Here is a 45,585-nt window from a genome sequence, read left to right on the forward strand (position 1 = left end):
ATCTCTTAAATGAACGGTATTGCGCCGGAAGGCGGGTTTTTGGTGGTCAGAGATTTTGAAACCCTTCTCTGAACATAATCTGGCACGACCTGGACTCGAACAGAAAAATAAGCATTTGTTCTACAATGAAATTACTCTGTTTTTTAGTATATATATCCCTACGATTATCCTAATCCAGCCCGTATTTTATTGGAGTTCTTTCGATATCCCTGGATCAGGAAAAACCATTCGAGTTTCCGCTCTTTTTGAGACAACGCGAGCATCTGAGTCATCTCGCTGCCAACCGCCGCCCAATGCTTTGAACGTGGCCACTGCAGCGCGAGCCGATTCAGTTTGTGCCTGGGCTCTGCCATCAGATGCCGCTAGGAGATGTTCATCGGCATCCAGCACTTCGATCAAGCTGACCGCGCCTTTTTCATAGGCGGCAAACGATGTCGCTCTGGCTTTCGCATACGCCGACTCGCCCTGGGCGAGCTGGGTCGATTGTTGCTCGCGGTTGATCCGTGCCGAAACAGCGCTTTCCACATCTTCGCAGGCCCGCAGAACGGACTGGCGGTAAGCGGCCAAGGCTTCGGCTTCCTGGCCCTTTGCCAAATCAATCTGGGCGTTGATGCGGCCAAAATCGAACAGCCGCCAGCGTAATCCCAGTGCCGCCGAAGCCTGACTGGCGCCGTTGCTGAACAGGTTTGCGCTGGATACCGATGTAGCACTGCCGAGCAGCGCAGCCACAGACAGTTTGGGGTAGTACTCGGACATGGCTTCGCCGATGCGCGCGCTGGATGCCGCAAGACGGCGCTCCGCGACGATCAAGTCTGGACGCCGACGCAGCAGGTCGGCTGGAGCGCCCATGTCCGAGAGGCCTGGCACCTCAGGGATGGGCGCCAGCTTAGTCAACTGCGCGCTGTAAGTGCCGGGCGCCTTGCCCAACATGACATCCAGCGCATTCATTGCCGTGTCAATGCCTGCTTGCAGTACCGGCACGGTGGCCTGCGCTTGGTTCAGCGCGCCTTGGGTCTGGTTCAACTGCAGTTCAGCCGCCAGGCCTTTTGCGTAGAGATGTTCGATGGTGGTGAGCAGTTGTTGTCGTGTGTCTACTTGCTGCCGGGCAATTTCCAGACGTGCTTGCAGGCCACGGATGCTGATGTAAAGGTCGGCTGTTTGCGCGACCACTGCCAGGCGTGTGGCAATCGCTCCGGCTTGCGAGGCCTGATAATCGGCGAAGGCCGCTTCTTTACCTCGGCGCAGCCCGCCAAACACATCCAGCTCCCAACTGGCATTCAAATTCGCCTCATAGGCACTGCCGTAGCGATTATAGGAAGGGTCTGAATTCAGCACTTGGCCTAACGGAGTCTCCAATGACTGTCGGGCTCGGGCCGCTTGACCGTTGACGGTGGCCGACGGCAGGAGTGCTGCGTTAGCGGCCCCCAAACCGGCGCGAGCCTGATCGATCCTTGCGCTTGCCTGGGCTAAATCGAGGTTCTGTTCAAGTGCTCGATTTATCAGCTGACTGAGTATCGGGTCATTAAATGCGTTCCACCAAGCGGCGAGATCGGCATTTGCGGCGGCCACTTGTCGTGCCTTGGACGTTTGCGCCGAGAAATGCTCGGGCAATTCCACACGGGGTTTTGAGTAGTCGGGGCCCACTGCGCAACCTGCAACCATACCCAAACACAGTAAGACGGCGAAACGAGGAGGAGGGTACATGCGATACCTGCGAAAGGGTCGGTTTGTGACTATATTACAAATTGGTCACAAGTTGTCAACCACCTTTGGGATGAGTAAGCTGCTCGCATGAATCAGCCATCAGTTTCTTCGCCCAGCGCCCGTGGCCCAGCCGATCACGACATTCGAGACCAGATTGTCGCGGCGGCCAACGAACATTTCAGTCAATACGGTTATGGCAAAACAACGGTTTCTGACCTAGCCAAGGCCATCGGCTTTTCCAAGGCTTACATCTACAAATTCTTTGAATCCAAGCAGGCGATTGGTAACGCTATCTGTACCAATTGCCTGACTGAAATCGTTGCGGCAGTGGAGCAAGCCATCAATGTAGACGGCATCTCGCCGACTGAACGTTTTCGGCGCCTGGTCAAAACCTTAATCGCTACAGGTGTGAGCCTGTTCTTTAGCGACCGTAAACTCTACGACATCGCAGCGTTCGCCGCGTCGGAGCGATGGCCCAGCTCACAAGTCTATGACGCTCAGATCAAGAGCTTCGTGTTGCAAATCGTGCGTGAGGGGCGAGAGCTCGGTGAGTTTGAACGCAAGACTCCGCTGGACGAGACGGTAGAGGCGATTCATCTCGCTCTGCGGCCCTTCATCAATCCTCTGCTATTGCAGTACAACCTCGATTTTGTTGAAGAAGCCCCTTCTCTCATCTCCAATCTTGTTCTGCGCAGCCTGATGCCTTAAACCTCTGCTGACGGATGCGCTGCGCATCCGTATCAGCGTGTGCGCCTGAAAAAACTAGATATCGAGCCTCTTTGCTTTGCTCTGATCAAGTGGGCGATGTTCATTCGTCTCGGTAGTGACTATTGACATAAATGGTCACTTGAATAAGCATGGTGCATCCGCTACCGAGAGGTCTTTATGATCCAGCGCCACCGCATGTCAGCCATTTTCATTGTCTTGTTGCCGTTTGCCCTAGCGGCCTGCAACGAGGCCACGCCTGCCGATCCTCGCCTTCAAGTGCCCTTGGTGCGCATCGGCGTGGTTCAACCCTCCGCGCCTGCGGCACGGGTATTCACCGGTATCGTCGCGGCCCGAGTTCAGAGCGATCTCGGTTTTCGGGTACCTGGGAAGGTCTTGGAGCGTTTGGTGGATGCTGGACAGAGTGTCAAGCGCGGGCAGCCACTTATGCGAATCGATGCCAACGACCTGACGCTGACCGCGCGGGCACAGCAGGAAGCGGTACTGGCCGCCATGGCCCGAGCTCGGCAGGCCTCCGATGACGAGCTTCGCTACCGTGATCTGGTGTCCGTCGGAGCGGTATCTGCTTCAGCTTACGCAGGGTTCAAAGCAGCTGCCGACTCGGCGAAAGCCCAACTCAACGCTGCCCAGGCCCAGGCTGATGTGGCGAAAAACGCGACCGGTTATTCGACGTTGCTGGCGGATGCTGACGGGGTGGTAGTGGATACCTTGGCGGAGCCGGGGCAGGTAGTTGGCGCAGGGCAGGTGGTGGTACGCGTTGCCCATTCAGGGCAGCGCGAGGCCGTGATCCAGTTACCCGAGACGCTACGTCCTGCGCTGGACTCGGCGGCGACGGTTGAGCTATACGGCCAGCACCAGACTGCAGGTAAAGCGCGTTTACGCCAGTTGTCCGACTCTGCCGACCGACAGACCCGAACGTTTGAAGCGCGTTATGTGCTGGAGGGGGCACTCTCCAACGCCACCCTGGGTTCGACAATCTCAGTGGTTATCGCTGACACGGATGTTGCTGATGCCAAGGAATTACAGGTGCCCATGGGGGCCCTCTACGACGCCGGTAAAGGCCCGGGGGTCTGGGTGGTGGGCGGGGAAGCTGAGCAGGTGGCATGGCGCCCGATCAAGGTTCGCGGCCTGAATAATGAGGCCAGCGTGCGCGTGACGGGGGATCTGCAGGTGGGTGATCGTGTTGTCGCATTGGGTGCTCACTTGCTGAGCGGGGGAGAGAAGGTCAGGACTGAACTCGCCGATGCTCCGCAAAATTCAGTGGTTGAGGTAAGTCGATGAGCGGCTTCAATCTTTCGGCGCTGGCCGTACGCGAGCGCTCAATCACCCTGTTTTTGATCCTGCTGATTTCTGTGGGTGGGTTGTACGCCTTCTTCAAACTGGGGCGTGCGGAAGATCCCGCATTCACCATTAAACAAATGACGGTGGTCACCGCCTGGCCTGGGGCGACGGCCCAGGAGATGCAAGACCAGGTGGTAGAAAAGCTGGAAAAACGCATGCAGGAACTGCGTTGGTACGATCGGACCGAGACCTTTACCCGGCCCGGCTTGGCATTCACTACGGTGTACCTGCTCGACAGCACGCCCCCCTCAGCCGTCCAGGAGGAGTTTTACCAGGCGCGCAAGAAAATCCTGGATGAGCAGAAGGGGTTGCCGTCTGGGGTGATCGGCCCGATGGTCAATGATGAGTATTCCGATGTCACCTTCGCGCTCTATGCGCTCAAGGCCAAGGGCGAGCCCCAACGTCTGTTGGTGCGCGAAGCCGAGAGCTTGCGCCAGCGTCTGCTGCATGTGGCGGGTGTGAAGAAGGTCAACATCATCGGTGAACAGGCCGAGCGCGTTTTTGTCGAGCTGTCCTACGAGCGTCTGGCGACACTGGGCATTTCTGCACGAGACATCTTCAGTGCGTTGAACACGCAAAACATGATAACGCCGGCCGGTTCGGTAGAAGCGAAGGGGCCCCAGGTTTTCATCCGCCTGGATGGCGCGTTTGATGACCTGCAGAAGATTCGCAATACCCCGCTGACAGTGCAGGGCAGAACCCTCAAGTTGTCCGATGTGGCTGAGGTCAAGCGCGGTTATGAGGACCCCGCGACATTCCTGGTACGCAATAACGGCGAGCCGGCACTGTTGCTCGGCGTGGTCATGCGCGACGGCTGGAACGGCCTGGATTTGGGGAAGTCGCTGGACGCTGAGGCCACAGCGATCAACGAGCAGATGCCTTTGGGCATGAGCCTGACCAAGGTCACGGATCAGGCGGTGAATATTGGCGCCTCCGTCAACGAGTTCATGGTGAAGTTTTTTGCTGCCTTGGGCGTGGTGCTGCTGGTGTGTTTTCTCAGCATGGGCTGGCGTGTCGGCGTTGTGGTTGCCGCAGCGGTGCCGCTGACTCTGGCGGCCGTGTTCATTGTCATGGCGGCCACGGGCAAAGACTTCGATCGAATTACCCTGGGCTCGTTGATTCTGGCGCTGGGGCTGCTGGTGGACGATGCAATCATTGCCATTGAAATGATGGTGGTGAAGATGGAGGAGGGCTACGACCGAATCAAGGCCTCCGCTTATGCCTGGAGCCACACGGCCGCGCCGATGTTGTCGGGGACGTTGGTGACGGCGATCGGCTTTATGCCCAACGGTTTTGCCAAGTCGACCGCTGGTGAGTACACCGCGAACATGTTCTGGATCGTTGGCATTGCGCTGATCACTTCCTGGGTGGTGGCCGTGGTGTTTACCCCTTACCTGGGCGTCAAACTGCTGCCGCAGATCAAGGTGCCTGAAGGCGGGCATACGGCGATTTACGGTACACCGAACTACCAGCGTTTCAGGCGCCTGCTGGGCAGTGTGATCCGCCGCAAAGGCCTGGTGGCGACATCCGTCGTGGGCTTGTTTGTTGTTGCGATTTTGGGCATGGGCGTGGTCAACAAGCAGTTCTTCCCCACGTCCGACCGGCCTGAGGTGCTGGTTGAGGTGCAGATGCCTTACGGCACCTCTATCGAACAGACTGATGTGGCGGCGGCCAAGGTCGAGGCGTGGTTGGCTCAGCAGCCGGAGGCCAAGATCGTCACTGCTTACATTGGCCAGGGCGCGCCGCGGTTCTACTTGGCGATGGCCCCTGAACTACCCGATCCATCCTTCGCAAAAATCGTCGTCCTGACCGCGAATCAGCAAGAGCGTGAGGCGCTCAAGCTCCGCCTCAGACAAGCGGCGGCCGATGGCTTGGCGCCTGAAGCCCGCGTGCGGGTGACGCAGTTGGTATTTGGTCCTTACTCACCGTATCCGGTGGCCTTTCGGGTGATGGGCGCCAACCCCGCAGTGTTGCGGGATATCGCCGCGCAGGTGCGTGAGGTCATGACCGCCAGCCCCATGATGAGGACCGTCAACACCGACTTGGGCGAGCGCGTGCCGGCACTTCATCTCACGCTGGATCAGGATCGCCTGCAAGCATTCGGCTTGACCTCGACCGATGTCGCGCAACAGCTGCAATTTCTGCTCACGGGGGTGCCTGTCACCGAGGTGCGTGAGGACATTCGTTCGGTTCAGGTGGTCGCTCGCTCCGCTGGTGAGACGCGTCTGGATCCATCGAAAATTGCCGCCTTCACGCTGACCGGCGTCCAAGGCCAGCGCGTTTCGCTGTCCCAGGTAGGGGCGGTGGATGTGCGCATGGAAGAGCCCATCCTGCGACGTCGTGATCGGACGCCGACCATCACCGTGCGCGGTGACGTGGCTGAAGGTCTTCAGCCTCCCGATGTCTCCAACGCCTTGATAACGCAGTTGCAACCCATCATCGAAAAGCTGCCGGCGGGCTACCGCATTGAGTTTGCCGGCGCGATCGAGGAGTCGGGTAAAGCAAACAAGGCATTGCTGCCGTTGTTCCCGATCATGATCGCGCTGATGTTGCTGACCATCGTCATTCAGGTGCGCTCGATGTCGGCAATGATGATGGTGTTCGCCACCGCGCCTTTGGGCCTGATTGGTGTGGTGCCAATTCTGCTGCTGTTCCAGCAGCCGTTCGGGATCAACGCCTTGGTGGGATTGATTGCCTTGTCAGGGATTCTGATGCGCAACACGCTGATCCTCATTGGCCAGATTCACTCTAATAAGCAAGCCGGTCTGTCGCCTTATGACGCAGTGGTCGAAGCCACTGTGCAGCGTGCACGGCCAGTGATTCTCACGGCGTTGGCGGCGATGCTGGCGTTCATTCCGCTGACCCATTCGGTGTTCTGGGGAGCGCTGGCGTACACCCTGATTGGCGGTACGTTTGCCGGCACAGTGCTGACCTTGGTGTTCCTGCCAGCGATGTACGCCCTCTGGTTCAAGATCAAGCCTGAGCCCGCGCATGAGCTTGCAGCGAACACTCATGTTGCTTGATACCTGCGTGCCTGGATCGTCTCAAAAAGGAAAATCGATATGAGCTCGTTGGCCCAGTTTACTCAACAGTTTGATCCCGCTGCGCCCTTCGTGGCTCCGGCCAACTGGCTCCAGGGAAGAACTGTGTTTGACGGGCTATCTGCAGCCCTGTCATTGCAGGCGGTGTTGTTTGAGGCATGGCCGGATTGTGGGCACGCCAGACCGTAGCGATTTTTACCTAGCGTGCAGTGAACTCAGCGCAACAGTTGTTTCTGCTATCCCACCTTCAGTGATTACCGCTTGCCACCGATCACTGTGCGCTTTGACCGTGCCGTAATGCCAGCCGCCAAACAGGTCTTTCAACGCCTATGGCCCGGCATAGCTCAATTGCCGGCCGTAGCCAAAATTCCGCCCATTCCTTCTACCGACCAATGCCATGATCAAATTACTCTCGAAGCCAAACCGTTGAAACTTTCCCTCACGTCATCCCGCCAAGAATGTTGAGTGTTATCAGGGATCAAGGCCCCTGCGACCTGTGAGGGTTGTCCACTAACGCGGGACTGGCGGCTCTTTACGACCGGGAGCATGGGCATCTCATGATCTGGCCTCCTGAACACCTCCGAAGAAGTGGGCGGGTGGAGGCTGTACTGGCTGACGAGACCAACGCCGCGAGATCCTGAGTCAGGTGAAGGCAGTGAGGCGATGACCAGGGCGCGCCTGACTGTCAGTCAGGTGCAGTCCATTCCCTGGGCTGCGGCACCATCATCTGCATCGCTGTTGCTGGTGACTTCGGTATTTGTCACGCCGATTGTCACGAGGGGGAATGCCGCAAAGCCTTGTACTAGGTGGGCTGCAGCAGCGGTAGGAGCGCCCGTCTCTTTCCGGGAGAAAGAGACGGGCGCAGGTTGGCGCAGTGAAATGGCCAAGCGAATAGGTTGCTGCAGAGCAGCTATGAAAGGGGATGAGTTGCCGCAGTGGGCACACTGGTAAAAGTAGGCATCCATCACATCGCTGTGACCGTGCGAGCCGCCGGACGCTAATCGCACTTTGGGAGAACCACCACGGTGTGGCGTAACCTTAAAGGTTCTGGCTACCTGGGTTGCTGTCAACGACAGCGCTTTGCCCGACCTTTTCTACGCCTGTGGAGAATTCGGGTCAAGGCTCGAATTGTTGGGAGTTCTGCGGCTGCGGATGAAATTATCCACCGATGGAAATCAGTGGTTTTCCGCAGACAATTGTGTGGGCTTTAGATTTTTTAAGTGAGGTCCATCCAAACAGGGCGGCTTTGCAGCCCCACTTGGATGGATCCGCGTGGACAAGCGGATCACTGAGATATGAAGACCGAGCGCTTACTCAGTTGCGCCACGTTTTGCTTTTAGGCGAGTGACGTTCGCACCCGTCTGATTGGCGAATTCGCGTGGGCTGACATGCTTCTGCTGATTAGCCTCAAGGTAGCGACTCCACCAGTTCATGATCAGCCTGCGCTCCTCGATGAACTCTGCCTTGTGGATGTAAGCGGCGCGGACGTTGTTGCGTTCCTTGTGGCTCATCTGCCGCTCGATGGCTGAGTCCGTCCACAAACCTGACTCGATCAGTGCGCTGCAGGCCATCGAACGAAACCCATGGCCACAGATCTCGGATTTGGTGTCGTACCCCATCTTCCGAAGCGCGCTGTTCACCGTGTTTTCGGACATTGGTTTCCAAGACTTGGTATCGCCTGCGAACACCAAGTCAAATTTGCCTGTGATTGCGTGGATCTGCTCGAGCAGGGCGATCGCTTGCGGCGATAAGGGTACAAGATGGATATCGCCTGCCATCTTCGTACCCCTTGTGGAAAAGGGTACGCCTTCCAACGCTGGTCGCGTGTCGGGTATTTCCCAGGCGCCACGTTTGAGGTCGAACTCGCTCCAGCGGGCGAAGCGCAGCTCGCTGGAGCGTACAAACACGTGCAGCGACAGCAAGACCGTCAGCCGGGTAAGTGCCCGGCCTTTATAGGTGTCGATCCGTTCCTGCAATTCAGGCAGGCGCGATAAGGATAAAGCGGGGCGGTGGACGACCCGCGAGGCTTTGATCGAGCCTTCGAGGTCGTAAGCAGGGTTTACGGTGATGAGCCGGAGGCGCTTTGCTTCGCGCATGATGCTCTGCAGGTAGTTTTGTACCCTTAAAGCAACGTCTATCGTTCCGCGCCTCTTGATCACTTCCAGGGGGCGCATAAGGTCGTGGGTGTCGAGGTCGACAATGGCGCGGGCGCCGATCAGCGGGAAGAGGTGAGTTTTGAGGCGACTCATCACTGTCTTGGAATAGTCCGGTGCCCACTTGGCTGACATTTCCGTGTGCCAGCCGAGGGCAACGCTTTCAAAGGTGCGGCCTTTGATCAGAGCGTCCGTCTTGGCTTGGTTCTTGGCTCCTATAGGGTCAATGCCATCCGCCAGCATTCGCTTGGACTCCAAGCGCTTGCGGCGCGCAGCCGCGAGGCCAACGATGGGGTAGTTGCCGAATGAGGTCAGTCCTTCCCGGCCATTGGGTTGGACTAGAAGGTAAAGGCCGTCGCCGTCGAAAAGCTTGTAGGCGCGGTCTGTGGGCTTGGCCGAACGGCAAGTGGAGTCGGAGAGTGGAGCAGTAGTGCGCGACATAAGGGTACTCCCTTTTATCGAGCTGACCTTCTACCCCAAACTCTATCCTTAAAACGGTTGGTATCCACCAGGATTCACGAGAATCCGACAGAACGCCAAAACGAAAAAACCCGCCAGAAGGCGGGTTTTTCGGGGGGGTCAGAGATTTTGAAAGCCTTCTCTGGAACCTTGTCTGGCTCCACGACCTGGACTCGAACCAGGGACCCAGTGATTAACAGTCACTTGCTCTACCAACTGAGCTATCGCGGAATGGCGCGTATCTTACTGATTCAAAAAGAGAAGTCAAGCATCGAATAACAATTTGAGCGAGTCATCGGGACGGGCGGTGGTTTAGCGGCGATTGGCGGTTACCAGAATCACCCCAGAGGTCTACCATGGCCGCCCGGAAGTGGTTACACGCGCTACCGTCCATTCGCCAAAAAGGTACGCGTCATGAATCATCCAGCCATCACCCATCAAAACCATGGGGTGCGTGCATGAGCATCGCCCAGATCAGCCTGCCCAAAGGTGTCGGCCCGCACGCCGAAAAACTGTTCGACGCCATTACTCAGGCCAGTACGGCTGACGAATTAAACCGCGCGGGCGGTAAGGCCGAAGGTTTTGTCCTGGGCCTGGAAAGCACTAAAGCGATCAAGAGCCAGGTCGCGGAATCGCTGTATGTCGCCTACGACGACGCTGCCAGCCAGCGTGCGACCGAACTGGCTTAACCGCCGAAGGTAATCGTGCCAAGCATCAGTTTGGCGTAGAGCGCCGTGGCCCCCAATTGCACCAGCCACAGGGCCAGGCCGCCGAGGAATACACCAGCAGCGACTTGCATTACCAGGTTGTTGCCACGTTTTGTCGGGGCGCGGGGGATGAAATGATCCAGATCATCCAGGTCATCGCGGTCGGCGCGCAGGTCATCGTTTTTCATGTGGGTTCTCGCAGGAATTCCAGGGTGTATACAAGTCTGTGGAGTTTAGAGGGCAGAGCCACTGCTTTGAGATTAATCTGCAACAAATAAAAAACGGGAAGCCATATGGCTTCCCGTTTTTCATTTCAAGGCGTAATCAGATGACCTGGACGATAGCGTCCGTCACAACCTTGATGTTGCTCTGGTTCAGTGCGGCCACGCAGATGCGGCCGGTGTCCAGCGCGTAGATGCCGAACTCGTTGCGCAGACGGTGAACTTGCTCAACCGTCAGACCGGAGTACGAGAACATGCCGCACTGACGACCGACGAAGCTGAAATCGCGCTGAGGCGCTTTTTGTGCCAACAGGTCGACCATCTGGGTACGCATGCCGCGAATGCGCAGGCGCATTTCGGCCAGTTCGGCTTCCCACTGGGCGCGCAGTTCCGGGCTGTTCAGCACCGCAGCGACAACGCTGGCACCGTGGGTCGGCGGGTTGGAGTAGTTGGTGCGGATCACGCGTTTGACTTGCGACAACACACGCGCGCTTTCTTCTTTCGATTCGCTGACGATCGACAGGGCCCCAACGCGCTCGCCGTACAGCGAGAACGACTTGGAGAACGAGCTGGAGGCGAAGAAAGTCAGGCCCGACTCAGCAAACAGGCGTACGGCGGCGGCGTCTTCGTCGATGCCATCGCCAAAGCCCTGGTAGGCCATGTCGAGGAATGGCACGTGGCCTTTGGCTTTGACGACTTCCAGGACGTTTTTCCAGTCCGCCGGGCTCAGGTCCACGCCGGTCGGGTTGTGGCAGCAGGCGTGCAGCACAATGATCGAGCCGTTTGGCAGCGCGTTCAGGTCTTCCAGCATGCCGGTACGGTTCACGTCGTGGGTCGCGGCGTCGTAGTAACGGTAGTTCTGTACAGGGAAACCGGCGGTTTCGAACAGCGCGCGGTGGTTTTCCCAGCTTGGGTCGCTGATCGCCACGACGGCGTTCGGCAGCAGTTGCTTGAGGAAGTCGGCACCGATCTTCAGTGCGCCAGTACCGCCAACGGCCTGGGTGGTGATGACGCGGCCAGCGGCGATCAGCGGCGAATCATTGCCGAACAGCAATTTCTGCACAGCCTGGTCGTAGGCGGCGATGCCGTCGATTGGCAGGTAGCCACGGGAAACGTGTTGAGCGGCGCGAATGGTTTCGGCTTCGACAACGGCGCGCAGGAGTGGAATTCGCCCCTCCTCGTTGCAGTAAACACCGACTCCCAGGTTGACTTTGTTGGTCCGGGTATCGGCGTTGAATGCTTCGTTGAGGCCCAGGATTGGATCGCGTGGTGCCATTTCGACAGCGGAGAACAGGCTCATTATTGCGGCGGCTCTGAATGGAGTGTGGAGGGACGTGTCGCGCTCCAGCCGAATGCACTAGAGCGGTGCACAAACGGGGAGCTAGTATAGAGGCCATCGGCGATGGCTGGCGACAGGCGAATCAGCATTTCGGGTAAGTTTTTCCGATTATTTCTCGACCGGTAGTCGATTGGCGTCGGCAAAGGTTTTGCGCGATGTAGGACGTTTGCCTTGAAAGCGCTGGCAATCGGCTCCACATTGAGCACAATCCAGTTTTTTCTTCGGGCGACATCGGTCGTTTGCGGTCTTTCTCGTTCGTGCCGTTTATACCGGCAAGAGTGAACCAGAGGTATTTCATGTCTGAATTCCAGCTAGTCACCCGTTTCGAGCCCGCCGGCGATCAGCCGGAAGCCATCCGCCTGATGGTCGAGGGCATCGAAGCCGGGCTGGCGCACCAGACGCTGCTCGGTGTGACCGGCTCGGGCAAGACCTTCAGCATCGCCAACGTGATCGCCCAGGTACAGCGCCCGACCCTGGTGCTGGCGCCGAACAAGACGCTGGCGGCGCAGTTGTACGGTGAGTTCAAGGCGTTCTTCCCGAACAACGCCGTGGAATATTTCGTTTCCTACTACGACTACTACCAGCCGGAAGCCTACGTGCCGTCCTCGGACACCTTCATCGAGAAGGATGCGTCGATCAACGACCACATCGAGCAGATGCGTCTGTCGGCGACCAAGGCATTGCTTGAGCGCAAGGACGCGATCATCGTCACCACAGTGTCCTGCATCTACGGTCTGGGCAGCCCGGAAACCTATTTGAAGATGGTGTTGCACGTAGATCGCGGCGACCGGCTCGATCAGCGCGAATTGCTGCGACGCCTGGCCGACCTGCAATACACCCGCAACGACATGGATTTTGCCCGTGCGACCTTCCGCGTGCGTGGCGACGTGATCGATATCCACCCGGCGGAATCCGATTTCGAGGCGATCCGCATCGAACTGTTCGACGATGAAGTGGAAAGCCTGTCGGCGTTCGATCCGCTGACCGGCGAAGTCATTCGCAAGCTGCCGCGCTTCACTTTCTACCCGAAGAGCCACTACGTGACGCCACGGGAAACCCTGATGGGCGCGGTCGAAGGCATCAAGGTCGAGTTGCAGGAGCGCCTGGAATACCTGCGCTCCAACAACAAACTGGTGGAAGCCCAGCGCCTGGAGCAGCGCACCCGTTTCGACCTGGAGATGATCCTCGAGCTGGGTTACTGCAACGGCATCGAAAACTACTCGCGCTATCTGTCCGGCCGCGAAGCCGGCGCGGCGCCACCAACCCTTTACGACTACCTGCCGGCCGATGCCTTGTTGGTTATCGACGAGTCCCACGTCAGCGTTCCGCAGGTTGGCGCCATGTACAAGGGCGACCGCTCGCGCAAGGAAACCCTGGTCGAATACGGTTTCCGCCTGCCTTCGGCCCTGGACAACCGGCCGATGCGTTTCGATGAGTGGGAAAGCATCAGCCCGCAGACGATTTTCGTCTCGGCGACCCCGGGCAACTATGAAGCCGAGCACGCCGGGCGCGTCATTGACATGGTGGTGCGCCCGACCGGGCTGGTGGACCCACAAATCGAGATCCGCCCGGCACTGACCCAGGTCGACGACTTGCTGTCGGAAATCAGCAAGCGCGTCGCTCTGGAAGAGCGGGTACTCGTCACCACGCTGACCAAGCGCATGGCCGAGGATTTGACCGATTACCTGGCCGACCACGGCGTGCGCGTGCGTTACCTGCACTCGGACATCGACACCGTGGAGCGGGTCGAGATCATCCGCGACCTGCGCCTCGGCACCTTCGATGTGCTGGTGGGCATCAACCTGTTGCGTGAAGGCCTGGACATGCCGGAAGTCTCGCTGGTGGCGATCCTCGATGCCGACAAGGAAGGCTTCCTGCGTTCCGAGCGCTCGCTGATCCAGACCATCGGCCGGGCGGCGCGTAACCTCAATGGTCGGGCGATTCTCTACGCCGACCGGATTACCGGTTCCATGGAGCGGGCCATTGGTGAAACCGAGCGCCGTCGCGACAAGCAGATCGCCTTCAACCTGGCCAATGGCATCACCCCCAAAGGCGTGTTCAAGGACGTTGCCGACATCATGGAAGGCGCCACTGTGCCCGGTTCGCGCAGCAAGAAGCGCAAGGGCATGGCCAAGGCTGCCGAGGAAAACGCCCGGTACGAAGCCGAACTGCGCTCACCGGGCGAGATCGCCAAGCGTATCAAAGCCCTGGAAGAGAAGATGTATCAGCTTGCTCGGGATCTTGAGTTCGAAGCGGCGGCGCAGATGCGCGACGAGATTACCAAGTTGCGCGAGCGGTTGATCACTGTTTGATTTGCGGTGACTGGAGCGGCCTCATCGCGAGCAGGCTCGCTCCTACAGTTGATCGAGTTGTCATGACCGGCGCGGTCCAATGTGGGAGCGATCCTGCTCGCGAAGGGGCCAGTCTTGGCACCACAATACTTGACTAGTGCGCCTCACCCGCCTTCAACCCCTGCGGCAATTTCTTGGTCAGCAACACCGCCACCATGCTGATCCCCAGCGCAATCCCGACAAAGTGAAACGCATCGTTATAGGCCATGATCGACGCCTGTTGGTGGGCGATCTCGCTGAGTTTGCCCAGTGCTGCCGTTTCATTGCCCAGCCGGTCGGCCAGCGAGGCGATCCGTTCAGCCACCTGCGGATTGCTCGGCACGATGGATTCACGCAGGTAGTCAAAGTAAACCTTGGTCCGCGCATCCAGCAGCGTGGCGAGCAGGGCGATGCCGATGGCGCCGCCGAGGTTGCGCAGGATGTTGAACAGGCTCGAGGCCGATCCCGCATCCTGGGGCAGGATGTAGGCGGTGGCGATCAGCGAGATGGTGACCATGATCAGCGGCTGCCCCAGGGCGCGGATGATCTGGATCTGATTGAACTGCGGCCCGGCAAAGTCCGGGTTCAGCACGCCCGAAGAGAAACTCGCCAACCCGAACAGCCCGAAGCCCAAGGTGCACAGCCATTTCGGCGAGATGAACTTCATCAGCTTCGGCACCAACGGAATCAGGAACAGCTGTGGCACGCCCATCCACATGATCACTTCACCGATCTGCAGGGCGTTGTAGTTCTGGATCTGCGCCAGGTACAGCGGCAACAGGTAGATCGAACCGTACAGCCCGACCCCCATCCCGACGCTGGAAATACTGGATAACCCGAAGTTGCGGTTGCCGAGGATGCCGAGATTGATCAGCGGATTGGGTTTGGAAAACTGCACGATCACAAAGGTGATCAGGCTGACCAGCGCGATGCTGCCCAGGGTCACGATCAGGTTCGACTCCAGCCAGTCCTTGCGATGGCCTTCCTCCAGAAACACCTGCAAGCAACCGAGCCCGACGCCGAGGGTGAGAATGCCGGCGTAGTCGGTGCTTTTCAGCAATTCCCAGTGGGCTTCTTTTTTCTCCAGGCCGTACATCAGGCCGGCGATCATGATCAGGCCGGGCGGGATGTTGATGTAGAAAATGTATTCCCAGCCCCAGTTCTCCGTCAGCCAGCCGCCGAGGGTAGGGCCGATGGACGGGGCGAAGGTGGCGGTCATGGCGAACATGGCCATGCCTTTGGCGCGGTGGTGTTCCGGGAGCTTGATCAAGGTCAGGGTGAACGCCAGCGGAATCAGCGCGCCACCGGTAAAGCCTTGCAGGGCGCGGAATACGATCATGCTTTCCAGGCTCCACGCCATGGAGCAGAGCAGGGACGCGGCCAGGAACCCGAGTGACACCCAAACCGCCAGGCGCCGGGCCGACAGCAACTGCACGAGCCAGGCGGTGAGGGGGATCATGATGATTTCCGCCACCAGGTATGAGGTGGAAATCCACGAGCCTTCTTCCAGCGTTGCAGATAGCGCGCCCTGGATATCCTTGAGCGAGGAGTTGGTGATCTGGATGTCCAGCACCGCCATGAACGCACCGAGCATCACGCTCATCACCGCAATCCAGTCCCGCCGGGTCGGTTCGCCGACCGGGCGGATCAGTTGATCACCGGCCATCGTCAGGGGCGTCTTTGTGGCTCACTTTGGGGATGACATCTTCAGGGGCGTCCTTGATGTTCACCTTGGCGGTGACCGACATGCCCGGGCGGATCTTGCCGCGTAGCGGATTGTCCGCGGCGAAGGTCAGTTTGACCGGAATCCGTTGGACGACTTTGGTGAAGTTGCCCGTGGCATTGTCCGGCGGCAACAGGCTGAACTGCGCCCCCGAGGCGGCGAACAGGCTGTCGACCCGGGCCTTGATCGGCGTGTCGCTGTAGGCGTCGAAGGTCAGCTCGGCTTCCTGGCCGGGCTGCATGTGGCCAATCTGGGTTTCCTTGAAGTTGGCCTGAATCCAGATGTCTTCGTCCGGCACGATCGACAACAGGTAGGCGCCGGCCTGCACGTATTGGCCTTCGCGGGCTGCACGCTGGCCGATCAGGCCGCTGATGGGCGCGTGGATTTCGCTGCGGGTCAGGTTCAGTTCGGCCTGGGCCAGGTCGGTTTTTGCGTTGGCGATCTGCGCGTCGAGGCGTTTGATCTCCGCAGTCAGCGCATTGACCTGCTGGCGCTGACCTTGCGCGTCGGCCTGGGCCTTGGCCACTTGCGAGCGGGCGATGTGGTTGTCGGCGGAGAGCGAGGTCACCCGTTCTTCCGAAATAAAGCCTGGTTTGCGCAAGGTTTCGGCGCGGGTCAGGTCGATCTGCGAGCGACCCAGGCTGGCCTGGCTGGACGCGACTTGCGCTTCGCTGGCGGCAATCAGGCTGGCCTGCTGGGTCAGTTTGCTCTGGGCTTGCAGGCGCTCGGCCTCGCGAGTGGCCAGGGCGGCATTGGCGCGGTCGACAGCGAGGCGGAAGTCGTCGCCTTCGAGTTTGACCAGCAACTGGCCTTTCTCGACATGCTGGTTGTCCTGCACTAGCACCTGGTCGATGCGCGCGCCCAATTGGCTCGACACGCGGGTGATCTCGCCCTGGACATAAGCATTGTCGGTGCTTTCATAAAAGCGCCCTTTGAACAGCCAATGGGCAAACAGGCCCCCGGCAATCAACAGGACAATCAGCAGGAACGAGAAGAGGCGACGCTTGAGTTGGGCAGGCATGGGCAAACTGTAGTCGAGAAATTGTAAGGGAAGTTATCAGCAGGCAAATCTGGCATACAGCCGATAAGCGGTAAATGCCGTCGGCTGATATTTGGCCTTTCACCTCCCGATACGGGCGTTACAGACGCAACCTTGGCTTAAATGCCCTGTTCGCTGGAGCCGGGCGGGTGTCGCCTGTTACCATTCGCGCCTTGTTTGAACTTCGCTTTTATTCTTTTCGAGACATGCCATGACCACCGTCCGCACTCGCATCGCGCCATCGCCTACCGGGGATCCCCACGTAGGTACCGCCTACATCGCCTTGTTCAACTATTGCTTTGCCAAGCAGCACGGCGGTGAGTTCATCCTGCGGATCGAAGACACCGACCAACTGCGTTCGACCCGCGAGTCCGAACAGCAGATTTTCGACGCCTTGCGCTGGCTGGGGATCGACTGGAGCGAAGGCCCGGATGTCGGCGGCCCGCACGGTCCTTACCGTCAGAGCGAGCGCGGCGATATTTATCAGAAGTATTGCCAGCAACTGGTCGAGATGGGCCATGCCTTCCCGTGCTTCTGCACCGCCGAAGAGCTGGACCAGATGCGCGCCGAGCAGATGGCCCGCGGTGAAACCCCGCGTTACGACGGCCGTGCGCTGCTGCTGTCCAAGGAAGAAGTCGACCGTCGCCTGGCGGCTGGTGAGCCCCATGTCATCCGGATGAAAGTACCGAGCGAAGGCGTCTGCGTGGTGCCGGACATGCTGCGCGGCGACGTTGAAATCCCGTGGGACCGCATGGATATGCAAGTCCTGATGAAGACCGACGGCCTGCCGACCTACTTCCTGGCCAACGTGGTCGACGACCACCTGATGGGCATCACCCACGTATTGCGTGGCGAAGAATGGCTGCCATCGGCACCGAAGCTGATCCTGCTGTACGAATACTTCGGCTGGGAACAACCGGAGCTGTGCTACATGCCGCTGCTGCGTAACCCGGACAAGAGCAAGCTGTCCAAGCGCAAGAACCCGACCTCGGTGACCTTCTACGAGCGCATGGGCTTCATGCCCGAAGCGATGCTCAACTACCTGGGCCGCATGGGCTGGTCGATGCCGGACGAGCGCGAGAAGTTCTCGCTGCAGGAAATGGTCGACAACTTCGATCTCAAGCGCGTGTCCCTGGGCGGGCCGATCTTCGACATCGAGAAGCTGTCGTGGCTCAACGGCCAGTGGCTGCGCGACCTGCCGGTGGAAGAGTTCGCCACGCGGGTGCAGAAGTGGGCGTTCAATTCCGAATACATGATGAAGATCGCGCCGCACGTGCAGGGCCGGGTCGAAACCTTCAGCCAGGTGGCACCCCTGGCCGGGTTCTTCTTTGCCGGTGGCGTGAACCCCGATGCCAAGCTGTTCGAATCCAAGAAACTCTCGGGCGATCAGGTTCGTCAGTTGATGCAGTTGATCCTGTGGAAGCTCGAAAGCCTGCGTCAGTGGGAGAAGGACAGCATCACCGCGACCATTCAGGCGGTGGTCGAATCCCTGGAGCTGAAGCTGCGTGATGCCATGCCGCTGATGTTCGCTGCGATCACCGGCCAGGCCAGCTCGGTGTCGGTGCTCGATGCGATGGAAATCCTCGGGCCGGACCTGACCCGTTTCCGTCTGCGCCAGGCCATTGACCTGCTGGGCGGCGTGTCGAAGAAAGAAAACAAGGAGTGGGAAAAGCTGCTGGGCGCTATCGCCTGAGCACGCCTGACTCTGCGGTAGCCGTCGGAGGCCGGGATCTTTTGTTCCTGTTCTCCGGCGTTTTCCCCCGAATTTATGGGGGGAGGGCGGTAAGTGGTTGTTATGTCGGCAAAAAATTTTAAATTTTTTGAAAAATAAGTTTGACAGGCTTTCGATACGCCCTTAAGATTCGCCCCGTCCTCAGCGATGACATCAACGATGAGGGGCTATAGCTCAGCTGGGAGAGCGCTTGCATGGCATGCAAGAGGTCGACGGTTCGATCCCGTCTAGCTCCACCAATTTACACTTCAAGGCCTGGCCACACCAGTCTTGAAGCGATCAACACTCAGCGTTGATCTGTTGTATAGAAGGGTTTGCGTCCCCTTCGTCTAGTGGCCTAGGACACCGCCCTTTCACGGCGGTAACAGGGGTTCGAGTCCCCTAGGGGACGCCAGTTTTACAGAAGCGATGTCGCAAGATGTCGCTCCGCCGCGAGGCGAAAAATCCGGGGCTATAGCTCAGCTGGGAGAGCGCCTGCATGGCATGCAGGAGGTCAGCGGTTCGATCCCGCTTAGCTCCACCAATTTTACAGTTCAAGGTCTGGCCACACCGGCCTTGAATCGATCAGCACTCAGCACTGATCAGTTGTATAGAAGGGTTTGTGTCCCCTTCGTCTAGTGGCCTAGGACACCGCCCTTTCACGGCGGTAACAGGGGTTCGAGTCCCCTAGGGGACGCCACGATTACCCGCTCTGCGGGATTTTATAAGGGTCATTCAATTATTGAATGGCCCTTTTGTTTGTCTGGCGTTTGGCCAAATTCCCCCATTTCCAAAAAAACTGTTCTTCAGACCAGCGGTCACCCCCATGACTTGCTAAAATTTATTATGAGAATAATATTTCAATCGTAATATTCGGAGGCAACGATGAACGATAAAAAAGCTCAAACCCGCGAACGCATCCTCAAGGCTGCCAGCGCAGCGCTGATTCAGCGCGGCCCGGCCGAGCCAAGTGTGGGCGAAGTGATGGGCGCGGCGGGCCTGACGGTCGGCGGCTTCTACGCCCACTTCGAAAGCAAGGACGCGATGATGCTCGAGGCGTTCAGGCAATTGCTCGGTCACCGCCGTGACCTGATTGCCGACATGGATGCGCAGTTGACCGGCGAAGAGCGCCGCGCGCTGGTGGCAGCGTTTTATCTGTCGCGCAAGCACCGTGATTCCTCCGAATCAGCCTGTCCGATCCCGGCATCGGTCGGCGAACTGGGGCGGCTGCCGGAAGCGTTTCGTGTCGCGCTCAATGAGCATGTGGAATTGATGGTCGCGCAGTTGGCGGCCAGCCCTGAGGAAACCGAAAAAGCCCTGGCCGACATGGCCTTGATGGTGGGTGGGCTGGCTCTGGCGCGGGCGCTGGGGCCGGGAGAGTTGTCCGATCGATTACTGCGCGCCGCCAAATCGGCAGTGCGTTGACCTGAAGGCTGCGGCCTGAGGAGAATGCGATGAGCGCGTTAAAGTGGGTTCGTGGCGTTAATGGCACCTTGGGCTGGTTTGCCCCGAAACTGGTCGCAAGCAAAATGCGACAGGCGTTCATGACGCCACGGGATCTGCCGCTGCGTGACTGGGAGCTGCCGCTGTTGGCGAAGTCCGAGCGGATCACCCTGCGATTCGGCCTCTCGGCCTTGCGCTGGGGCCAGGGCCCGGCAGTATTGCTGATGCATGGTTGGGAAGGACGGCCGACGCAGTTTGCCAGCCTCATCACCGCACTGGTCGATGCCGGTTACTCGGTCGTGGCCCTGGATGGTCCGGCCCACGGTCGCTCACCGGGCAGTGAGGCGAATGTGGTGCTGTTCGCCCGCGCCATGCTTGAAGCAGCCGCCGAACTGCCACCCCTGCAAGCGGTCATCGGTCACTCCATGGGCGGCGCCAGTGCGATGCTCGCGGTCCAGTTGGGCTTGCGCACCGAAACCCTGGTCTCCATTGCCGCTCCGGCGCGAATTCTCGGCGTGTTGCGTGGTTTTGCCCGCTATGTCGGGCTGCCACCGAAGGCCCGCTCGGCGTTCATTCGCCAGGTCGAGCAAGACGTCGGCATGCGAGCCGCGACGCTGGATGTCGCACACTATCAGCTCGACATGCCCGGTCTGATTGTCCACGCCGAAGACGACAACCTTGTCTCGGTGAAGGAATCCCAGCTGATTCACGAAGCCTGGTTCGACAGCCGCTTGTTGCGTTTGAAGGACGGAGGTCATCAGCGAGTGCTGGCCGACCCGCGGGTGATCGATGGCGTGTTATCACTGCTGGCCGGGCGCAGTCTGCAATCACGCCAATCCGCCTGAGCTTCCGTTACACTGCCCCGGTCGAAATTATCTGACCAGGGAGTCGGGCATGGGCTGGGATCGGGAAACGCCGTTCATCATTGATCTGCAAGTGAGCGCCGAGGACATTGACGGGTTGGGGCACGCGAACAACGCGGTCTACGTGACCTGGCTCGAACGCTGTGCCTGGCGCCACTCCCAGCGCCTTGGCCTGGACCTGGTCGAATATCGGCGGCTGGACCGGGCGATGGCGGTGGTGCGTCACGAGATCGATTACCTGGCGGCAGCCTATGAGGACGATGAGTTGCAATTGGCGACCTGGATCGTCGATTGGGATCAGCGCCTGAAAATGACCCGGCACTTCCAGTTGATCCGCCCCAGCGACAACACCACGCTATTGCGCGCGCAGACCACGTTCGTTTGCATCGAGCTGTCTACCGGCAAGCCCAAGCGCATGCCGACGGAGTTCATCGAGGGCTATGGTCCGGCGTTGCAAATCCCGGCCTGACACGGCCCTGTGGCGAGGGAGCTTGCTCCCGTTAGAGTGCGCAGCACTCTTCATTTGCAGGGGGACCGCTTCGCGCTCCAGCGGGAGCAAGCTCCCTCGCCACAAAGGTATGCGCAAGTCTTTCGCTCGATAATCCAGTAAACTGCCGCACGTTTTTCCTCGAGTGTGTTTTTCATGCAAATTGCTTTGGCGCCCATGGAGGGGTTGGTCGACGACATCCTGCGCGATGTGCTGACCCGCGTGGGTGGTATTGACTGGTGCGTGACCGAGTTCATTCGGGTAAACGACCAGTTGCTCACACCTGCCTATTTCCACAAGTTCGGCCCGGAGTTGCTCAACGGTGCCCGGACAGCCTCCGGCGTGCCGCTGCGTGTGCAATTGCTCGGTTCCGATCCTGTGTGCCTGGCGGAAAATGCCGCACTGGCCTGCGAGCTGGGTTCCGAAGTGATCGACCTGAACTTCGGCTGTCCGGCCAAGACCGTCAACAAATCCCGTGGTGGCGCGGTATTGCTCAAGGAACCCGAGCTGCTCAACCAGATTGTCGAAACTGTCCGTCGTGCCGTCCCCGCGCACATTCCGGTCACCGCCAAGATGCGCCTGGGTTTCGACAGCCCGGACGGTTCGCTGGTGTGTGCCACGGCCCTGGCCGAAGGCGGCGCCGAGCATATCGTGGTGCACGCGCGGACCAAGGTCGACGGCTACAAGCCGCCGGCGCACTGGGAGTGGATTCCGCGGGTGCAGGACGTGGTCAAGGTGCCGGTGTTCGCCAATGGCGACATCTGGAGCGTCGAAGACTGGCGGCGTTGCCGCGAGATCAGCGGCGTGGAAGACATCATGCTCGGTCGCGGCCTGGTTTCGCGTCCGGATCTCGCCCGGCAGATCGCCGCGGCGCGGGCTGGTGAAGAAGTGGTCGAGATGACCTGGACCGAGCTGCTGCCACTGATCCAGGACTTCTGGCTGCAAGCCAAGGCGCAGATGACACCACGCCAATCACCGGGCCGCCTGAAGCAATGGTTGGCGATGCTGACCCGCAATTATCCCGAGGCGGTGGAGTTGTTCACCGTGCTGCGTCGTGAGACCGAGCTGGATAACGTCTCGCGCTTGTTGGGTCTGCCGGTGGCGGAAGCGGCCTGAGCCGTTTTTGTGCCTTGTCCTCTAAAAAGCGCTACTTCAGCAGTTTTTGAAATTCTTCCACCGGCAACGGCTGGCTGTGCAAATACCCTTGGTAGAAGTGGCACTCCAGCCCCTGCAGGAACTCAAGCTGTTCCGCCGTTTCCACCCCTTCGGCAATCACCTTCAAATCCAGGCTGCGGGCCATGGCGACGATGGCGCGGATGATCTCGGCGTCGTTCGGGTCGCTGGTGGCGTCGCGGATGAACGACTGGTCGATTTTCAGGGTGTCGACCGGCAAGCGCTTGAGGTAGGTCAGCGAGGAATAGCCGGTGCCGAAGTCGTCCATGGCGAAGCTCACACCGAGTTTTTTCAGGCGGCGCATTTTGCTGATGGTGTCTTCCAGGTTCTGGATGACGATGCCTTCGGTGATTTCCAGCTTCAACAGGGAGCAGGGCAGGCCATAGCTGGTCAGGCTGTTTTCAATTCGTTCGACGAAGTCGTTCTGGCGGAACTGGCGCGGGCTGATGTTCACGCACAGGCTGAATTTGTACGGATTCACCAGGCCGTCGTCGATCAACTGTTTGAAGGCCTGACAGGCTTCGTCGAGGATCCAGGTGCCGACCTCCAGAATCAGTCCGCTGTCTTCCAGCACCTTGATGAACTCGGTGGGTGACTGCGCGCCGAGCTCCGGATGATTCCAGCGTACCAAGGCCTCGGCGCCGACGATGCGGTCGCCCCGGGCGTCGACCTGAGGTTGGTAGTGCACGCGAAACTCGCCCCGGGAAAGCGCCAGGCGCAGGTCAGTCTCCATGCGCAGGCGTTCGCTCGCGGCCTTTTGCATGGTGTTGTGGTACATCTGCGCGGTATTGCGCCCCGAGTCCTTGGCGCGATAAAGCGCGATGTCGGCGCGCTTGAGCAGGTCGGTCGGGGTCGAGCCGTGATCGGGGATCAGGGCAATGCCGATGCTGGGTGTCACTTGCAGGCGCTGGCCGTCGAGGAACATCGGTTCGGACAGCAGCTCGCGGATGGTGTCGGCCACTTCGCGAACCTGGTCGCTGACCTCGCTGCGCGAGCCTTCGAGGCCGCTGAGCAACACCACGAATTCGTCTCCGCCCAGGCGCGCGACGGTGTCTTCCATGCGCACGCTGGCCTCCAGGCGCGCGGTGATGATTTTCAGCACGGTATCGCCCACCGGGTGCCCGAGGGAGTCGTTGATGTGCTTGAAGTGGTCGAGGTCGAGGAACATCAGCGCGCCGCGCAGGTTATGCCGTTTGAGCAGGGCAATCTGCTGGCTCAGGCGGTCCATCAGCAAGGCGCGGTTGGGCAGGTTGGTCAGTGGGTCGTGGTAGGCCAGGTGGCGGATCTGCGCTTCGGCGTTTTTCAGCAGGCTGACGTCGCGCGCGGTCAGCAGCAGGCAGGCGGTTTCATTGAGGGTGATTGGTTCCACTGAGACTTCGACGGTGAGCAGTTCGCCGCGCTTGTTGCGCCCGAGCATTTCCTGGTGATGAACCCGGCCCTTGATCTGCAATTCGGCCAGTAGCGCCGAGCGTTGTTTTTCTTCCGCCCAGATCCCGACCTGGTACACCGTGCGGCCCACCACTTCCTCGGCGCGGTAGCCGGTCAGGCGGCAGAAGCCGTCGTTAACCTCCAGATAGCGCCCGGTGTCGCGCTCGGTGATAGTGATGGCGTCGGGGCTGGAGTGGAAGGCCTTGGCGAATTTCTCTTCACTGGCCTTGAGCGCCGCTTCCGAGCGCTGTTGCTGGGTGATATCGCGCAGCGTGGTGACGATGCAGGCCTGGTCGCCGACGCTGATCTGGCGGCTGGAAATCACGCAAGTCAGGACCTGTCCGTCCTTGTGCTGGACGAGAATGGCCACGTTGTTCAGGCCTTGTTCGCGGATCACTTGTTCGATCCGTCGCAGGCTTTTCGCCGAAGCGTCCCACAGGCCAATTTCGTCGGCGCTGCGGCCGATCACATCGGCGGTGCTCCAGCCGAAGGTCTGGGTGAAGCTGGAGTTGATTTCAATGAACTGGCCGGTGTCCTGGTGGGTGACGCAGATCGGATCGGGGCTGACCTGGAACAGCGTGGCGAATTTTTCTTCGGAGGCCACCAGCCGTTGTTCGCGCTCGACCTGGTCGGTGATGTCGAGCAATGTACCGGCCATGCGCACCGGCACGCCGTTTTCATCGCGGTAGAGGCGGGCACGGCTTTCGAGGTAGCGCGAGCTGCCGTCGGGCAATTGCACGCGGTAGGTCAATTGATAGTTGCCGGCCGGGCCTTCACGCAGGCTGCGGTACGCGTCGCGCATGGTGTCGCGCTCTTCGCCGGGCACACCTTCGAAGAACTCGTCGAAGGACTCGTGAAAGGGTTTGGCGTCCAGGCCGTGGAGTTGGGCGGCCCGTGCCGATCCGTAGAGCATGCCGCTGGGAATGTGCCAGTCCCAGGTGCCGAGTTGCGCCGAATCCAGGGCCAGGTCGAGGCGTTCCTGGCTGTCCTTGAGGGCCTGTTCGGCGACTTTGCGTTCGGTGGTGTCAAGGAAGGTGCTCAGTAGATAGGGCTGGCCTTCGAGCTCGACCTTTTGCGCGCTGAGGATGCCGTCGTGGATCTGGCCATTGCTGGCGCGAAACTGCACTTCCATGCTGACCAGGTCGCCTTTGGCTTTGGTGGCCTTGACCAGGTCGTCCCGTTGCTCGGGATGCACCCACAGGCCCAGCTCCAGGGTGGTGCGGCCGATCGCGTCTTGCACCGGCCAGCCGAACAGGCTTTCGAAATACTGGTTGGCTTCGGAGATCAGGCCGTCGTCCTGGCGGGTCAGCAGGACCATGTTCGGGCACAGGTGGAACAGGGTGGCGAAGCGTTTTTCCGAGCTGCTCAACGCCTGTTCGCGCTGGCGCTGGTGGGTAATTTCGCGGATCACACCGATCATCCGTGGCCGGCCGTGCTTGTCCGGCAACAGGCTGCCGCTGATCTCCAGCCAGTGCAGGCTGCCATCGGGCCAGCGGATGCGGTGATGCATCATTTGCTCCAGCGGCGCGCCAGCGATGACCGCGTGGAACGCACGAACGGTTTTCGCGCGGTCTTCCGGAGGCAGCAGGTCGAGGTATTCCAGATCCGATGGCAATGGTTTGCGGGGATCGAACCCAAACAACGCCTGCGTACCCCGGGACCAGCTGATCTGCCCGCGCTCGATGTCCCAATACCAGGCACCCAGGCGCGCGCCGTTGAGCGCGGCCAACAGTTGCGAGGCACTTTCCCAGCTCTGTTCGGAGTTTTTCGGGTCAAGTGCCTGTATACGCGGCATAGGCGGAATACGATCAACAGATTTGGGCATTGGCAAGCCTTAGGCTGAATGGGCGTTTGGCACGGGAATTCGCGGCTCTATAGGAGTAGCACAACTTAGCCTTGAGTCCCTGGCGGATCGAGTTGAGCATCCAGCAGGGCCATGAAAGCCCGCGCGGCGTTCGACAGTGTCCTTTCCGTGTGCAGGATATAGCCTAGCTGGCGAGTGAGCTGTATGCCCGGCAAAGGTATGCGCGCCACCTGGTCATCGAGCATGGTGCGCGGCAAAACGCTCCAGGCCAGGCCGATCGATACCATCATCTTGATGGTTTCCAGGTAGTTGGTGCTCATGGCGATGTTGGGCGTCAGGCCCTGGGCTTCAAACAGCCGCTGCACGATGTGGTGGGTAAAGGTGTTGCCGCCGGGGAAAACCGCCGGGTGTCGGGCGATGTCCGCCAGGCTGACCTTGCCGTTATTGAGCAACGAATGCTCCGGGGCAACCACGAAATCCAGCGGGTCGTCCCACACCGGGGTGGCCTTGACCAGCGCGTGGGGTTCCGGCGCCAGGGTGATGACCGCCAGTTCGGCGCGGCCATGGAGAATTTCCTCGTAGGCCACTTCCGAATCGAGGAACTGAATATCCAGCGCTACCTGTGGGTATCGTCGGGTGAACTCCCTCAATAATGGTGGCAAACGGTGCAGGCCGATGTGGTGACTGGTGGCCAGGGTCAGACGGCCGGTCACTTCGCCGGTGAGGTTGGTCAAGGCACGGCGCGTATCATCAAGGACATTGAGTATCTGGTAGGCCCGCGGCAGCAGGGCGCGCCCGGCCTCGGTCAGGCTCACTTCACGCCCCAGGCGGTCGAACAACCGCACCTTCAATTGCTGCTCCAGCCCGGCGATACGTTTGCTGATCGCGGGCTGGGTCAGGTGCAGCCGTTCACCGGCGCCGGAGAAGCTTCCGGTCTCGGCGATGGCAATAAAAGCATTGAGGTTGGCCAGGTCCATGGTTGTATTCCAGTTGGTTATCCAAAGCATAAAAAATATGAATTTGAGTTATTTAATGTAACCCCATAGGATCAGCCTCACAAGCCAAAGGGTTATTGAGCACTTCAAGACCCGGGGCATAGAAACAAGCTGATGAGGAACCGTCTGATGGCCGGCAAAACGCTCTACGACAAGCTCTGGGATTCGCATTTGGTCAAGCAGCGCGACGATGGCTCTGCGCTGATCTACATCGATCGTCACATCATCCACGAAGTGACCTCGCCGCAAGCCTTCGAAGGCCTGCGTCTGGCCGGGCGCAAGCCATGGCGCATCGATGCCAACATCGCGACCCCGGACCACAACGTACCGACCACGCCGGAGCGCAAGGGCGGCATCGACGCCATCGTTGACCAGGTCTCGCGCCTGCAAGTCCAGACCCTCGACGACAACTGCGATGAATACGGCATCGTCGAGTTCAAGATGAACGACGTTCGCCAGGGCATCGTCCACGTCATCGGCCCGGAGCAGGGCGCAACCTTGCCGGGCATGACCGTGGTCTGCGGCGACTCCCACACCTCGACCCACGGCGCATTCGGCGCATTGGCTCACGGTATCGGCACCTCCGAGGTCGAGCATGTGCTCGCCACCCAGTGCCTGGTCGCCAAGAAAATGAAAAACATGCTGGTGCGCGTCGAAGGCCAATTGCCGTTCGGCGTGACCGCCAAAGACATCGTGCTCGCCGTGATCGGCAAGATCGGCACCGCCGGCGGTAACGGCCACGCCATCGAATTCGCCGGCAGCGCGATTCGCGACCTGTCCGTCGAAGGCCGCATGACCATCTGCAACATGTCCATCGAGGCCGGCGCTCGCGTAGGCCTGGTGGCCGCGGACGAAAAGACCGTGGCTTACGTCAAGGGCCGTCCATTTGCTCCGAAAGGCGCGGAATGGGACCTGGCCGTCGAAGCCTGGAAAGACCTGGTGTCTGATGCCGACGCCAAGTTCGATACTGTTGTCGAACTCGACGCCACCCAGATCAAGCCGCAAGTCAGCTGGGGCACTTCGCCTGAGATGGTGTTGGCGGTGGACCAGAACGTGCCGGATCCTGCGAAGGAAATGGACCTGGTCAAGCGCGGCTCCATCGAGCGCGCCTTGAAATACATGGGTTTGACCGCCAACCAGGCGATCACCGACATTCAGCTCGACCGCGTGTTCATCGGTTCCTGCACCAACTCGCGGATCGAAGACTTGCGCGCTGCGGCGGTAATCGCCAAGGGCCGTAAAGTGGCCTCGACCATCAAGCAGGCCATCGTGGTGCCGGGCTCGGGTCTGGTCAAAGCCCAGGCTGAATCGGAAGGCCTGGACAAGATTTTCCTCGAGGCCGGTTTCGAATGGCGCGAGCCGGGTTGCTCGATGTGCCTGGCGATGAACCCGGACCGCTTGGAGTCCGGCGAGCATTGCGCCTCGACCTCCAACCGTAACTTCGAAGGCCGTCAGGGCGCCGGTGGTCGTACCCACCTCGTCAGCCCGGCCATGGCCGCCGCCGCCGCTGTGAACGGTCGTTTCATCGACGTCCGTGAATTGATCTAAAGGAGCGCAGCATGAAAGCTTTTACCCAGCACACTGGACTTGTCGTGCCTTTGGATCGTGCCAACGTCGACACCGATCAGATCATTCCGAAACAATTCCTGAAGTCGATCAAACGCACGGGCTTTGGCCCGAACCTGTTCGATGAATGGCGCTACCTGGATGTGGGCCAACCTTACCAGGACAACTCAAAGCGTCCGCTGAACAAGGACTTCGTCCTCAACGCTGAACGTTACCAGGGCGCCAGCGTGTTGCTGGCCCGTGAGAACTTCGGTTGCGGCTCCAGCCGTGAACACGCGCCGTGGGCCCTGGAAGAATACGGTTTCCGCAGCATCATCGCGCCGAGCTATGCCGACATCTTCTTCAACAACAGCTTCAAGAACGGCTTGCTGCCGATCATCTTGAGTGATGCCGAAGTCGACGAACTGTTCCAGCAGGTCGAGGCCAATCCGGGCTACCAGTTGCAGGTCGATCTGCAAGCCCAGACCGTGACCCGCCCTGACGGCAAGGTGTTGAGCTTCGAAATCGATGCCTTCCGCAAACACTGCCTGCTCAACGGCCTGGACGATATCGGCCTGACCTTGCAGGACGGCGATGCGATTGCGACGTTTGAAGCCAAGCATCGTGCGAGCCAGCCTTGGTTGTTTCGCGACGCTTGATTTTGCGTAAGGCGTAATGACGCCATCGCGAGCAGGCTCGCTCCCACATTGGATTTGCGGCGTAAACAAAACCTGTGGGAGCGAGCTTGCTCGCGATGAGGCCAGAACAGACACCCCAAGACTCACCCCCAAAAGGAAGTCCCCATGACCAGCACCGCCCGACACAGCCAGGTAGTCCAGAAACAATTCGGTGAACAGGCCTCGGCCTACCTGAGCAGCGCCGTACACGCTCAAGGCACTGAATTCGCGCTGCTACAGGCCGAGCTGGCAGGGCGGGGTGATGCCCGGGTCCTGGACCTGGGTTGCGGTGCCGGTCACGTGAGTTTTCACGTAGCCTCTTTGGTGAAAGAAGTGGTGGCCTACGACCTGTCGCAGCAAATGCTCGACGTGGTGACCGCTGCCGCTGCCGATCGTGGCTTGAGCAACGTGACCACGGTCAACGGTGCCGCTGAGCGCCTGCCGTTCGCTGATGGCGAATTCGATTTCGTCTTCAGCCGCTATTCGGCGCACCATTGGAGTGATCTGGGCGTGGCCCTGCGTGAGGTGCGTCGAGTCCTTAAGCCGGGCGGTGTGGCGGCGTTCGTCGACGTGTTGTCACCGGGTAGCCCGCTGTTCGACACTTACCTGCAAAGCGTCGAAGTGCTGCGCGACACCAGCCATGTGCGCGATTATTCCGCCGGCGAGTGGTTGCGCCAGGTCAGCGAGGCGGGGCTGCACACCCGCAGTACCACTCGTCAGCGCCTGCGCCTGGAGTACAACAGCTGGGTCGAGCGCATGCGCACGCCTGAAGTGATGCGCGCGGCGATCCGCGAGTTGCAGCAGTCGATGGGCAATGAAGTACGCGAATATTTTGAGATTGAGGCCGATGGTTCGTTCAGCACCGATGTACTGGTGCTGATGGCTGAGCGATAGAATTTTTCCGGGTGCGTCCAAGGGCGCACCGACTGATGACATGAGGAAAGCATGAGCAAGCAGATTCTGATTCTCCCAGGTGACGGTATTGGCCCGGAAATCATGGCCGAAGCGGTCAAGGTGCTGGAATTGGCCAGCGACAAGTTCTCCCTGGGTTTCGAGCTGAGCCACGACGTGATCGGTGGTGCAGCCATCGACAAGCACGGCGTGCCGTTGGCCGACGAGACCCTGGAACGTGCCCGCGCGGCCGACGCCGTGTTGCTGGGCGCCGTTGGCGGTCCGAAATGGGATGCCATCGAACGTGACATCCGCCCTGAGCGTGGCCTGCTGAAGATCCGTGCGCAACTGGGCCTGTTCGGCAACCTGCGTCCGGCGATCCTGTACCCGCAGCTGGCCGAGGCTTCCAGCCTGAAGCCGGAAATCGTTTCCGGGCTGGACATCCTGATCGTTCGCGAACTGACCGGCGGCATCTACTTCGGCGCGCCACGCGGCACCCGCACTCTGGAAAACGGCGAGCGTCAGTCCTACGACACCCTGCCGTACAGCGAAAGCGAAATCCGCCGCATCGCCCGTGTCGGTTTCGACATGGCCATGGTCCGTGGCAAGAAGCTGTGCTCAGTGGACAAGGCCAACGTACTGGCCTCCAGCCAACTGTGGCGTGAAGTGGTCGAACAAGTGGCCAAGGATTATCCTGAAGTCGAACTGAGCCACATGTACGTCGACAACGCCGCGATGCAACTGGTGCGCGCACCGAAGCAGTTCGACGTGATCGTCACCGACAACATGTTCGGCGACATCCTGTCCGACCAGGCCTCGATGCTCACCGGTTCCATCGGCATGCTGCCGTCGGCGTCCCTGGACACCAACAACAAGGGCATGTACGAGCCGTGCCACGGTTCGGCTCCGGACATCGCGGGCAAGGGCATTGCCAACCCGTTGGCGACCATTTTGTCGGTGTCGATGATGCTGCGCTACAGCTTCAACCAGCAGGCCGCGGCCGATGCCATCGAGAAAGCCGTCAGCCTGGTGCTGGATCAGGGCTTGCGCACCGGTGACATCTGGTCGGCCGGTTGCACTAAAGTCGGTACGCAGGAAATGGGTGACGCAGTAGTCGCCGCGCTGCGGAATCTGTAATCTCTCGGGCCCGCTGCCAAATTCAAGACAAGGTAGCGGCCCACATTTCAAGAAGGTGTAGTTGCGATGAAACGTGTAGGTCTGATCGGTTGGCGCGGCATGGTCGGTTCCGTGCTCATGCAGCGGATGCTGGAAGAGCAGGATTTCGATCTTATCGAGCCGGTGTTTTTCACCACTTCCAATGTCGGTGGCCAAGGCCCGTCCGTGGGCAAGGACATTGCTCCGCTCAAGGACGCTTACAGCATTGAAGAGCTGAAAACCCTCGACGTGATTCTGACCTGCCAGGGTGGCGACTACACCAGCGAAGTCTTCCCCAAGCTGCGTGAAGCCGGCTGGCAGGGTTACTGGATCGACGCCGCTTCCAGCCTGCGCATGCAGGATGACGCGGTGATCGTTCTGGATCCGGTCAACCGCAAGGTGATCGACCAGCAGCTGGATGCGGGCACCAAGAACTACATCGGCGGCAACTGCACCGTCAGCCTGATGCTGATGGGCCTAGGTGGCCTGTTCGAGGCTGGCCTGGTGGAGTGGATGAGCGCCATGACCTATCAGGCGGCCTCCGGTGCCGGCGCGCAGAACATGCGTGAACTGATCAAGCAAATGGGCGCGACCCACGCCGCTGTTGCAGATCAACTGGTCGATCCGGCCAGCGCGATCCTCGACATCGACCGTCGTGTGGCCGAAGCCATGCGCAGCGACGCGTACCCGACCGAAAACTTCGGCGTACCGCTGGCCGGCAGCCTGATCCCGTGGATCGACAAGGAACTGCCGAACGGTCAGAGCCGTGAAGAGTGGAAGGCCCAGGCCGAGACCAACAAGATCCTCGGTCGCTTCAAGAGCCCGATCCCTGTCGATGGCATCTGCGTGCGCATCGGCGCCATGCGCTGCCACAGCCAGGCATTGACCATCAAGCTGAACAAAGACGTACCGATCGCTGATATCGAAGGGCTGATCAGTCAGCACAACCCTTGGGTCAAGCTGGTGCCGAATAGCCGTGAAACCAGCATTCAGGAGCTGAGCCCGAACAAGGTCACCGGCACCCTGAACATTCCGGTTGGCCGTCTGCGCAAGCTGAACATGGGTTCGCAATTTATCGGCGCGTTTACCGTCGGCGACCAGTTGCTGTGGGGCGCGGCCGAACCACTACGTCGCATGCTGCGGATCCTGCTTGAGCGTTGATCGGTTGATGCAATGAAAGAACCCGCGCCTTGAAAGAGGCGCGGGTTTTTTTATCCCTGACAGTCTGAAGTTTATTGGTTGCCCATACCGGCCTCTTCGCGGTCACCGCAAGACCCGGCAGAATTGCCTGTATCTCACCCACCCGGTAAAGTGCCGCTCCCCCCGTTTCGCCAGAGGTAAAACCCATGAGCCAGACCATTGATATTGCCGTGATCGGCGCCACCGGTACTGTCGGCGAAACACTCGTGCAGATTCTCGAAGAACGCGATTTCCCGATCGGCACTCTTCACCTGTTGGCCAGCAGCGAATCGGCCGGCAGTTCGGTTCCGTTTCGCGGCAAGAACGTGCGGGTGCGGGAAGTCGATGAGTTCGACTTCAGCAAGGTGCAATTAGCATTCTTTGCCGCCGGCCCGGCGGTCTCGTTGAGTTACGCTTCCCGCGCGACCGATGCCGGTTGCTCGGTGATCGATCTCTCCGGTGCCCTGCCGGCCGAAAAGGCGCCGCAGGTCGTGCCCGAGGCCAACGCCCAGGTGTTGGCCGGCTTGAAAAAGCCGTTTCAGGTCAGCAGCCCAAGCCCGTCGGCCACCACCCTGGCAGTGGTGCTCGCGCCCCTGATGGGTTTGCTTGATTTGCAGCGCATCAGCCTGACCGCCAGCCTTGCGGTATCGGCCCAGGGCCGCGAAGCCGTGAGCGAGCTCGCCCGGCAGACCGCCGAGCTGCTGAATGTGCGTCCGCTGGAGCCGAAATTCTTTGATCGGCAGATGGCCTTCAACCTGTTGGCCCAGGTCGGCAAGCCGGATGAGCAAGGTCATACGTTGCTGGAAAAACGCCTGGTGCGTGAGCTGCGTCAGGTCATGGCGCTGCCTTCATTGAAGATTTCTGTCACTTGCATTCAAGCCCCGGTGTTTTTTGGCGATAGCTATAGCGTGACCCTGCAGTCCGCGAGTGAGATCGACCTGGCGAAGATCAATGCGGCCCTGGAAGACGCACCCGGCATCGAGCTGGTGGAAGCCGGCGATTACCCGACTCCGGTGGGCGATGCGGTAGGTCAGGATGTGGTCTACGTCGGTCGGGTTCGCCTGGGTATTGACGACCCGTCGGAACTTAATCTGTGGCTGACGTCAGATAACGTACGCAAAGGCGCGGCGCTCAACGCTGTGCAGTTGGCCGAGTTGTTGATAAAAGACCTGCTGTAAAAGATACTTTGCAACAATTTGTCGAATGATTCCCCGCGAGCCTATGCTTGCCGGGGTGCTGAAGGCGAGCCACTCTGCGGGGCTTTGCCGGGCATCAATGAAATGACCGCGCGCGACGACCCTCGCCGTTGCGCGCAATGCCTTACGGCAGCGGCTATCAATACCTTCTCGCTGGCCGAGGAATGTTCAAACTAAGGATGAGCTAATGGTTCAAGTTCGCAAACTGGTGTTAGCAATAGCGGCCGCCTCGGCGCTGTCCTCCGGTATGGCGCATGCCCTCGGGCTCGGGGAGTTGACCCTGAAATCGACGCTCAACCAGCCGTTGGTGGCGGAAATCGAGCTGCTCGATGTCAAGGATCTCACCGCCGCCGAAGTGGTGCCGAGCCTGGCCTCACCAGACGATTTCGCCAAGGCCGGTGTCGACCGCCAGGCGTTTCTCAACGACTTGACCTTCACCCCGGTGCTCAACGCCAGCGGCAAAAGCATCCTGCGCGTGACCTCCAGCAAGCCACTCTCCGAACCCATGGTGAAATTCCTGGTTCAGGTCATGTGGCCGAACGGCCGTTTGCTGCGCGACTACAGTGTGCTGCTCGATCCGTCCAAATTCTCGCCGCAAACCGCTGAAGCGGCTGCGCAACCGACGTCAACGGTTGCCGCGCCCGTCACTGGTGCGACCAAGCCGTCCCAATACACCACCACGCCGCGCGATACCCTGTGGGAAATCGCCGCGAAGGCACGTAATGGCGGTTCGATCCAGCAAACCATGCTGGCTATCCAGGCGCTGAACCCGGACGCCTTCATTGATGGCAACATCAACCGCCTGAAAACCGGCCAGGTGCTGCGCATGCCGGATCAGGCACAGAGCACCGGCCTGCCGCAAACCAAGGCCATTGCCGAAGTGGCCGCACAGAACAAGGCCTGGCGCCAGGGTCGCCGTTATGTGGCGAAACCCGGGGCAGGGCAGCAACAGCTTGACGCCACCAATCGCGCTCGCACCGATGTTGCTCCGGCGCAAGCGGCCACCGACAAACTGAGCCTGGTGTCTGCCGAATCCGGCAAGAACCCTGGCAAAGGGGCTGCCGGAGATGCCAAGGCCCTCAGCAACAAGCTGGCGGTGACCCAGGAAAGCCTCGACACCAGTCGTCGTGATAACGCCGAACTGAAAAGCCGCATGGCCGACCTGCAAAGTCAGGTGGACAAGCTGCAGCGCCTGATCGAGCTGAAGAACAATCAACTGGCCAAGTTGCAAACCGAGGGTTCTGCGGCTGCACCAGCGGCTGCGACAGCACCGGCAATGTCGGCCGAGCTGGCTGCCAACCCGGCCGCAGCGCCTGCACCGGTTGCCGCTGCGCCTGCCTCCGAGGCAACTCCGGCGGTGGCCGAGAAGCCCGTTGAAGCGACACCAGCGGCATCCGACGATCAGAAATTCAATGAATTGCTGACCAATCCGGTGCTGCTGGGTCTGGTGGGTGGCGGTGCGGTAATTCTGCTGCTCTTGCTGCTGTTGCTGGCCCGTCGCCGCAAAGCCCAGCAAGAAGCCGAGAAGCATCTGCGCATGGCCCGTGCCCTGGCCGAGGAGCAGCCGTTCTCGGCCGATCTCGACTTGCCGGAAAGCAGCTTCGATGGCCTGGAAGTTCCGCCGCCGAGCGTGAAGCTGGCGAATGCCCCGGCGCCTGCTCCCGCGCCAGCGCCGGTGGTTGCTCCGGTGGTGATGACCACGCCGATCGCCGCGCCATTGGTGGCGCCCGCTGCCGAGCGTTCCGACGACGTGCTGGGCCAGGCTCAAGCGCACATCAATGCCGGTCGCCTGAACCAGGCTGCCGCGTTGCTGGAGGACGGCGTCAAGCAAGAGCCCAAGCGCAGCGACTTGCGCTTGAAACTGATGGAAGTCTACGGCCAGCAAGGCGACCGCGATGCGTTCGTCGGCCAGGAGCGTCAGTTGGTGGCCAATGGCGACAACTTCGCCCAGGTTGAAAAGCTCAAAAGCCGCTTCCCGGCCATGGCACTGGTGGCTGCCGGTGGCATCGCCGCAGCCGCTGTTGCTGCCGAGCTGGACGCACAGTACGTCAAGGACCTGTTGCTCGATGAGCCGCAAGCGCCGGCGCCAGAGCCAGAGCCAATGCCGTTCGAGGATGACCTCGACAGCGCCTTCGACCTGAGCCTGGATGATCTGGACGCGATTACACCTGTGGCGCCTGCGCCTGTCCCTGCACCGGAACCTGAAGTGGCGGCGCTGGCAGACCTGGAAGAGTTCCCGCTGGACGACGATCTGAGTTTTGAGTCGGTGTTGCAGCAGCAGAATGAAATCAAGGAAAGCCTCGACGATCTGTCGGACTTCGACCTTGACCTGGATCTCGGTGCGCAACCGTCACCGGCAATGTTGGCTGAAGACGATTTCCTGCTGGATCTGGATGAGGGCGTGAAGGATTTCCCGGTTGCCGAAACCCCAGCTGTTCCTGAGGTCGCGCTGGATGACCTGGAATTGCCGGCCGATTTCGATCTGTCGCTGGCCGACGAAATGGGCGCACCGGATGCGTTCGCGGCCGAGCTGGATGATGTCAACGCCGAACTGGAGAGCCTGTCCAACAGCATCGGCGAGCCGACCTTTACCGAAGCTGATGCCGCGCTGGATAGCGATGATGACTTCGACTTCCTCTCGGGCACTGACGAAGCCGCTACCAAGCTCGATCTGGCTCAGGCCTATATCGACATGGGCGACAGCGACGGTGCTCGTGACATCCTCAATGAGGTGGTAAGCGAAGGCAGTGCCGAGCAGAAGAGTGAAGCCGAGGAAATGCTTTCGCGCCTGGCTTGAGTGATCGGTAGATTGTAAAAAAGCGGCAGCCTATTGAGGCTGCCGTTTTTGTTTGGTCGATGAGTTGATGTCGTCTGCAGTGGCCCCTTCGCAGACTTTGCGAGCGCCACAGAACCCTGTGGGAGCGGGCTTGCCCGCGATGAGGCCGGAACAGTCAGTGGAGATCCCTCTGGCATCCCCGCCCGGCGGCCTTATAATACCGGCCTTTGGTACATCATCAGGCTGTCCCTCCTTGGCAAATATAGATAACCCGGCCGCCGAAATGGCAGCCGACGGCTTTTTCCGGATCGCGCTGGGCGTCGAATACAAAGGCTCGCGCTACCGCGGCTGGCAGCGCCAGGCGTCCGGGGTGCTTACCGTGCAGGAAACCCTCGAAAACGCCTTGTCCAAAGTCGCCGACTCACCCGTTTCGCTGATGTGCGCCGGGCGTACCGACGCCGGGGTGCATGCCTGCGGACAGGTGGTGCATTTCGACACCCAGGTCGAGCGTTCGATGAAGGCCTGGACCATGGGCGCCAACATCAACTTGCCCCACGACGTCAGTGTCAGTTGGGCCAAGGTCATGCCGGCGCATTTTCATGCGCGGTTCAAGGCCATTGCCCGGCGTTATCGCTACGTGATCTACAACGATCAGATTCGCCCGGCGCACCTGAACGAAGAAGTGACCTGGAACCACCGTCCGCTGGACGTCGAGCGCATGGCCGAGGCCGCTCAATACCTGCTCGGTACCCATGATTTCAGTGCTTTTCGCGCCGGCCAGTGCCAGGCCAAGTCGCCGATCAAGGAGCTGCATCACCTGCGCGTCACCCGTCACGGCAAGATGATCGTGCTGGATATTCGCGCCAGCGCCTTCCTGCATCACATGGTGCGCAACATTGCTGGTGTGCTGATGACCATTGGTGCCGGAGAGCGTCCGGTGGAGTGGATGAAAGACGTGCTGGAGAGCCGGATTCGACGCACCGGTGGCGTGACCGCGCATCCCTTCGGTTTGTATCTGGTTCAGGTCGAGTACCGTGACGAGTTCCAATTGCCCGAGCGTTACATCGGTCCACACTTCCTGACCGGCTTCTCGGAACTTGGCGGCTGACGCCCTCGAATGCTTTTGTTACCATCCGGGACTTTCCCGGATTTGTCTTGGAGTTGTGTCGACATGTCAGCCGTTCGCAGCAAGATCTGTGGGATTACCCGCATAGAGGATGCGTTGGCAGCCATCGAGGCCGGGGCGGATGCCATCGGATTCGTGTTCTACGCCAAAAGCCCCCGTGCGGTGACGTTCCAGCAGGCGCGCTCGATCATCAAGGCGCTGCCGCCATTCGTGACCACCGTGGGACTGTTCGTCAATGCGAGCCGTTGCGAGTTAGGTGAGCTGCTCGACGCGGTACCCCTGGACTTGCTGCAATTTCACGGCGATGAAAGCGCGGCCGAGTGCGAAGGCTGGCACCGTCCGTACATCAAGGCGCTGCGGGTCAAGGCGGGAGATGACATCGCCGCGGCTTGCGATGCTTATGCCAGTGCCAGCGCAATCCTGCTCGATACCTATGTCGAAGGCGTTCCCGGAGGAACCGGGGAGGCATTTGACTGGTCATTGATACCGCAAGGCTTGAGCAAGCCGATCATTCTGGCGGGCGGTCTGACGCCGGAAAACGTCGCCGAAGCGATAGCCCGCGTTCGGCCTTATGCCGTGGATGTCAGCGGCGGGGTAGAGGCGAGCAAGGGCATCAAGGATCACGCCAAGGTTCAGGCATTTATCAAAGCGGTACGCGGTAGCACCTGTTGATGTGACGGCTGGCAGACTGCCGCCGTCCACTGCACTGTACAAAGCGGATGCACTGCACACAGCAGGCAGATCCGAGGGTTTGTGGTTGCACGCAGGTCATGTTTCGCGCTGACCGTGGCAGTCCATCAACCCTCTTCGCACACATGAATTTAGCGCTAGGGCATACACGGGGCCGCGAACCAGAGCGTTCGGGCCGCCGGTACTGGAGAAAGAAAGCATGAGCAACTGGTTAGTAGACAAACTGATCCCTTCGATCATGCGTTCCGAGGTCAAGAAGAGCTCGGTGCCTGAAGGTCTTTGGCACAAATGCCCGTCTTGCGAGGCTGTGCTGTATCGTCCGGAGCTGGAAAAGACCCTGGACGTTTGCCCCAAGTGCAACCATCACATGCGTATCGGCGCCCGTGCCCGTATCGACATCTTCCTCGATGTTGAAGGCCGTGCCGAGCTGGGTGCGGACCTGGAGCCGGTTGACCGTCTGAAGTTCCGCGACGGCAAGAAGTACAAGGACCGCCTGACCGCTGCACAAAAGCAGACCGGCGAAAAAGACGCGCTGGTTTCCATGAGCGGTACTTTGCTGGGCATGCCGGTGGTGGTTTCGGCGTTTGAGTTTTCCTTCATGGGCGGTTCGATGGGCGCCATCGTCGGTGAGCGTTTCGTTCGCGCCGCCAACTACGCCCTGGAAAAACGTTGCCCGATGATCTGCTTCGCCGCTTCCGGCGGTGCGCGGATGCAGGAAGCGCTGATTTCCCTGATGCAAATGGCCAAGACCTCTGCGGTGCTGGCTCGTCTGCGTGAAGAAGGCATCCCGTTCATCTCCGTGTTGACCGATCCGGTCTACGGCGGCGTTTCCGCCAGTCTGGCGATGCTGGGCGACGTGATTGTCGGCGAGCCGAAGGCGTTGATCGGTTTTGCCGGTCCGCGCGTGATCGAGCAGACCGTGCGTGAAAAACTGCCGGAAGGTTTCCAGCGCAGCGAGTTCCTGTTGGAGCACGGCGCCATCGACATGATCATCGATCGTCAGGAACTGCGTCCGCGCCTGGGCAACCTGCTGGCGCAAATGATGGGCCAGCCGACGCCGAAGTTCGTGGCTGCACCTATCGAGCCGATCGTGGTTCCACCGGTACCTGCCAGCCTATGACCCAACGTACCCTTGGCGAATGGCTCGCCTACCTTGAGCAGTTGCACCCTTCGGCCATCGACATGGGCCTGGAGCGGTCGCAGCAGGTAGCGTCCCGCATGGGACTGGGCAAGCCGGCGCCTCGGGTGATCACGGTCACCGGGACCAACGGCAAGGGTTCCACCTGTGCGTTCGTGGCGTCCTTGCTGCGGGCCCAGGGCTTGAAAGTGGGGGTTTACAACTCCCCGCACCTGCTGCGTTACAACGAGCGGGTAACGGTCGATGGTGTCGAAGCCACGGATGCCGAGCTGTGCGAGGCCTTTGCCGCGGTAGAGGCCGGGCGCGGCGACACTTCCCTGACGTACTTCGAAATGGGCACCCTGGCGGCATTCTGGCTGTTCCAGCGCTCCGGGCTCGATGCGGTGGTGCTGGAAGTCGGTCTGGGCGGTCGTCTGGATACGGTCAATGTGGTGGACGCCGACATGGCGCTGGTCACCAGCATCGGCGTCGATCATGCGGATTACCTGGGTGATACCCGAGAGTCCGTGGCCTTCGAGAAGGCCGGTATTTTCCGTAAGGGCGCGCCTGCGCTCTGTGGCGATCTGAATCCTCCACAACCTCTGCTGGACAAGGCGCGCGAGCTCAATTGCCCGTTTTTCCTGCGTGGGCGCGATTTTGACCTCGGTGTGACCGATCACAACTGGCAATGGCGCGGTGTCGATAGGCAAGGGCGCGCGATTGAACTGCGCGACCTCCCACTGCTCGATCTGCCGATGGAAAACGCTGCGCTGGCGTTGCAGGCGTACCTGCTGCTCGGCTTGCCTTGGGTGGATGCGCAGATTATCGAGGCGCTGCGGGCAACGAAGGTGGTCGGTCGTCTGGATCGCCGTGAGTTCGAGTGGCAAGGCAAGCGCTTGAATCTATTGCTGGATGTGGGGCACAACCCCCATGCGGCGGAGTATCTGGCTCGTCGCCTGGCCAGTCGCCCGCCGGTCGGCAAGCGTCTGGCGGTGTTCGGGCTGCTGTCGGACAAAGACCTGGGTGGTGTTGTCGGCGAATTGAATGCTAGTGTCCAGCACTGGGCCGTTGCACCCCTGGATTCGCCTCGGGCGCGTCCGGTTGCGGATTTGCACGATGCGTTGCAAGGTCTTGGTGCGTCGGTTACATCATACGGCAGCGTAGCGGCCGCCCTGGAAGGGCAATGCGCGCAGGCCTCGAACGACGACGAAATCCTGTTGTTCGGATCATTTTATTGTGTCGCCGAGGCCCTTGAATGGCTGGCCCGGCGCTCCACGGAGGAAGCGGCAAATGGCATTGCTGGATAAGGCATACAAACAGCGCATGGTTGGCGCCCTGGTATTGGTCGCGCTGGCGGTGATTTTTCTGCCGATGCTGTTTTCCCGCCAGGACGAACAGCGCCAGGTGACGGTCGAAGCGCCTGCGGCTCCGCAGGCGCCAGCGATGCCCCAGGTACAGGTCGAGCCGGTGGTGGTGCCTGAACCACAAACGCTGCCTCAGGAACCTGTGCCGAGCGATGACGAAATCGCCCAGCAGGAATCGGCGGTGCCAACTGCACCAGTTGCACCCGTTGCTCCAGCGCCAGCAGCCAAGCCGGCTGCACCTGCGCCGGTCCCGGCTTTGGCGGCTAAACCTGCAACGGCGCCTGCCCAGCCGATCACCGCGGCACCGGGCAAGCCGGACACCACGCAAAGCCGTGTCGATGCCAATGGTTTGTCTGTCAGCTGGTCGGTGCAGCTGGCCAGCCTGTCGAGCCGTGAAAGCGCGGAAAAGCTTCAGAAAACCCTGCGCAGCCAGGGCTACAACGCCTACATCCGTACCGCCGACGGCAAAAACCGGGTGTTTGTCGGGCCGTTGATCGAGCGCGCTGAAGCCGACCGGCTGCGTGACTTGCTGAACCGCCAGCAGAACCTCAAGGGGTTTGTGGTGCGCTTTCAGCCGGAACGTGGCTAAAACTATCGCCTCGATATGAAATGCACTGACAATCGCAGCTTACCGATAAGCATGGGCTCTGCTAAAATGCGCCGCCTTATCCGTCTGTAGGCTGCACTGTGCCATTTACCTGGGTTGACTGGGCGATCGTAGCAATCGTCGCCATCTCCGCATTGATCAGTCTGAGCCGCGGCTTCGTCAAAGAAGCACTGTCGCTGCTGACCTGGATCATCGCAGGAGTCGTAGCCTGGATGTTCGGTGGCTCACTGTCCGAGTACCTCGGCGGGTACATTCAAACGCCTTCGGCACGTATAATCACGGGCTGTGCCATCATGTTTGTCGCCACTTTAATCGTAGGCGCAATGATCAATTATCTTATCGGCGAACTGGTTCGTGTCACCGGGCTCTCCGGGACCGACCGATTCCTCGGAATGGCCTTCGGCGCCGCGCGTGGCGGGTTGCTGGTGGTCATCGCCGTCGGGCTGTTGAGCCTGGGGCCGGTACAGCAGGACGGGTGGTGGAAAGAGTCACAGCTCGTGCCAAAATTTCTATTGGTTGCAGACTGGTCCAAAAACCTGATCCTCGGGTGGAGCAGTCAGTGGCTTGCCAGCGGAATCAGCGTACCCGCTGATATTCCGTTCAAGGAGCAACTCTTGCCGATGGCCAAAACGCCTCAGTGAGTAGTGCTCAGTTCAGATCCATTAAGTAGGGGTTGCGTCGCATGTGTGGCATCGTCGGTATCGTCGGTAAGTCGAACGTCAATCAGGCGCTGTATGACGCGCTAACCGTCCTCCAGCACCGCGGCCAGGACGCTGCCGGTATCGTGACCAGCCATGATGGCCGGTTATTCCTGCGCAAGGACAACGGCCTGGTACGTGACGTGTTCCATCAGCGTCACATGCAGCGCCTGGTCGGTCACATGGGTATTGGCCATGTGCGTTATCCAACCGCGGGCAGCTCGACGTCGGCCGAGGCTCAACCGTTTTACGTCAACTCGCCTTACGGCATCACCTTGGCGCACAACGGTAACCTGACCAACGTTGAACAACTGGCCAAGGAGATTTACGAATCTGACCTGCGCCACGTCAACACCAACTCCGATTCGGAAGTGCTGCTCAACGTGTTCGCGCACGAACTGGCCCAGCGCGGCAAGTTGCAGCCGACCGAAGAAGACGTTTTCGCCGCCGTCACCGACGTGCACAACCGTTGCGTCGGTGGTTATGCCGTCGTGGCGATGATCACCGGCTACGGCATCGTCGGCTTCCGCGACCCGCACGGTATCCGTCCGATCGTCTTCGGCCAGCGTCACACCGACGAAGGCGTCGAGTACATGATCGCCTCGGAAAGCGTTTCCCTGGACGTGCTCGGCTTCACCCTGATTCGCGACCTGGCGCCGGGCGAAGCGGTCTACATCACTGAAGAGGGCAAGCTGTACACCCGTCAGTGCGCGACCAACCCGTCCCTGACACCGTGCATCTTCGAACACGTCTACCTGGCGCGTCCGGATTCGATCATCGACGGCGTGTCGGTCTACAAGGCCCGCCTGCGCATGGGTGAGAAACTGGCCGAGAAGATTCTGCGCGAGCGTCCGGATCACGACATCGACGTGGTTATCCCGATTCCGGACACCAGCCGCACCGCTGCGCTGGAACTGGCGAACCACCTGGGCGTGAAGTTCCGCGAAGGCTTCGTGAAGAACCGCTACATCGGCCGGACCTTCATCATGCCGGGCCAGGCCGCGCGGAAAAAATCCGTACGCCAGAAGCTCAACGCCATCGAACTGGAATTCCGCGGCAAGAACGTGATGCTGGTGGACGACTCCATCGTTCGCGGCACCACGTGCAAGCAGATCATCCAGATGGCCCGCGAAGCCGGCGCCAAGAACGTCTACTTCTGCTCCGCGGCACCAGCGGTTCGCTACCCGAACGTCTACGGCATCGACATGCCGAGCGCTCACGAGCTGATCGCCCACAACCGTTCGACCCAGGACGTGGCTGACCTGATCGGCGCCGACTGGCTGATCTATCAGGACCTGCCTGACTTGATCGAAGCGGTCGGTGGCGGCAAGATCAAGATCGAAAAGTTCGATTGCGCGGTGTTCGACGGCCAGTACGTCACCGGCGACGTCGACGAGGCTTACCTGAACAAGATCGAGCAGGCGCGCAACGATGCCTCCAAGGTCAAGACGCAGGCAGTCAGTGCGATCATCGATCTGTACAACAACTGAGTAATTACCGGCCCTGAGGGGCCGGTTTTGTATCTGGCTTTTAATTTACGAGAATAGGGAAAGGAGTGACAGCATGAGTCAGGATTGGGATGCCGGTCGGCTGGACAGCGACCTAGAAGGCGTAGCGTTCGATACCCTGGCCGTACGCGCCGGTCAGCACCGCACGCCGGAAGGCGAACACGGTGATCCGATGTTCTTCACTTCCAGCTACGTGTTCCGTACCGCCGCCGACGCCGCTGCGCGCTTCGCTGGCGAAGTGCCGGGCAACGTTTACTCGCGCTACACCAACCCGACCGTACGCGCCTTCGAAGAGCGCATTGCCGCCCTGGAAAGCGCTGAGCAAGCCGTGGCGACTGCCACCGGCATGGCCGCGATCATGGCCGTGGTGATGAGCCTGTGCAGCGCCGGTGATCATGTGCTGGTGTCGCGCAGCGTGTTCGGCTCGACCATCAGCCTGTTCGAGAAATACTTCAAGCGTTTTGGCATTGAAGTCGATTACGTGGCCCTGGCGGACTTGTCCGGCTGGGATGCGGCAATCAAGGCCAACACCAAATTGCTGTTTGTCGAGTCGCCGTCCAACCCGCTGGCCGAGTTGGTCGACATCGCCGAGCTGTCGAAAATCGCCCACGCCAAAGGCGCGATGCTGGTGGTCGACAACTGCTTCTGCACCCCGGCCTTGCAGCAGCCGCTGAAAATGGGCGCGGACATCGTCGTGCACTCGGCCACCAAGTTCATCGACGGCCAGGGTCGTTGCATGGGTGGCGTGGTCGCCGGTCGTAGCGAGCAGATGAAAGAAGTGGTTGGATTCCTGCGTACCGCCGGTCCGACCCTGAGCCCGTTCAATGCCTGGATCTTCCTCAAAGGCTTGGAAACCCTGAACCTGCGGATGAAGGCCCATTGCGCCAACGCCCAGCAACTGGCCGAGTGGCTGGAGCAGCAGGAAGGCATCGAGAAAGTCCACTACGCCGGCCTCAAGAGCCATCCGCAGCACGAGCTGGCGCTGCGTCAGCAGAAGGGCTTCGGTGCGGTCGTCAGTTTTGAGGTCAAGGGCGGCAAAGAGGGCGCCTGGCGCTTTATCGATGCCACGCGCCTGATATCGATCACCGCCAACCTGGGCGACAGCAAGACCACCATCACCCATCCGAGCACCACCTCCCATGGTCGCCTGGCGCCGCAGGAGCGGGAAGCGGCGGGCATTCGTGACAGCCTGATCCGCGTAGCGGTCGGCCTGGAGGACGTGGCGGACTTGCAAGCCGATCTGGCACGCGGTCTGGCTGCGTTGTGATCGAGTTGTCTACACCGACCACTGGCTCAAATGGCCGCGTAGCGCTGGTGACCGGAGCTGCGCGGGGCATCGGCCTGGGGATCTCGGCCTGGCTGATCAGCGAAGGCTGGCAAGTCGTGTTGACGGACCTGAATCGGGAGCGCGGTTCGAAAGTGGCGAAAGTGCTGGGCGACAACGCCTGGTTCATCGCCATGGATGTCTCCAACGAGGGGCAAGTCGCGCTGGGCGTGGCCGAGGTGCTCGGCCAGTTCGGGCGCCTGGATGCGCTGGTATGCAACGCAGCGGTTGCCGATCCGCACAACATCACCCTGGAAAGCCTCGACCTGGCTCACTGGAATCGGGTGTTGGCGGTGAACCTCAGTGGGCCGATGTTGCTGGCCAAGCACTGTGCGCCGTACCTGCGCGCTCACAGCGGTGCCATCGTCAATCTGGTCTCGACCCGCGCGGGGCAGTCGGAACCCGACACAGAGGCCTATGCGGCGAGCAAGGGCGGTTTGTTGGCCCTGACGCATGCGTTGGCCATCAGTCTAGGTCCGGAGATCCGGGTCAATGCCGTCAGCCCTGGCTGGATCGACGCGCGCGATCCTTCGGTGCGACGTGCCGAGCCATTGAGCGAGGCCGATCATGCCCAGCATCCGGCGGGCAGGGTAGGGACGGTCGAGGACGTCGCGGCGATGGTGGCCTGGCTGCTGTCGAGAAACGCCGGGTTTGTAACCGGCCAGGAATTCGTGGTCGATGGCGGCATGACCAAGAAGATGATCTATGAGCAGTGAACGGCAGCTTCACGCTTCAAGCTGCAAGTTAAAGCGTGACGGTGGTATGCCTGCTGTATGCGTATTTGCTTTTACTCGAAGCTTGAAGCTTGCCGCTAAAAGCTGTTTTTGAAAAAAACTTCAATCCTGCTATTGACTTAGGTTCGCTACCTGCGTAAATTTCGCGGCCTCGGAGATGCAAACGGGTGATTAGCTCAGCTGGGAGAGCGTCTGCCTTACAAGCAGAATGTCGGCGGTTCGATCCCGTCATCACCCACCACTTCCGAGAGACTTGCGAAAGCAAGAGGTAGGCTGAAATGCCTCCACCGACGCGCAGCGGTAGTTCAGTC

Annotated in this window: 34 protein-coding genes, 6 tRNA genes and 1 pseudogene; 31 read left to right on the forward strand and 10 right to left on the reverse strand. The window is 60.2% G+C overall.

The window, feature by feature from the left end; genetic code table 11:
- Positions 1–186 precede the first annotated feature (186 nt).
- Positions 187–1,704, reverse strand: a complete 1,518-nt coding sequence (locus VC35_RS04940) for an efflux transporter outer membrane subunit (RefSeq protein ID WP_080925259.1) — start codon at positions 1,702–1,704, stop codon at positions 187–189.
- An 87-nt stretch (positions 1,705–1,791) separates the two neighbouring features.
- Between VC35_RS04940 and VC35_RS04945 the strand changes: the two genes are divergently transcribed.
- The 3 genes from VC35_RS04945 (at position 1,792) to VC35_RS04955 (ending at position 6,794) form a co-directional block, all read left to right on the forward strand.
- Complete coding sequence (locus VC35_RS04945) at positions 1,792–2,412, forward strand: TetR/AcrR family transcriptional regulator (RefSeq protein ID WP_046038161.1); 621 nt, start codon at positions 1,792–1,794, stop codon at positions 2,410–2,412.
- A gap of 177 nt (positions 2,413–2,589) precedes the next feature.
- On the forward strand, positions 2,590–3,711 hold the full coding sequence (locus VC35_RS04950; protein ID WP_046038162.1) for an efflux RND transporter periplasmic adaptor subunit: 1,122 nt from the start codon (positions 2,590–2,592) through the stop codon (positions 3,709–3,711).
- The gene (locus tag VC35_RS04955; RefSeq protein ID WP_046038163.1) at positions 3,708–6,794 is read left to right on the forward strand and encodes an efflux RND transporter permease subunit; all 3,087 of its coding nucleotides are present in this window, start codon (positions 3,708–3,710) and stop codon (positions 6,792–6,794) included. Before VC35_RS04950 ends, VC35_RS04955 begins: the two co-directional genes overlap by 4 nt.
- Before the next feature lie 270 nt (positions 6,795–7,064).
- Here VC35_RS04955 and VC35_RS28650 read toward each other — a convergent pair.
- The 3 genes and pseudogenes from VC35_RS28650 to VC35_RS04965 form a co-directional block, all read right to left on the reverse strand.
- Positions 7,065–7,211 (reverse strand): annotated as a pseudogene (locus VC35_RS28650) (integrase); the annotation flags it as partial.
- Between the two features lie 911 nt (positions 7,212–8,122).
- Complete coding sequence (locus VC35_RS04960) at positions 8,123–9,406, reverse strand: tyrosine-type recombinase/integrase (protein WP_046038164.1); 1,284 nt, start codon at positions 9,404–9,406, stop codon at positions 8,123–8,125.
- A gap of 173 nt (positions 9,407–9,579) precedes the next feature.
- A tRNA-Asn gene (locus tag VC35_RS04965) sits at positions 9,580–9,655 on the reverse strand.
- Between the two features lie 227 nt (positions 9,656–9,882).
- Between VC35_RS04965 and VC35_RS04970 the strand changes: the two genes are divergently transcribed.
- Positions 9,883–10,113, forward strand: a complete 231-nt coding sequence (locus VC35_RS04970; protein ID WP_008007186.1) for a hypothetical protein — start codon at positions 9,883–9,885, stop codon at positions 10,111–10,113.
- Here the strand turns inward: VC35_RS04970 and VC35_RS04975 are convergent.
- Both VC35_RS04975 and VC35_RS04980 read right to left on the reverse strand, forming a co-directional pair.
- The gene (locus tag VC35_RS04975) at positions 10,110–10,319 is read right to left on the reverse strand and encodes a hypothetical protein (RefSeq protein WP_046038165.1); all 210 of its coding nucleotides are present in this window, start codon (positions 10,317–10,319) and stop codon (positions 10,110–10,112) included. The two genes, VC35_RS04970 and VC35_RS04975, sit on opposite strands and share 4 nt — an antisense overlap.
- 136 nt (positions 10,320–10,455) lie before the next feature.
- Positions 10,456–11,652, reverse strand: coding sequence for an amino acid aminotransferase (locus VC35_RS04980; protein ID WP_008050829.1), 1,197 nt, complete (start codon positions 11,650–11,652; stop codon positions 10,456–10,458).
- Positions 11,653–11,987: 335 nt separating this feature from the next.
- On the opposite strand from VC35_RS04980, the gene uvrB reads away from it, so the two are divergent.
- Complete coding sequence (gene uvrB / locus VC35_RS04985) at positions 11,988–14,003, forward strand: excinuclease ABC subunit UvrB (protein WP_046038166.1); 2,016 nt, start codon at positions 11,988–11,990, stop codon at positions 14,001–14,003.
- Between the two features lie 133 nt (positions 14,004–14,136).
- Here uvrB and VC35_RS04990 read toward each other — a convergent pair whose 3' ends face one another.
- A complete protein-coding gene (locus VC35_RS04990) occupies positions 14,137–15,687 on the reverse strand; it encodes an MDR family MFS transporter (protein WP_046038167.1) in 1,551 nt (516 codons plus the stop codon).
- The gene (locus tag VC35_RS04995) at positions 15,677–16,765 is read right to left on the reverse strand and encodes an HlyD family secretion protein (protein ID WP_046038168.1); all 1,089 of its coding nucleotides are present in this window, start codon (positions 16,763–16,765) and stop codon (positions 15,677–15,679) included. The genes VC35_RS04990 and VC35_RS04995 overlap by 11 nt, the downstream gene beginning before the upstream one ends.
- 229 nt (positions 16,766–16,994) lie before the next feature.
- Between VC35_RS04995 and gltX the strand changes: the two genes are divergently transcribed.
- From gltX to VC35_RS05040, 9 genes are all read left to right on the forward strand, one after another.
- A complete protein-coding gene (gene gltX / locus VC35_RS05000; RefSeq protein ID WP_046038169.1) occupies positions 16,995–18,476 on the forward strand; it encodes a glutamate--tRNA ligase in 1,482 nt (493 codons plus the stop codon).
- Positions 18,477–18,678: 202 nt separating this feature from the next.
- Positions 18,679–18,754: transfer RNA gene (locus tag VC35_RS05005), tRNA-Ala, on the forward strand.
- 79 nt (positions 18,755–18,833) lie between these two features.
- Positions 18,834–18,909, forward strand: a tRNA-Glu gene (locus VC35_RS05010).
- A 53-nt stretch (positions 18,910–18,962) separates the two neighbouring features.
- Positions 18,963–19,038 (forward strand) — tRNA-Ala (locus VC35_RS05015).
- Positions 19,039–19,118: 80 nt separating this feature from the next.
- Positions 19,119–19,194: transfer RNA gene (locus VC35_RS05020), tRNA-Glu, on the forward strand.
- 185 nt (positions 19,195–19,379) lie between these two features.
- Positions 19,380–19,919, forward strand: a complete 540-nt coding sequence (locus VC35_RS05025; RefSeq protein WP_008050839.1) for a TetR/AcrR family transcriptional regulator — start codon at positions 19,380–19,382, stop codon at positions 19,917–19,919.
- A 29-nt stretch (positions 19,920–19,948) separates the two neighbouring features.
- Positions 19,949–20,782, forward strand: coding sequence for an alpha/beta fold hydrolase (locus VC35_RS05030; protein ID WP_046038170.1), 834 nt, complete (start codon positions 19,949–19,951; stop codon positions 20,780–20,782).
- Between the two features lie 49 nt (positions 20,783–20,831).
- Positions 20,832–21,269: an acyl-CoA thioesterase gene (locus VC35_RS05035; RefSeq protein ID WP_046038171.1), complete on the forward strand. Its 438-nt coding sequence runs from the start codon at positions 20,832–20,834 to the stop codon at positions 21,267–21,269.
- Positions 21,270–21,443: 174 nt separating this feature from the next.
- Positions 21,444–22,403 carry a tRNA dihydrouridine synthase gene (locus tag VC35_RS05040; RefSeq protein WP_046038172.1) on the forward strand — a complete coding sequence of 320 codons (960 nt, stop codon included), beginning with the start codon at positions 21,444–21,446 and terminating at the stop codon, positions 22,401–22,403.
- Positions 22,404–22,434: 31 nt separating this feature from the next.
- Here the strand turns inward: VC35_RS05040 and VC35_RS05045 are convergent, their stop codons facing one another.
- Positions 22,435–25,713 carry a sensor domain-containing protein gene (locus VC35_RS05045; RefSeq protein WP_046038173.1) on the reverse strand — a complete coding sequence of 1,093 codons (3,279 nt, stop codon included), beginning with the start codon at positions 25,711–25,713 and terminating at the stop codon, positions 22,435–22,437.
- Positions 25,714–25,778: 65 nt separating this feature from the next.
- Positions 25,779–26,669: a LysR family transcriptional regulator gene (locus tag VC35_RS05050; RefSeq protein WP_046038174.1), complete on the reverse strand. Its 891-nt coding sequence runs from the start codon at positions 26,667–26,669 to the stop codon at positions 25,779–25,781.
- Between the two features lie 147 nt (positions 26,670–26,816).
- Between VC35_RS05050 and leuC the strand changes: the two genes are divergently transcribed.
- The 17 genes from leuC (at position 26,817) to VC35_RS05135 (ending at position 45,515) form a co-directional block, all read left to right on the forward strand.
- Positions 26,817–28,235, forward strand: a complete 1,419-nt coding sequence (leuC, locus tag VC35_RS05055; RefSeq protein WP_046038175.1) for a 3-isopropylmalate dehydratase large subunit — start codon at positions 26,817–26,819, stop codon at positions 28,233–28,235.
- 11 nt (positions 28,236–28,246) lie between these two features.
- The gene (gene leuD / locus VC35_RS05060) at positions 28,247–28,891 is read left to right on the forward strand and encodes a 3-isopropylmalate dehydratase small subunit (RefSeq protein WP_046038176.1); all 645 of its coding nucleotides are present in this window, start codon (positions 28,247–28,249) and stop codon (positions 28,889–28,891) included.
- Between the two features lie 144 nt (positions 28,892–29,035).
- On the forward strand, positions 29,036–29,803 hold the full coding sequence (locus tag VC35_RS05065) for a class I SAM-dependent methyltransferase (protein ID WP_046038177.1): 768 nt from the start codon (positions 29,036–29,038) through the stop codon (positions 29,801–29,803).
- A 51-nt stretch (positions 29,804–29,854) separates the two neighbouring features.
- Positions 29,855–30,937, forward strand: coding sequence for a 3-isopropylmalate dehydrogenase (gene leuB, locus VC35_RS05070; RefSeq protein WP_046038178.1), 1,083 nt, complete (start codon positions 29,855–29,857; stop codon positions 30,935–30,937).
- A 66-nt stretch (positions 30,938–31,003) separates the two neighbouring features.
- Positions 31,004–32,116, forward strand: coding sequence for an aspartate-semialdehyde dehydrogenase (gene asd, locus VC35_RS05075; protein WP_046038179.1), 1,113 nt, complete (start codon positions 31,004–31,006; stop codon positions 32,114–32,116).
- A gap of 185 nt (positions 32,117–32,301) precedes the next feature.
- Positions 32,302–33,312, forward strand: a complete 1,011-nt coding sequence (locus tag VC35_RS05080) for an aspartate-semialdehyde dehydrogenase (protein WP_046038180.1) — start codon at positions 32,302–32,304, stop codon at positions 33,310–33,312.
- 205 nt (positions 33,313–33,517) lie between these two features.
- Positions 33,518–36,127 (forward strand): motility hub landmark protein FimV, encoded by a 2,610-nt coding sequence (locus VC35_RS05085; protein ID WP_046038181.1) that lies wholly within the window; start codon positions 33,518–33,520, stop codon positions 36,125–36,127.
- A gap of 262 nt (positions 36,128–36,389) precedes the next feature.
- The gene (gene truA, locus VC35_RS05090) at positions 36,390–37,214 is read left to right on the forward strand and encodes a tRNA pseudouridine(38-40) synthase TruA (RefSeq protein ID WP_046038182.1); all 825 of its coding nucleotides are present in this window, start codon (positions 36,390–36,392) and stop codon (positions 37,212–37,214) included.
- 63 nt (positions 37,215–37,277) lie between these two features.
- The gene (locus VC35_RS05095; RefSeq protein WP_046038183.1) at positions 37,278–37,904 is read left to right on the forward strand and encodes a phosphoribosylanthranilate isomerase; all 627 of its coding nucleotides are present in this window, start codon (positions 37,278–37,280) and stop codon (positions 37,902–37,904) included.
- A gap of 217 nt (positions 37,905–38,121) precedes the next feature.
- Complete coding sequence (gene accD / locus VC35_RS05100; protein WP_046038184.1) at positions 38,122–39,042, forward strand: acetyl-CoA carboxylase, carboxyltransferase subunit beta; 921 nt, start codon at positions 38,122–38,124, stop codon at positions 39,040–39,042.
- Positions 39,039–40,346: a bifunctional tetrahydrofolate synthase/dihydrofolate synthase gene (gene folC, locus VC35_RS05105; protein ID WP_046038185.1), complete on the forward strand. Its 1,308-nt coding sequence runs from the start codon at positions 39,039–39,041 to the stop codon at positions 40,344–40,346. The genes accD and folC overlap by 4 nt, the downstream gene beginning before the upstream one ends.
- A complete protein-coding gene (locus tag VC35_RS05110; RefSeq protein WP_046038186.1) occupies positions 40,330–40,992 on the forward strand; it encodes an SPOR domain-containing protein in 663 nt (220 codons plus the stop codon). Before folC ends, VC35_RS05110 begins: the two co-directional genes overlap by 17 nt.
- 98 nt (positions 40,993–41,090) lie before the next feature.
- Entirely contained in the window at positions 41,091–41,651 is a 561-nt protein-coding gene (locus VC35_RS05115; protein ID WP_007975669.1) for a CvpA family protein, read from the forward strand.
- Positions 41,652–41,692: 41 nt separating this feature from the next.
- Positions 41,693–43,198, forward strand: coding sequence for an amidophosphoribosyltransferase (gene purF / locus VC35_RS05120; protein ID WP_046038187.1), 1,506 nt, complete (start codon positions 41,693–41,695; stop codon positions 43,196–43,198).
- A 73-nt stretch (positions 43,199–43,271) separates the two neighbouring features.
- Positions 43,272–44,483 (forward strand): O-succinylhomoserine sulfhydrylase, encoded by a 1,212-nt coding sequence (locus VC35_RS05125; protein WP_046038188.1) that lies wholly within the window; start codon positions 43,272–43,274, stop codon positions 44,481–44,483.
- Entirely contained in the window at positions 44,480–45,256 is a 777-nt protein-coding gene (locus tag VC35_RS05130) for an SDR family oxidoreductase (protein ID WP_046038189.1), read from the forward strand. Before VC35_RS05125 ends, VC35_RS05130 begins: the two co-directional genes overlap by 4 nt.
- A 183-nt stretch (positions 45,257–45,439) precedes the next feature.
- Positions 45,440–45,515: transfer RNA gene (locus tag VC35_RS05135), tRNA-Val, on the forward strand.
- The last annotated feature ends 70 nt before the right edge of the window (positions 45,516–45,585 follow it).

The organism is Pseudomonas fluorescens, from assembly GCF_000967965.1.
In the GTDB taxonomy this organism is placed as follows: Bacteria; Pseudomonadota; Gammaproteobacteria; order Pseudomonadales; family Pseudomonadaceae; genus Aquipseudomonas; species Aquipseudomonas grandcourensis.

Coding starts and splice junctions, on each gene's coding strand:
- VC35_RS05030 (WP_046038170.1), top strand. CDS start 19,949: ATGAGCGCGTTAAAGTGGGTTCGTGGCGTTAATGGCACCTTGGGCTGG.
- asd (WP_046038179.1), top strand. CDS start 31,004: ATGAAACGTGTAGGTCTGATCGGTTGGCGCGGCATGGTCGGTTCCGTG.
- leuC (WP_046038175.1), top strand. CDS start 26,817: ATGGCCGGCAAAACGCTCTACGACAAGCTCTGGGATTCGCATTTGGTC.
- VC35_RS04960 (WP_046038164.1), bottom strand. CDS start 9,406: ATGTCGCGCACTACTGCTCCACTCTCCGACTCCACTTGCCGTTCGGCC.
- leuD (WP_046038176.1), top strand. CDS start 28,247: ATGAAAGCTTTTACCCAGCACACTGGACTTGTCGTGCCTTTGGATCGT.
- VC35_RS05125 (WP_046038188.1), top strand. CDS start 43,272: ATGAGTCAGGATTGGGATGCCGGTCGGCTGGACAGCGACCTAGAAGGC.
- VC35_RS04940 (WP_080925259.1), bottom strand. CDS start 1,704: ATGTACCCTCCTCCTCGTTTCGCCGTCTTACTGTGTTTGGGTATGGTT.
- VC35_RS05065 (WP_046038177.1), top strand. CDS start 29,036: ATGACCAGCACCGCCCGACACAGCCAGGTAGTCCAGAAACAATTCGGT.
- VC35_RS05045 (WP_046038173.1), bottom strand. CDS start 25,713: ATGCCCAAATCTGTTGATCGTATTCCGCCTATGCCGCGTATACAGGCA.
- gltX (WP_046038169.1), top strand. CDS start 16,995: ATGACCACCGTCCGCACTCGCATCGCGCCATCGCCTACCGGGGATCCC.
- VC35_RS05110 (WP_046038186.1), top strand. CDS start 40,330: ATGGCATTGCTGGATAAGGCATACAAACAGCGCATGGTTGGCGCCCTG.
- VC35_RS04970 (WP_008007186.1), top strand. CDS start 9,883: ATGAGCATCGCCCAGATCAGCCTGCCCAAAGGTGTCGGCCCGCACGCC.
- VC35_RS05095 (WP_046038183.1), top strand. CDS start 37,278: ATGTCAGCCGTTCGCAGCAAGATCTGTGGGATTACCCGCATAGAGGAT.
- VC35_RS04945 (WP_046038161.1), top strand. CDS start 1,792: ATGAATCAGCCATCAGTTTCTTCGCCCAGCGCCCGTGGCCCAGCCGAT.
- VC35_RS04990 (WP_046038167.1), bottom strand. CDS start 15,687: ATGGCCGGTGATCAACTGATCCGCCCGGTCGGCGAACCGACCCGGCGG.
- VC35_RS05080 (WP_046038180.1), top strand. CDS start 32,302: ATGAGCCAGACCATTGATATTGCCGTGATCGGCGCCACCGGTACTGTC.
- VC35_RS04975 (WP_046038165.1), bottom strand. CDS start 10,319: ATGAAAAACGATGACCTGCGCGCCGACCGCGATGACCTGGATGATCTG.
- VC35_RS05025 (WP_008050839.1), top strand. CDS start 19,380: ATGAACGATAAAAAAGCTCAAACCCGCGAACGCATCCTCAAGGCTGCC.
- VC35_RS05050 (WP_046038174.1), bottom strand. CDS start 26,669: ATGGACCTGGCCAACCTCAATGCTTTTATTGCCATCGCCGAGACCGGA.
- truA (WP_046038182.1), top strand. CDS start 36,390: ATGGCAGCCGACGGCTTTTTCCGGATCGCGCTGGGCGTCGAATACAAA.
- leuB (WP_046038178.1), top strand. CDS start 29,855: ATGAGCAAGCAGATTCTGATTCTCCCAGGTGACGGTATTGGCCCGGAA.
- VC35_RS05040 (WP_046038172.1), top strand. CDS start 21,444: ATGCAAATTGCTTTGGCGCCCATGGAGGGGTTGGTCGACGACATCCTG.
- VC35_RS04950 (WP_046038162.1), top strand. CDS start 2,590: ATGATCCAGCGCCACCGCATGTCAGCCATTTTCATTGTCTTGTTGCCG.
- folC (WP_046038185.1), top strand. CDS start 39,039: ATGACCCAACGTACCCTTGGCGAATGGCTCGCCTACCTTGAGCAGTTG.
- accD (WP_046038184.1), top strand. CDS start 38,122: ATGAGCAACTGGTTAGTAGACAAACTGATCCCTTCGATCATGCGTTCC.
- purF (WP_046038187.1), top strand. CDS start 41,693: ATGTGTGGCATCGTCGGTATCGTCGGTAAGTCGAACGTCAATCAGGCG.
- VC35_RS05035 (WP_046038171.1), top strand. CDS start 20,832: ATGGGCTGGGATCGGGAAACGCCGTTCATCATTGATCTGCAAGTGAGC.
- VC35_RS05085 (WP_046038181.1), top strand. CDS start 33,518: ATGGTTCAAGTTCGCAAACTGGTGTTAGCAATAGCGGCCGCCTCGGCG.
- VC35_RS04980 (WP_008050829.1), bottom strand. CDS start 11,652: ATGAGCCTGTTCTCCGCTGTCGAAATGGCACCACGCGATCCAATCCTG.
- uvrB (WP_046038166.1), top strand. CDS start 11,988: ATGTCTGAATTCCAGCTAGTCACCCGTTTCGAGCCCGCCGGCGATCAG.
- VC35_RS04955 (WP_046038163.1), top strand. CDS start 3,708: ATGAGCGGCTTCAATCTTTCGGCGCTGGCCGTACGCGAGCGCTCAATC.
- VC35_RS04995 (WP_046038168.1), bottom strand. CDS start 16,765: ATGCCTGCCCAACTCAAGCGTCGCCTCTTCTCGTTCCTGCTGATTGTC.